Annotated in this window: 53 protein-coding genes (2 of these 53 cut by a window edge); 44 read left to right on the top strand and 9 right to left on the bottom strand. The window is 29.0% G+C overall.

Translation table 11 applies throughout. The features are described from left to right. The 8 genes from ACYUCG_RS12050 to ACYUCG_RS12015 all read left to right on the top strand — a co-directional run. Positions 1-988, top strand: partial view of a UDP-N-acetylglucosamine 1-carboxyvinyltransferase gene (locus ACYUCG_RS12050; RefSeq protein WP_003456772.1) — the 3' portion only. The gene continues 266 nt to the left of window position 1, outside the view; 988 of the gene's 1,254 nt are visible here — the last part of the coding sequence; the start codon falls outside the window, past its left edge; the stop codon is at positions 986-988. A gap of 22 nt (positions 989-1,010) precedes the next feature. Continuing rightward, positions 1,011-1,802 (top strand): MBL fold metallo-hydrolase, encoded by a 792-nt coding sequence (locus tag ACYUCG_RS12045; protein WP_060794720.1) that lies wholly within the window; start codon positions 1,011-1,013, stop codon positions 1,800-1,802. A 15-nt stretch (positions 1,803-1,817) separates the two neighbouring features. Then, complete coding sequence (locus ACYUCG_RS12040) at positions 1,818-2,372, top strand: GerMN domain-containing protein (protein ID WP_060794721.1); 555 nt, start codon at positions 1,818-1,820, stop codon at positions 2,370-2,372. 142 nt (positions 2,373-2,514) lie between these two features. Beyond that, positions 2,515-3,015 (top strand): SEC-C metal-binding domain-containing protein, encoded by a 501-nt coding sequence (locus ACYUCG_RS12035; RefSeq protein ID WP_003456869.1) that lies wholly within the window; start codon positions 2,515-2,517, stop codon positions 3,013-3,015. A gap of 107 nt (positions 3,016-3,122) precedes the next feature. After that, a complete protein-coding gene (locus ACYUCG_RS12030; protein ID WP_460268695.1) occupies positions 3,123-3,764 on the top strand; it encodes a lactate utilization protein in 642 nt (213 codons plus the stop codon). Between the two features lie 229 nt (positions 3,765-3,993). Beyond that, on the top strand, positions 3,994-4,365 hold the full coding sequence (locus ACYUCG_RS12025; protein WP_003469883.1) for an HsmA family protein: 372 nt from the start codon (positions 3,994-3,996) through the stop codon (positions 4,363-4,365). 252 nt (positions 4,366-4,617) lie between these two features. Then, positions 4,618-5,097 (top strand): 23S rRNA (pseudouridine(1915)-N(3))-methyltransferase RlmH, encoded by a 480-nt coding sequence (gene rlmH, locus ACYUCG_RS12020; protein ID WP_003456814.1) that lies wholly within the window; start codon positions 4,618-4,620, stop codon positions 5,095-5,097. Between the two features lie 267 nt (positions 5,098-5,364). Then, complete coding sequence (locus tag ACYUCG_RS12015; protein WP_283719736.1) at positions 5,365-5,889, top strand: cysteine hydrolase family protein; 525 nt, start codon at positions 5,365-5,367, stop codon at positions 5,887-5,889. 230 nt (positions 5,890-6,119) lie between these two features. Here ACYUCG_RS12015 and ACYUCG_RS12010 read toward each other — a convergent pair whose 3' ends face one another. Further along, positions 6,120-7,010, bottom strand: a complete 891-nt coding sequence (locus ACYUCG_RS12010; RefSeq protein WP_460268694.1) for an SDR family oxidoreductase — start codon at positions 7,008-7,010, stop codon at positions 6,120-6,122. 271 nt (positions 7,011-7,281) lie between these two features. On the opposite strand from ACYUCG_RS12010, the gene ACYUCG_RS12005 reads away from it, so the two are divergent. The 7 genes from ACYUCG_RS12005 (at position 7,282) to ACYUCG_RS11975 (ending at position 16,612) form a co-directional block, all read left to right on the top strand. Next, positions 7,282-7,650, top strand: coding sequence for a phage holin family protein (locus ACYUCG_RS12005; RefSeq protein ID WP_460268693.1), 369 nt, complete (start codon positions 7,282-7,284; stop codon positions 7,648-7,650). A 126-nt stretch (positions 7,651-7,776) separates the two neighbouring features. Continuing rightward, positions 7,777-8,808: a TRM11 family SAM-dependent methyltransferase gene (locus ACYUCG_RS12000; protein WP_460268692.1), complete on the top strand. Its 1,032-nt coding sequence runs from the start codon at positions 7,777-7,779 to the stop codon at positions 8,806-8,808. 136 nt (positions 8,809-8,944) lie between these two features. Continuing rightward, positions 8,945-9,751: a hypothetical protein gene (locus ACYUCG_RS11995; RefSeq protein WP_460268691.1), complete on the top strand. Its 807-nt coding sequence runs from the start codon at positions 8,945-8,947 to the stop codon at positions 9,749-9,751. 213 nt (positions 9,752-9,964) lie between these two features. Continuing rightward, complete coding sequence (locus tag ACYUCG_RS11990) at positions 9,965-10,303, top strand: zinc ribbon domain-containing protein YjdM (RefSeq protein ID WP_003456718.1); 339 nt, start codon at positions 9,965-9,967, stop codon at positions 10,301-10,303. Positions 10,304-10,654: 351 nt separating this feature from the next. After that, the gene (locus ACYUCG_RS11985; RefSeq protein ID WP_333962507.1) at positions 10,655-12,820 is read left to right on the top strand and encodes a YhgE/Pip domain-containing protein; all 2,166 of its coding nucleotides are present in this window, start codon (positions 10,655-10,657) and stop codon (positions 12,818-12,820) included. Positions 12,821-12,842: 22 nt separating this feature from the next. Then, on the top strand, positions 12,843-14,999 hold the full coding sequence (locus ACYUCG_RS11980) for a YhgE/Pip family protein (protein WP_421750561.1): 2,157 nt from the start codon (positions 12,843-12,845) through the stop codon (positions 14,997-14,999). A 128-nt stretch (positions 15,000-15,127) separates the two neighbouring features. Continuing rightward, positions 15,128-16,612, top strand: a complete 1,485-nt coding sequence (locus ACYUCG_RS11975) for an N-6 DNA methylase (protein ID WP_460268690.1) — start codon at positions 15,128-15,130, stop codon at positions 16,610-16,612. A gap of 1 nt (position 16,613) precedes the next feature. On the opposite strand, the gene msrA is transcribed toward ACYUCG_RS11975, so the two are convergent. Then, entirely contained in the window at positions 16,614-17,087 is a 474-nt protein-coding gene (msrA, locus tag ACYUCG_RS11970) for a peptide-methionine (S)-S-oxide reductase MsrA (RefSeq protein WP_124040614.1), read from the bottom strand. A gap of 51 nt (positions 17,088-17,138) precedes the next feature. Continuing rightward, a complete protein-coding gene (locus ACYUCG_RS11965) occupies positions 17,139-17,726 on the bottom strand; it encodes a sugar O-acetyltransferase (RefSeq protein ID WP_460268689.1) in 588 nt (195 codons plus the stop codon). Between the two features lie 133 nt (positions 17,727-17,859). On the opposite strand from ACYUCG_RS11965, the gene ACYUCG_RS11960 reads away from it, so the two are divergent. Next, complete coding sequence (locus ACYUCG_RS11960; protein WP_060794741.1) at positions 17,860-18,648, top strand: staygreen family protein; 789 nt, start codon at positions 17,860-17,862, stop codon at positions 18,646-18,648. Between the two features lie 41 nt (positions 18,649-18,689). On the opposite strand, the gene ACYUCG_RS11955 is transcribed toward ACYUCG_RS11960, so the two are convergent. Next, a complete protein-coding gene (locus tag ACYUCG_RS11955) occupies positions 18,690-20,039 on the bottom strand; it encodes a YjiH family protein (RefSeq protein ID WP_283681541.1) in 1,350 nt (449 codons plus the stop codon). 304 nt (positions 20,040-20,343) lie between these two features. On the opposite strand from ACYUCG_RS11955, the gene hcp reads away from it, so the two are divergent. Further along, a complete protein-coding gene (gene hcp / locus ACYUCG_RS11950) occupies positions 20,344-21,993 on the top strand; it encodes a hydroxylamine reductase (RefSeq protein ID WP_240298918.1) in 1,650 nt (549 codons plus the stop codon). 65 nt (positions 21,994-22,058) lie between these two features. Here the strand turns inward: hcp and ACYUCG_RS11945 are convergent, their stop codons facing one another. Both ACYUCG_RS11945 and ACYUCG_RS11940 read right to left on the bottom strand, forming a co-directional pair. Continuing rightward, positions 22,059-22,286 (bottom strand): hypothetical protein, encoded by a 228-nt coding sequence (locus ACYUCG_RS11945; RefSeq protein ID WP_003450671.1) that lies wholly within the window; start codon positions 22,284-22,286, stop codon positions 22,059-22,061. A 90-nt stretch (positions 22,287-22,376) separates the two neighbouring features. Beyond that, positions 22,377-23,669: an NCS2 family permease gene (locus ACYUCG_RS11940; RefSeq protein WP_240298917.1), complete on the bottom strand. Its 1,293-nt coding sequence runs from the start codon at positions 23,667-23,669 to the stop codon at positions 22,377-22,379. Between the two features lie 183 nt (positions 23,670-23,852). On the opposite strand from ACYUCG_RS11940, the gene ACYUCG_RS11935 reads away from it, so the two are divergent. The 7 genes from ACYUCG_RS11935 to ACYUCG_RS11905 all read left to right on the top strand — a co-directional run bounded on the left by ACYUCG_RS11935 (position 23,853) and on the right by ACYUCG_RS11905 (position 30,599). Beyond that, the gene (locus ACYUCG_RS11935) at positions 23,853-24,626 is read left to right on the top strand and encodes an SDR family NAD(P)-dependent oxidoreductase (protein ID WP_283681538.1); all 774 of its coding nucleotides are present in this window, start codon (positions 23,853-23,855) and stop codon (positions 24,624-24,626) included. A gap of 63 nt (positions 24,627-24,689) precedes the next feature. After that, positions 24,690-25,568: an SDR family oxidoreductase gene (locus ACYUCG_RS11930; protein WP_060794747.1), complete on the top strand. Its 879-nt coding sequence runs from the start codon at positions 24,690-24,692 to the stop codon at positions 25,566-25,568. Positions 25,569-25,654: 86 nt separating this feature from the next. After that, complete coding sequence (gene proB / locus ACYUCG_RS11925) at positions 25,655-26,464, top strand: glutamate 5-kinase (RefSeq protein WP_003450599.1); 810 nt, start codon at positions 25,655-25,657, stop codon at positions 26,462-26,464. A 2-nt stretch (positions 26,465-26,466) separates the two neighbouring features. Then, positions 26,467-27,714: a glutamate-5-semialdehyde dehydrogenase gene (locus ACYUCG_RS11920; protein ID WP_460268688.1), complete on the top strand. Its 1,248-nt coding sequence runs from the start codon at positions 26,467-26,469 to the stop codon at positions 27,712-27,714. 101 nt (positions 27,715-27,815) lie between these two features. Further along, complete coding sequence (locus ACYUCG_RS11915; RefSeq protein ID WP_460268687.1) at positions 27,816-28,127, top strand: PTS lactose/cellobiose transporter subunit IIA; 312 nt, start codon at positions 27,816-27,818, stop codon at positions 28,125-28,127. Between the two features lie 312 nt (positions 28,128-28,439). Continuing rightward, positions 28,440-29,057 carry a DNA-3-methyladenine glycosylase gene (locus ACYUCG_RS11910; protein ID WP_460268686.1) on the top strand — a complete coding sequence of 206 codons (618 nt, stop codon included), beginning with the start codon at positions 28,440-28,442 and terminating at the stop codon, positions 29,055-29,057. A gap of 69 nt (positions 29,058-29,126) precedes the next feature. Next, positions 29,127-30,599, top strand: coding sequence for a 4Fe-4S dicluster domain-containing protein (locus tag ACYUCG_RS11905; protein WP_060794752.1), 1,473 nt, complete (start codon positions 29,127-29,129; stop codon positions 30,597-30,599). Positions 30,600-30,861: 262 nt separating this feature from the next. On the opposite strand, the gene ACYUCG_RS11900 is transcribed toward ACYUCG_RS11905, so the two are convergent. Further along, positions 30,862-31,518, bottom strand: a complete 657-nt coding sequence (locus ACYUCG_RS11900) for a hypothetical protein (protein WP_061429330.1) — start codon at positions 31,516-31,518, stop codon at positions 30,862-30,864. 656 nt (positions 31,519-32,174) lie between these two features. On the opposite strand from ACYUCG_RS11900, the gene ACYUCG_RS11895 reads away from it, so the two are divergent. From ACYUCG_RS11895 to ACYUCG_RS11880, 4 genes are all read left to right on the top strand, one after another. After that, positions 32,175-33,224: a carbamoyl phosphate synthase small subunit gene (locus ACYUCG_RS11895; RefSeq protein ID WP_460268685.1), complete on the top strand. Its 1,050-nt coding sequence runs from the start codon at positions 32,175-32,177 to the stop codon at positions 33,222-33,224. Between the two features lie 12 nt (positions 33,225-33,236). After that, on the top strand, positions 33,237-36,440 hold the full coding sequence (gene carB, locus ACYUCG_RS11890; RefSeq protein ID WP_460268684.1) for a carbamoyl-phosphate synthase large subunit: 3,204 nt from the start codon (positions 33,237-33,239) through the stop codon (positions 36,438-36,440). Between the two features lie 590 nt (positions 36,441-37,030). Beyond that, positions 37,031-37,672: a VanZ family protein gene (locus tag ACYUCG_RS11885; protein WP_208361445.1), complete on the top strand. Its 642-nt coding sequence runs from the start codon at positions 37,031-37,033 to the stop codon at positions 37,670-37,672. Positions 37,673-37,912: 240 nt separating this feature from the next. After that, a complete protein-coding gene (locus ACYUCG_RS11880) occupies positions 37,913-38,197 on the top strand; it encodes a hypothetical protein (protein WP_003456707.1) in 285 nt (94 codons plus the stop codon). A gap of 89 nt (positions 38,198-38,286) precedes the next feature. On the opposite strand, the gene ACYUCG_RS11875 is transcribed toward ACYUCG_RS11880, so the two are convergent. Beyond that, positions 38,287-40,188, bottom strand: a complete 1,902-nt coding sequence (locus ACYUCG_RS11875) for a type I glutamate--ammonia ligase (protein ID WP_460268683.1) — start codon at positions 40,186-40,188, stop codon at positions 38,287-38,289. Positions 40,189-40,492: 304 nt separating this feature from the next. Here ACYUCG_RS11875 and murI point away from each other — a divergent pair, with 304 nt between their 5' ends. The 9 genes from murI (at position 40,493) to ACYUCG_RS11830 (ending at position 50,393) form a co-directional block, all read left to right on the top strand. Then, positions 40,493-41,275, top strand: coding sequence for a glutamate racemase (gene murI, locus ACYUCG_RS11870; RefSeq protein WP_283704943.1), 783 nt, complete (start codon positions 40,493-40,495; stop codon positions 41,273-41,275). A 235-nt stretch (positions 41,276-41,510) separates the two neighbouring features. Next, entirely contained in the window at positions 41,511-41,780 is a 270-nt protein-coding gene (locus ACYUCG_RS11865; protein ID WP_283704942.1) for an STAS-like domain-containing protein, read from the top strand. 240 nt (positions 41,781-42,020) lie between these two features. Continuing rightward, complete coding sequence (locus ACYUCG_RS11860; protein ID WP_460268682.1) at positions 42,021-42,533, top strand: peptidylprolyl isomerase; 513 nt, start codon at positions 42,021-42,023, stop codon at positions 42,531-42,533. Positions 42,534-42,561: 28 nt separating this feature from the next. Continuing rightward, positions 42,562-42,936 carry a DUF3783 domain-containing protein gene (locus ACYUCG_RS11855; protein WP_081092137.1) on the top strand — a complete coding sequence of 125 codons (375 nt, stop codon included), beginning with the start codon at positions 42,562-42,564 and terminating at the stop codon, positions 42,934-42,936. Position 42,937: 1 nt separating this feature from the next. After that, the gene (locus tag ACYUCG_RS11850; RefSeq protein ID WP_124045062.1) at positions 42,938-43,609 is read left to right on the top strand and encodes an XRE family transcriptional regulator; all 672 of its coding nucleotides are present in this window, start codon (positions 42,938-42,940) and stop codon (positions 43,607-43,609) included. 140 nt (positions 43,610-43,749) lie between these two features. Then, complete coding sequence (locus tag ACYUCG_RS11845; RefSeq protein WP_460268681.1) at positions 43,750-45,486, top strand: S8 family peptidase; 1,737 nt, start codon at positions 43,750-43,752, stop codon at positions 45,484-45,486. Between the two features lie 16 nt (positions 45,487-45,502). Beyond that, positions 45,503-47,200: a S8 family peptidase gene (locus ACYUCG_RS11840; protein ID WP_060794762.1), complete on the top strand. Its 1,698-nt coding sequence runs from the start codon at positions 45,503-45,505 to the stop codon at positions 47,198-47,200. Positions 47,201-47,202: 2 nt separating this feature from the next. Beyond that, on the top strand, positions 47,203-48,975 hold the full coding sequence (locus ACYUCG_RS11835) for a S8 family peptidase (protein ID WP_283704938.1): 1,773 nt from the start codon (positions 47,203-47,205) through the stop codon (positions 48,973-48,975). A 101-nt stretch (positions 48,976-49,076) separates the two neighbouring features. Further along, positions 49,077-50,393, top strand: a complete 1,317-nt coding sequence (locus ACYUCG_RS11830; protein ID WP_460268680.1) for a peptidoglycan-binding domain-containing protein — start codon at positions 49,077-49,079, stop codon at positions 50,391-50,393. A gap of 52 nt (positions 50,394-50,445) precedes the next feature. Here the strand turns inward: ACYUCG_RS11830 and ACYUCG_RS11825 are convergent, their stop codons facing one another. Continuing rightward, positions 50,446-51,504: a YkvI family membrane protein gene (locus ACYUCG_RS11825; RefSeq protein ID WP_460268679.1), complete on the bottom strand. Its 1,059-nt coding sequence runs from the start codon at positions 51,502-51,504 to the stop codon at positions 50,446-50,448. A 159-nt stretch (positions 51,505-51,663) separates the two neighbouring features. Between ACYUCG_RS11825 and ACYUCG_RS11820 the strand changes: the two genes are divergently transcribed. The 7 genes from ACYUCG_RS11820 to glpK all read left to right on the top strand — a co-directional run. Next, positions 51,664-52,749: a hypothetical protein gene (locus ACYUCG_RS11820; protein WP_460268678.1), complete on the top strand. Its 1,086-nt coding sequence runs from the start codon at positions 51,664-51,666 to the stop codon at positions 52,747-52,749. A gap of 92 nt (positions 52,750-52,841) precedes the next feature. Further along, complete coding sequence (gene mnmL / locus ACYUCG_RS11815) at positions 52,842-53,777, top strand: tRNA modification radical SAM protein MnmL/YtqA (protein ID WP_283700494.1); 936 nt, start codon at positions 52,842-52,844, stop codon at positions 53,775-53,777. A 26-nt stretch (positions 53,778-53,803) separates the two neighbouring features. Further along, the gene (locus ACYUCG_RS11810; protein ID WP_460268677.1) at positions 53,804-54,547 is read left to right on the top strand and encodes a 2-phosphosulfolactate phosphatase family protein; all 744 of its coding nucleotides are present in this window, start codon (positions 53,804-53,806) and stop codon (positions 54,545-54,547) included. A 258-nt stretch (positions 54,548-54,805) separates the two neighbouring features. Continuing rightward, positions 54,806-55,249 carry a hypothetical protein gene (locus ACYUCG_RS11805; protein WP_460268676.1) on the top strand — a complete coding sequence of 148 codons (444 nt, stop codon included), beginning with the start codon at positions 54,806-54,808 and terminating at the stop codon, positions 55,247-55,249. Between the two features lie 266 nt (positions 55,250-55,515). Next, positions 55,516-56,223 carry an MIP/aquaporin family protein gene (locus ACYUCG_RS11800; RefSeq protein WP_003456873.1) on the top strand — a complete coding sequence of 236 codons (708 nt, stop codon included), beginning with the start codon at positions 55,516-55,518 and terminating at the stop codon, positions 56,221-56,223. 41 nt (positions 56,224-56,264) lie between these two features. After that, positions 56,265-56,825, top strand: coding sequence for a glycerol-3-phosphate responsive antiterminator (locus ACYUCG_RS11795; RefSeq protein ID WP_060795064.1), 561 nt, complete (start codon positions 56,265-56,267; stop codon positions 56,823-56,825). A gap of 19 nt (positions 56,826-56,844) precedes the next feature. Continuing rightward, positions 56,845-57,671, top strand: partial view of a glycerol kinase GlpK gene (glpK, locus tag ACYUCG_RS11790; RefSeq protein WP_460268675.1) — the 5' portion only. It continues 676 nt past the right edge of the window; 827 of the gene's 1,503 nt are visible here — the first part of the coding sequence; its start codon is at positions 56,845-56,847; the stop codon falls past the right edge of the window.

Raw genomic sequence — 57,671 nt, 5'->3', positions numbered from 1 at the left:
CGTAAGAAAAATGAGAGCTTCTTATTATTTCATAGGAGCACTTTTAGCACGTTTTAAAGAGGCTAAAGTGGAACTTCCAGGAGGTTGCCCAATAGGAGTTAGACCTATTGATCAACATATAAAAGGATTTGAGGCACTAGGAGCTAAGGTTTCAATAGAGCATGGTGCTGTAAATATAATGGCAGAAAAATTAATAGGAACAAATATATTCTTTGATGTGGTAAGTGTTGGAGCTACTATAAATCTTATGATAGCAGCAACTTTAGCAGAAGGAACTACAGTTTTAGAGAATGCAGCAAGAGAACCACACGTAGTAGACGTAGCAAACTTTTTAAATGCTATGGGAGCTAATGTTAAAGGGGCAGGAACAGATGTTATAAGAATCAAAGGTGTTAAAGAATTAAAAGGATGTAATTATAGTGTTGTACCTGACCAAATAGAAGCTGGAACATTTATGATAGCAGCAGCAGCTACAAGAGGAGATGTGACAATTCAAAATGTTATACCAAAGCACTTAGAGTCAATTTCAGCTAAGCTTTTAGAAATGGGAGCTAAAGTAGAAGAAGGAGACGATAGTGTTAGAGTTTATGTTGATGGAGATTTAAAAGGAGTAAATTTAAAAACTGCTCCATATCCAGGATTCCCAACAGATGTTCAACAACCAATGTGTACTCTACTATCTACGGCTAAAGGTAGAAGTATAATAGTTGAAACTATATGGGAAAATAGACATAAGCATGTAGATGAACTTAAAAAAATGGGAGCTACTATAAAAGTTGAAGGAAGATCAGCTATTATAGACGGTGTAGATAGACTTACAGGGGCTGTTGTTAAGGCTACTGACTTAAGAGCAGGAGCTGCAATGGTTATTGCAGGTTTAATTTCTGATGGAGTTACAGAGATAACAAGTATTGAACATATAGATAGAGGATACCCTCATATAGAAGAAAAGTTCAGAATGCTTGGTGCTGATATAGTCAGAAAATAAGAACAAAAAATGGGGGAAATATATGATTTTTTGCTCACTATATAGTGGAAGCAGTGGTAATAGCATATTAGTAGGTTCAGAAAGAACTAAAATACTAATCGATGCAGGATTATCAGGCAAGAAAATAATAGATGGCTTACAAGAAGTAGGCCAAAATCCAAATGAGATTGATGGTATTTTCATAACCCATGAGCATAGTGACCATATAAAAGGAGCAGGTATATTATCAAGAAAATTTAATATACCTATATATGCAAATGAGCTTACTTGGAAAGCCATGGAGAAATCCCTAGGAAAAATAAAAGAAGAAAATATAAAAATTATGCCTAAGAGAAGTACAATGAGTTTAAATGATTTAGATATAACATCATTTAATACTCCACACGATTCTGTGGCTTCAACAGGTTATACTATAAAGCACAAAGGCAAAAGTGCAAGTATTGCAACTGATATTGGAACATTTACTGAAGAAATATTAAGAAATATTAGAGAATCTGAAGTTATTTTATTAGAATCAAATCATGATGTGCAAATGGTTAAGTTTGGACCATACCCTTATGAGTTAAAAAGAAGGGTGCTTAGTGAAGTTGGACATTTATCAAATGAGGATTGCGGAAAAGCTATCGTTGATATAATGAAGCATGATAAGCATAGAAAAATAATATTAGGTCATTTAAGCAATACTAATAATGTGCCAGAATTAGCCGAACAAGCTGTTATTAATGTATTAAATGCACATAAAATTAACATAGGGAAAGATTTAGAGCTTAAGTTAGCAGATAGACATAAACCAAGTAGTTATATAAGTTTTTAAGTAAGGGGAATTTATATGAAAAAAGGGATGATTTTATTAATTCTATCATCTTTTTTGTTAGTTGGATGTGACAGTATAAAAATGGATAAGTTAGCAGCTAACAATAATGAGAGGGTAAAAACAATAGCTAATGATTTAATAGGAGATATTGAGTTATCTTTATATTTTGATGGAACTAAGGATGAACAAAATCCTAAAATAGAGCAACAAGAAATACTTGTTGATGGTGATGAAATTTTAGGGCAGTATTTAATACAAGCTCTTATTCAAGGACCATCTCAAAAGGGAAGTTTAGCGCCTATATTACCTAAGGATACTAAATTATTATCTTTTGATATAAAAGATGATATTGCAATTATAAATTTAAGCAAGGAAGCTATTGTAAATATGAGTGCAACTAAAGAACAGGCAACCTTAGAAGGTATAATAGCTACAATAACCCAAATACCAAGTATTAATAAGATTAATATACTTGTTGATAATCAAATGGTTAATTCATTAGGTGGCAATTTTGATATTAGTAAACCTTTCGGAAAAGAAGATATACCTAATTTAAAGATAAATAATTAGAGAATTTGTAAAATGTAAACAAATAATTTCATATGTATTAAAAATATATATTTTATATGTTTATTAATTAGTAAAATATTGAAATATATTGTCTAAATTATTATAATTTTGATATAAAGTTGATTAAAAAGGAGAAGGAAGTATGAGTTTATATAAGCAATGGACAGACATGGTTGTAGAATATGTTAAGGTTAAGGGAGAAGCTGCATTCTGGAAAGAATATAGTGATGTAGAAACTAAAATATACAAAGATTTATTAGCTAATCATAAAGAAGTTAAAAAAGCTACAATTGCAGATTTAGCTAAAGAATATGGTACAACAGAAGAGTTTGTAATGGGATTCGTAGATGGAATAAACGATAGTTTAAAAACTCCATATGACTTAGAAAAAGTTGAAAGCAATACAGAATTATCATTTGATATAGACTTTGAAAATTTATACTACAATATGTTAGATGCAAAAGCAGATTACTTATTTAACTTACCTCAATGGGATGCTATATTCTCAGGAGAAAAGAGAAGAGAAATCCAATTCAGATACAGAGATTCAAAAACTGTAAGAAATGAAGAAGTTAAAGTTGGGAGAAATGAACCATGCCCATGTGGAAGTGGAAAGAAATATAAAAAGTGTTGTGGAAAATAATTGTTTTTTAAAATAGGTAGGCTTAGTCTACCTATTTTTTTATGTGCTTTTTTAAGGTTTTGATATGATATAATTTAAGTATTAATTATTTTGGGGGGGGTTATATTATGGATAAGAATATTATGTGGTTAAGAGAATGTAGAATTAATAAAGTTATAAAAGCTTTAGAAGAAAATAATATGAATGGATATTTAGTAAATTCAAAAGAAGAACTTATAAGTAAGATAGAAGAATTAACTAATATTGGAGATATAGTAGCTTGCGGAGGCTCTATGTCCTTATTTGAAGCTGGAGTTATAGATCATCTTAGAAGTGGAAGATATGAATTTTTAGATAGATATAAAGAGGGGTTAAAACCTGAAGATATAAAAAAGATTTACAGGGGTTCTTTTTCATCGGATGTATATTTCACAAGTACTAATGCAATTACTGAAGAGGGTGAAATATATAATGTTGATGGTAACGGAAATAGAGTAGCGGCAATGCTTTATGGCCCGGATAAGGTCATAATTGTAGCAGGATATAATAAAATTGTTGAAAGTTTAAATGAGGCTATACAAAGAAATAGAAGCATCTCAGCTCCTGCTAATGCAAAAAGACTAAATAAGAAAACACCTTGTGCTAAGGTAGGAAATTGCATGGATTGTAAGAGTCCAGAAAAGATATGTAGAGAATATACTTTAATCAGAAGTCAAAGTAATTCAAATAGAATACATGTAATATTCTTAAATGAAGAATTAGGATATTAAAATTTACAAGTAAGGACATGTAAAAATGTTCTTACTTTTTTTATAAATCTGAATTTGATAAAGAATTATAATTTGTAAATAATTATTATTAAATGTATTGCTTTGCAATTATTAAATTTTGAAAATTAATAAAGTCTTTTTATTAAGAAATTAATATTACTAAATTGTAAGTAGAATGCAATGGTATTATAATATGAACATGGTTCAAATAAAAAAGGAGATGAAAGTAATGTCAAAAGAATTAATTATAGCAATAATATTTATGAATTTAGCACTATTATTTTATAGTATAGGTGTTTGGTCTGAAAAGATTCAAAAAACTTTAAAACCATGGCACTTAGCATTTTTCTATTTAGGTCTAATTTGTGATACTACAGGAACTGGAGCTATGGAAAAAATAGCAGGTGGAATAAACTTTAGTTTCCACACAATAACAGGTGGAGCGGCATTAATATTAATGTTAGTACATGCTATCTGGGCAACTGTAGTTTTAGTAAAGAAAGATCAAAATATGATAGCTAAATTCCACAAATTTAGTATAATTGTTTGGGTAATTTGGTTAATACCATTCTTTACTGGAGCTGCAATGCATATGCTATAAAAAGTTTAAAAGACTATGTAAGAATATATCTTGCATAGTCTTTTTTTAGATATGAATACTTATATGTTAGTTTGAAAATATTATAATATTTTCAAATGATTAAGACTATGCACTAAAAATCAATAATTCTTATATATATATTTCACTATATATATAAGAGTTATTAATAAGATTTATGTAATGGTTTATAGGATTACTAAGAGCTTTACTTTATGGTAATATTATTGGTAGTTAAAACTAGGAGGGCGAAAGATGAATATAACAGTTATTTCAGTAGGGAAACTAAAGGAGAAGTATTTAAAGCAAGCTATAGATGAGTATTCAAAGAGATTAAGTAGATATTGCAAATTAGAAATAATAGAACTTCCTGATGAGAAGACACCAGATAATGCTTCAGAAAAAGAGGAGCTACAAATAAAAGAAAAAGAAGGTAAGTTAATACTTTCAAAAATAAAGGATAATATGCATGTAATTGCTATGGATTTAAAAGGTAATGAAATAACTTCTGAGAAATTTTCAAAGTATATAGAGAATTGTGGAGTTATGGGAAATTCAAATATTACCTTTGTAATTGGAGGAAGCCTTGGTTTATCACAAGAAGTAATAAAAAGAGCTGATTACAAATTATGCTTTTCAAAAATGACATTCCCACATCAATTATTTAGGGTAATGTTATTAGAACAAGTTTATAGAGCATTTAGAATAATGAAGAATGAACCATACCATAAATAAGTGCGGTTTTTACTAAAATTAGATAATGAAAAAAGTAGTTATAAGTAATTAAGACTCTTACTTGTATTTAAATATACAGGTAAGAGTTTTTTTATAAAGTAATTAAGCTATTGTAAAATAACAACTTAATATATTTATTTAAAATGGAATAATATGAGATAATAAAAATATGAAGTAATGAATAAATGTATTATAATGTTAATTAATAATTTTTCTGATAATATATAGATAAATGGGAATTTGATGAAATAATGGAGGAGTACATAAATGGTTTTATTAGTCGTTGATACACAAAAATTATTAGTAAATAGTAAATTATATAATTTTGAAAATTTTATTAAAAATATTAGGGAATTAATTAATATATCAAGAAAAAATAACATTGAAGTATTATATGTAATACATGATGATGGAGTAGAAAGTGATTTAACAAAAGGAAAAGATGGATTTGAAGTTTACGAAGAATTTAAGCCTATGGAACAAGAAAAAGTGTTTGTAAAAAGTGTAAATAGTTCATTTAGAGGAACTGGTTTGTTAGAATATTTAAGAGAAAAGGGTGAAAAAGATATAATTGTTGTTGGACTTCAAACTGATAAATGTATTGATGCTACCATAAAGTGTGGTTTTGAACATGGACTTAATATGATTGTACCAAGCTATGCTAACTCAACTGTTGATAATGACTTCTTTAGTGGAGAGCAAAGTTATAAGTATTATAATGAATTTATGTGGAATGATAGATATGCTAAATGTATTTCTATTAATAAGGTATTTAATATGTTGGAACGCTAAATAGAGTATATTTAATGAATAATTTTAATCTATTACGAAATAAATCTAAAATATAAATATATATTATAATTAAGAATAATGTAGTCAATAAAGATACTAATGCTAAGTCTAAGAAGACAGAGGAAATAAGGTTTAGCTTATATAAAGATACTATTAAGTATGTTTATTAGTGATAAGATATAAAATATAACTTAAAAATAAGACGGAAAACTGTACCATAAATAAAGTTTTTAACTATCTACCATAGTTCCACCATTTACATGAAGAACTTGTCCTGTTACGTAGGAGGAATCATCAGATGCTAAGTAGACATATGCTGGTGCAAGTTCAAAAGGTTGACCAGCACGTTTCATTGGAACATCAGATCCAAAGTTAGCTACTTCTTCCTCTGAAAAACTTGATACTATAAGAGGAGTCCAAATAGGTCCTGGAGCTACTGCATTGACTCTTATTCCACTTTTAGCAAGTGATTGTGAAAGTGATCTTGTAAATGTAACTACAGCACCTTTTGTTGATGAGTAATCTATAAGATTTTCTTTACCTTGGTAAGCAGTAACAGAGGTAGTATTTACTATTGTACTTCCTCTTTTCATGTATTTTAAAGCTTCTTGTGTAAGATAGAACATAGGGAAAATATTTATTTTAAAGGTTAATTCAAGTTGCTCTTGTGAAATACAGTTTATATTATTTTGAGGGAATTGAACCCCAGCATTATTTATTAAAACATCTATTCCACCTAAAGTTTCTACTGTAAATAGAACTAATTTTTCACAGAAGTTTTTATTAGATATATCACCAGGAACTAAGTAGCATTTTCCACCATACTTTTCTACATATTTCTTTGTGGTTTCAGCGTCATCATTTTCATAAAGATAAGAGGTTACAATATTTGCTCCTTCTTTTGCCAAGGCTATAGAAACTGCTCTACCAATTCCACTATCACCACCAGTAATAAGAACTGATTTTCCTTTTAATTTTCCACTGCCCTTATAATCAGGATTATCAAATATAGGACTAGGAACCATTATTGATTCTATTCCAGGTTGAACTGATTGATGTTGGGGTGGGAATTTCTTTGGTAACTTTTCAAAGTTTATACTATTATCACAATATGGATTCATTAGACGCTCCTTAGGTATTTATAATACTAGTTATTTTATGAATAAATAATTATATTTGTGATTTTATATAAAGAATTTCAACTTTTTTATAATTAAAATAAAACGATTTATTATAAAAATTATTTTATAATTTAGGGCTTTATAATTAAATTTAAGTTTTATTAGGAATATTATTTCATATAGTGGTCAATATATAAGTGTAAAGAAAGCTGATAAGTTTAAAAATGAGTAGCACTTTACAAAGGATCAAATTATTAAAGGAGGTAATCTTATGGGAAATGAAAGTTATAAAAAGAAAAATAGTGATGGTAGCATATTAAAGTGGATAGGAAGATTTATTTTAGTTGCCATAGTATTAGTAATAACATCATTTGTAACTCCAGGATTTTCAATACATGGACTATGGTCATTTTTATTAGCTGCTGTCGTAATATCAGTGTTAGATTATTTAGTAGAATTATTTATGGGTGTTGATGCATCACCATTTGGGAAAGGAATAAAAGGTTTTATAATAGCTGCAATAATAATATATTTAACTCAATTCTTAGTTCCAAACATGGGAGTTTCAATTATAGGAGCATTACTAGCTGCTGTAGTTATAGGAATAATAGATGCTGTAATTCCAAATAAAATTATGTAAAACTTTTAAAATAGAGTGCTTTTAATAAAAGCGCTCTATTTTTTTATTAATATTTAAAGTATGTGATGTTATAATATTATGGATAAAAAATAGAATTAAAAGATAAGAATAAGTGAGGATTTTTTTATGAGCAAATATGCGATACTTGCAAATCCAGGTCATAATCGTATTTATTTTGATACAGCGCTTAAGATTGCAGTTTCAGAATTACAAGCAATTGCAGATGCTTATGATATGGAGATAAAGGAGATTGGAGAAGGAAATTTAGGTCTTCCAGCATCAATATGCTTTAGTACTAATAGAGAGCTTAAGGAAGAAGACTTTAAAGCATTAAGTTTTTCATCAATTTATTATGCCTTATTTGAAATAGTAGAGGGAAATCTTTTAAGACCTATTAGTGTCCCAGATTTTCATACATTCCCTGAAAGTATGGTTCAAATATTAAAATATAATGGAAAGACAAATGAGCAATTTACTAGACTTATGGTAAATTTAGCTTTAAGTGCTTGTAAAACAGGAAGTAAAAAGATAACTTTATTAGATCCTATGTGTGGTAAAGGTACAACTTTATATGAAGGATTCATAAGAGGGTTTGATGTTAAAGGAATAGAGATAAATGAGCAATGGGCTCAAGAGATTCAAACTTATGTTGTTAGATTTTTAAAAGAAGGAAAGTTTAAGCATAAAGTTGAAAAATCTAAGGTATCAGATTCTAAAAAGAAGAAGATCGCTAATGTGTTTAATTTAACTGCTGCAGCAGAGAAGAATGCTTTTAATTCAGGAGATGTTCAATTATTGCAGTTATTTAATTCAGATACTAGAAAAGCAGATCTTCTTATTAAGAAAAAATCTTGTGATATTATAATATCTGATTTACCTTATGGGGTTCAGCATGGAAGTAAGAATGATAGAAATTCCCTTATGGAAAGAAGTCCACTAGGGCTTTTAAAAGAAGCAATTCCAGCATGGCATAACGCATTAAAAACTAAAGGAAGTTTAGTACTTTCATACAATGAATTTACTATGAAATATGATGAGGTAGCTATTGTTTTAGAGGAAAATGGATTTAAAGTTCTTGATGAAACACCTTATCATAATTATTTACATAGAGTAGATCAATCAATAAACAGAAATTTAATAGTAGCTGTAAAGGCTTAAAAATAGAGGATTACTAATTAAGTAATCCTCTATTTTTTACAAATTCAACTTAATTTTTTTATAGTTTTTTTATATTGCTAATAGTATAATTTAAGGTAATAATTTGTAATATAAATAAGTTGGTTTAGGGGGAAAAATGAGGAAAAAGCTAATAATTACAGCTATAATAGGTTTAATATTAATTGGAGGAACAACTACAGGAATAGTTTTAAATAATAACTATTTTAAGGAAAAACAAGAGAGTGTTGCTGAAAATGAAGAGCATATTAGTAGTGAAAAAGATCAAAATAATAAAGAGGAAAAAGAAGAAAATAATACAGGCGATTTAGAAGGAAGCAAAGAAAATAATGAAAAAGATAGTTCTAATAAAGAAGATAGTAATAAAAAGCCAGAAGAACAAGAAGTAAATGATAAATATACAATATTCTATAAAGCTCGTGATGCTTATAATAGAGAAGATTTTGATGAAGCCATAAGATTATATGAAACCATAACAGATAAAGATGTTTTAGCCAAGGTTGAATATGAGAAAGATAGATTTTACTTTGCGAAAAAAATAAATGATGAGATAAATGAAGGACAAAAACTTTATGATTCAGGTAAATACTTTGAAGCAAAAGTATTTATGAGCAAGTTAATTAGAGGAAATTATATGTTACCTGATCAAGAAGCTAGAGCTAATAAAATATATGAAGAAGCTAGTTCAAAAGTTACAAAGGAAGAAGTGGAAAAGGTAAATGGAGACTTTACTTTTGAGAAGGCTGTTGAACTTGTAAAAAAAGAAATAGGAGATAATCCTAATAATACATATGAAAATTTTCAAGAATATACAGATATAAATGGGGCAAAGGTTTATCAAGTAATTGTTAAAAAGAATGGGGATAGTAATAACTCAGAACTTTTTGTAGTTAGCTCAGATGGAAGTGTTTTATCAGGATCTTAAAATAAGAATAAAAACTTTAAAATTTAGCAAATTATAATATATTTTATTATTAGTCAATATTTTAGAAGATTATAGCAATTTATCTTTAAAAAGCTTAAAATTTGTCATTATTATTAGACTATGATATTATATAAGCCTATAAGTAAATCCCTATATGTATAAATAAATATTTATACTAAGGAGAATTTAGTTAATGAACGGAGGATATGTATAATGGATAAATTACCAAATTGCCCTAAATGTAATTCAGAATACACTTATGAAGATGGAAGTCTTTTAGTTTGCCCAGAATGTGCTTATGAGTGGACTCCAGGAAGTGAAAATGCAGATGAGGATGTATTAGTAGTTAAAGACTCAAACGGAAATATACTTCAAGATGGAGATACTGTAACTATAATAAAAGACCTTAAAGTAAAAGGTGCTTCATCAGCTTTAAAAAAGGGTACAAAAGTTAAGAACATACGTCTAGTTGAAGGAGATCACAACATAGATTGTAAAATAGATGGATTTGGAGCTATGAGCTTAAAATCAGAATTCGTTAAAAAAATTTAATTAAACACCAAAAAGGAACATATTAGTATGTTCCTTTTTATTTTGAACTTTAACTAATATAATTAGGTTTAATCCTATTTCAACTTAAACAATTAATGTTTAATAAAAGGAATCAATTAATTATATTGATATATAATAAGAACATAATGATTTAATAAATTAATTAAGACAATGTAATTTGAAAACGATAAATTAAGAAAAATCTATAAAATACTATTAAAAAGGTTTATTTGTAAACTAATTTTTGATACTATAGTAATTAAGAGTTTTTAAGTCTTTTTAAATTTATAATTTTAAGATAAGACATAGGGGGATGTGTTTATTTTAGCTTTATTAAATGGAGGTGTTTAAATGAAGTGGAGTAACATTTTAAAAGTGTTTAAGAGAGATATGAAAGCAATAATAAAAAATCCGATAGCACTTTTAATAATAGGTGGAATATGCTTTATACCATCACTTTACGCATGGGTAAATATAGCAGCATGTTGGGATCCTTATGAAAATACTAGTAGTGTTCCAATTGCTGTAGTAAATAATGACAAAGGAGCTTCATTCAATGGGAAAGAAATGAATATAGGTAATGAAGTTATTGATGAGTTGAAGAATAATCATGCAATTGGATGGAAATTTGTTGATACGAAACAAGCAGATAGGGGATTAATAGATGGGACCTATTATGCAATGATAGAGATTCCAGAAGATTTTTCGGAGGATTTAACTAGTGTTTTATCTGAAAAGCCTACAAAACCTGAAATAATATACAAGGTTAACACAAAAGCTAACCCTGTTGCAGGTAAAATAACAGGAGTTGCACAAAGTACTCTTGTAAATCAAATAACATCAAATTTTATAACTACTGTCAATGAAACAGCATTTTCTTCATTAAATGATTTAGGATATGATGTAGATAAAAATAAAGATAATATTATTAAGTTAAAAAATTCTATAATAGCTATAGATAAAAATATGAGTTCTATTAAAAATATGCTTAATAATATAAATAGTAACTCATCAAATTTAAGCACATATTTAAAAGAAGTTCAAAGTACCATGCCATCAATAACAAGTGGTTTAAACAATATATCTCAGAATGCTGAGAATACTGGTAGTTTAATAAATACTTCTAAAGAATCTTTAAATAGTACCTTTGATAATATAAGATTAAACTTAAGTGAATCACAGACATCATTAGATAAGGTACAAAGTAATTTAGATGAATTATCTTCAATGGCTAGTGATGCAAGTTCTGCCAAGATTAATGCACTAATAAGCAAATCTATTAATGAAATAGATAAAGTTGATAATAGTGTTACAGCTGTAATTAACTTTTTAGATGCTATTAATAAAAAAATTGCTAATGAAAAGATAGCTAATATGATAACTTCATTAAAAAATGTTCAAAATTCATTAGCAGAAGAGAAAACTAAGCTTAATGATTTACAAAGCAAAGTTAATAGTGGTCAAAATGTAGATAAAGGACTTCTTAGTTCAATAAGTGATTTAACTAAGAAAATAGAAGGGCAAGTAGATAATTCTTTAAATAGATTTGATAATGATACAAGACCTGCTTTAAATACAATTGCTGATGGACTTGTTACTGCTACTAAAGGTGCATCAGATTTATTAGGAAAAGCAAATGGTTTAGTTGATCAAATAAATAATTTATTAAGTACAGCTAATCAAGGATCTCAGCTTGCAAATTCAACATCAGAAAAATTAAAAAATAGTTTAGAAGAATTTTCAGGTGTTATAAGTGAATTAAGTTCAAAACTTCAAGATGTTAGTGATGATGATCTTGGAAAAATAGTTGGAATACTACAAAGTAATCCTGAATTTATGGGAGATTTTATTGCAAATCCATTTAATATAGAGGTAGATGCAATATACAAAGTAGCTAACTATGGATCAGGAATGGCGCCAATATATTCAGTCTTAGCATTATGGGTTGGTTCATTAATCTTAATATCATTATTAAAAACAGAATCAGCTGAATTTGAAGGTAGTGAGAATATAAATTTAAGAGAAAGACATTTTGGAAAGATGTTAACTTTCGTAAGTTTAGGAATAATACAAGGGTTTATAGTAGCCTTTGGAGATAAATTCCTTTTAGGAGTTCAAACAGTAAATACAGCATTATTAATTTTTGTATCAATGTTTGCTTCAGCTGTATTCACTATAATTGTATTTACGCTTATGTCTGTCTTTGGAAACCTAGGTAAAGCCTTAGCTATTATACTTATGGTTTTACAATTAGCAGGTAGTGGTGGATCATATCCTATACAAGTAGATCCATTATTCTTTAGAATAATTCAACCAACTTTCCCATTTACTTATGCTATATCAGGGTATAGGGAAGCTATAGCAGGACCTTTAGTAAGCACTGTGATTTTAGATTTTGCTATTTTAACCATAATGGGATTGGTATTTATACTTCTAGGATATTTATTAAAAGGACCTTTAAATCCTAGAGTTAGAAAATTTGAAGATATGTTTGAAGAATCTGGAATAGCAGAATAGGCTGTATTTTAAGAGGTGAATTATGAAGAAAATTTTTAAAGTCTTTCGAAGAGATTTAAGAAATATAAGGAAAAATCCAGCGGCTTTAGCAATAGTCATTGGTTTATGTATAATACCATCTCTTTATGCTTGGATTAACATTAAGGCATGTTGGGACCCTTATGTTAATACAGGAAATTTACCAGTTGCTGTTGTCAATAATGACAAAGGCGCTGAGGTAAATGGTAAAGAGATAAATGTAGGTAAGGAAGTAATTGATGAACTTAAAAAGAATGATGCTATAGGATGGCAGTTTGTAGATGCATGGCAAGGAAATTATGGATTAAATGAAGGTAAGTATTATGCAATGATTGAAATACCTTCAGATTTCTCAGAAGGATTAACAAGTTTAACTACAGGAAGTCCTCAAAAGCCGGATATAATTTATAAAGTAAATGAAAAATCTAATGCTATAGCAAACAAAATAACAAATGTTGCAAAAAATAAAGTTACAGATGAAATAAAATCTAACTTTGTTGATACTGTAAATAAAGAAGCTTTTGATATTTTAAATCAATTAGGTGGAAAGTTAGAAACTAATAAACCAGAAATATTAAAAGTGAGAGATACGTTACAGAGTGCTAATAGTAGTTTAAAGGAAATTCAAGATTTTGTTCAGAAAGCGAATGGAGATTCAAAAAGTTTAAGTAATTATCTTTCTAGTGTAAGAAATGATTTACCAAAGGTAACAGACCAAATAAATAATTTACAAACTACTGTTGAGGCAAGTAAAAGTTTAATAAATTCAACACAACAAACAGTTAATGCTGTATCAAATAGTTTTAGCAGTGATGTTGTAACAATGCAATCAACAAATCAGGAATTACAAAATTTACTTTCAAAGCTTAAAGAATTAAATAATGCTATGGATACAACTAAGATGGTTGAAACTATAGATAAGTTAATAAATTTAACAGATTCATTAAATAAGATTATAGATAATAATATTAAAGCTTTAGAGAAAATAAATTCAGTAATACCAAATAATAAAATAGGTAATTTAATAGATAAGTTAAATGCTGCAAAAGATTTAGTATCTAAAGAAAGAGAACAATTAGCTGCTTTAAAAACAGCATTATCAAATAATGCGAGTAAGGAAGATATAGCTAAAGCTATAGAGGCGGTTTCTACAATAAGTACTGAAACAAGTTCGGCTTTAATAAATGTTTCAAATAATTTTTATAATGATGGAGCACCAGCTTTAAATACTATTGGAAATTCATTAAAAGGTGGATTAGATACTGCTAACTCAGTATTAGAAACAACAAAGGTAGTTGTTCCACAATTAAATGCTTTAACTACTTTTGGCATAGCTAGCAGTGATGTGGCTAGTCAACAAGCTGATCAAGTAACAAGTAAACTTACTGAGTTCCAAGATGCAATTAGTCAATTAATAGAAAAAACTTCAGGATTAACTGAAGAGAATTTAAATAATTTAATAGATGTAATGAGCAAAAATCCAGAAGAAATAGCATCATTTATATCCTCTCCTATAACAGTAAAAGAGGAACAGGTTTATGATGCAGGTATATTTGGAGTAGGACTTACACCATTTTATACAACTTTAGCAATTTGGGTTGGTTCATTATTACTTACATCATTATTAACAGCAGAGTGTGAGGATTTTGAAGATGGAACAAAATTAAATCTTATTCAAAAGCACTTTGGTAAAATGTTATTATTCTTGACTATATCATTAATTCAAACAGTAATAGTAGTTTTAGGGGATATATATATATTAGGAGTAAATCCTGCAAATATGCCATTGATGTTTGGATTCGCAATAGTTAGTTCTATTGTATTTACGGTAATGATATTTACCTTAGTATCATTATTTGGAAACATAGGTAAAGCAATAGCCATTGTTATAATGGTATTCCAAGTAGCTGGAGCTGGAGGAATTTATCCAATACAAACAAATCCAAAAATATTTGAGGTTCTACAACCTTTATGGCCATTTACTTATTCTATAGATGGATTTAGAGAGGCAATAGCTGGACCAATATGGGATGCTGTCTCTAAGGATATGAAAGCTTTAGGAATATTCTTATTAATATTCTTATTACTATGTATTCTTAAAAAGCCATTCCATAGACTTACTGAGTTTGTGGAGCATAAATTCAGAGAATCAGGATTATAAAATAAAGAAAAGAGTAAAGATTAATTCTTTACTCTTTTTGTTTTATAAAAGCTTCTTAAAATTATAATTAATAGAAATATGTGGTAAAATATAATGAGTAAATATTTCTTGTTAATGTGGGGTGTTTTATGGGAAGAAAAGAGAAAAACTTATATAAAGCAGTTGATATAAAGCATAAGGAAATTATTGATGTTAGAGAGATTGGATATTATGCTACACCTCCATTTGTTGCAAGATATATAGGAAAAAGAATCATAGATATAAATAGTAAAGGGGAAACTTTATTTGATCCATGTTGTGGAAAAGAGGAACTAACTGATTACTTTAGTGACTTGGGAATAAAAACCATAGGTATGGATTTAATAAAATATAAAAACAATTACAGATGTGAGTTTAAAAAAGGCAATTTTATAAATTATTATTGCTCTCAAAAAAATAAAAAAACATGGGACTATGATTATTACATTGCTAATCCACCATATAATTGTCATGAGGTTAATTTCATAAAGGAGAATAAGGAGAGGCTTAAGAATTATTTCAATGAGGTTGGATTACATAATATGTACAGCATGTTTATAGCTGCCATAATAGATAAGGCAAAGAATGGCGCTGTTATTGGATTTATTACTAATGATTCATTTTTTACAGCGAAAAATCATAAGAGGCTTAGAGATAAAATTCTTAGGGAATGTTCTATACATGAAATAACTATGTGTCCTAGAGGACTTTTTCATAATCAAGGGGCAGATGTTAGGACAAGCATACTTATTTTAAGAAAGGGAAAAGAGTATCAAGAAAAGATAGTTGTAAATAATAGACCAAAGTCCATAGAAGAATTTAAAGAGTTATTAAATAGGATAAAAGATAATGATAAGGAAAAACTTTATAATTTACAAGAGATTGTATTGCAAAATAAAAAGGATAATTTAGAGTTTTTAATAGAATGTCCTGAGGATATAAGAATTTTATTTAATAATATTAGGCTTGGAGAAAAGTTTAAATGCGTAACAGGCATATCAACAGGTAATGATAAAGAGTTTTTATCTAAAGAAAAAAGCAATGAATTTATTATTCCTTTTTACAAAAACCCAGGGAAAGATAAGTTTTATACAGATAGAGTAATTTATTTACATAAAGATTTTTTAGAAATAGAAAAGGTTAATAAAAATTTTAATGTTAGAAATAAAAAGGTTCTTTATAAAAATGGAATAACATGTTCATCTATGGGAGTTTCCTTTAATGCATGTATATTGCCTAAAAACTCTACCTTTGGAGTTAATCCTAATATAATATGTGAATCAGAAGAGGTTTGGTGGTTACTAGCTTATTTAAATTCATCCCTAGTAACTTATCTTGTTAGGGGAGCATTAATAAGAAGCAACATGATAACTTCAGGATATGTATCTAGAATACCACTTTTAAGCTTCTCTAAAGATGAAAAAGCCAAACTTTCTTATTTAGCTAAAAGAGCTTATAATTTGAGAAAACAAAATTCTAGTATAGAAACTGAGTTATGTCATATAGACAATATTGTTAATCATGTTGCTAAAATTTCAAATGAGTCTAAAAATCTAATTTCTAATTTTAAAAAGTACTTAGTTGAAGTTACTTAGTTTAATCTAACTTTATGTGACAGTACCCATTAGGATTCTTTTTAAGATATTTTTGATGATATTCTTCAGCTTTATAATAGTTTTCTAAGGGCTTAACCTCTGTCACTATTTTCTTTGAATAAGACTTTTGAAGTTCTTCTTTACTATGTAAAATCTCTTGTAAATCTGAATGATCTACATAGTAAATGCCAGTTCTATATTGGCTACCAACATCATTGCCTTGTTTATTTAATGATGTTGGATCTATTATTGTCCAAAACTTAGCTAATAATTCTTTAAGAGATATTATGTTTTCATCATAATTTACAAGACAGACTTCAGCAAAGTAAGTATTTTTAGTGCATATATCTTCATAAGTAGGATTTTCAGTACGCCCATTAGCATATCCAACTTCAGTGCTTAGTACACCATTGATTCTAGAAAGAAATTCTTCTACACCCCAAAAACAACCACCTGCTAATACAATTTTTTTCATAATGAACCCTCCTTATAAGTTTTAGCTTTCCTATTTATAAAATAATTATGATTATTTAGTCTCAACTTTTTTTATTATTTTTGCTGGATTTCCACCTACCACTACATTATCAGGCACATCCTTAGTTACAACTGATCCAGATGCCACCACTACATTATTTCCTATAGTTACACCTGGGTTTATTGTAGCATGTCCTCCAATCCAAACATTATTACCTATGGTTACAGGCTTACCAAATTCATAATTAAGTCTTTCAATAGGATCAATTGGATGAGTAGCTGTATAAATGTGAACTCCAGGAGCAAAAAAACAGTTTTCTCCTATTGCGATTTTACAAACATCAAGCATTACACAATCAAAATTTGCGTAAAAGTTATTACCAACTGATATGTTATAACCATAATCACATTTGAAGTTAGGTTCCATATATATACTTTCACCTGTTGAACCTAAAAGTTCTTTTAATATATTACTTCTTTCTTTAAAAGTCTTATCAGCATCTTCTTCATTATCTGATAAATTTAGGTTGTTAAACTTTTGAAATAAAATTCTAGCTCTAATTCTACCTTTAGTTAATTCTGGATCAGCAGGGTTATAAGGCAGACCTGCTATCATTTTTTCTTTTTCTGTCATAGCCATAAAAAATCCTCCAATATTTATTCTCACACTTATTTTATCAGTAACATATATATATTTCATCAGATTAGTTATAGAAATAATTAAAATTTCATATAATGAATAGCTAATATTATTATTTTTGAGGTGTTAAGTTATGTTTGATCCTAAAATGTTAAATGTTGAATTTAGGAATGGAATTACAGATGAAAAACCTATAGAAGGAAGAAAGTATACATTAACTCATAATGATGATACTGGAGAGTTATTTCTGACAGTAGCGTTGGCATATGCTTATGACAAAATAAATTTGTCAGCAAGAGATGAAGTGTTTGGGGTTTGGAAAAGAGTAAACAATAGATTTATTTTAAAGATATACTTATATGTTGATGGAAAGGGAGGAAGAGAAGAAGCAATAAAGAGAGATAGCATGTTTAGAAAAGAGTTGCCTTTAGCCTTAACTGCCATAGCATATGGAGATAGAAAGTTTTTAAATAATAATGATGATTTGTTAAATAGCAATATAATAGTTAGATTTATATCTGCTTATGAAGAGCTTAATAAGATTGAAAATTATGGAACACTTAAGGATTATATTAATAATCGCATGGAAAATGTACAAAAAAATAATAATAATATTTACATGGAAGAGAGTATTTTAAATGATAATGACCCTTTAGTAAATAATTTTATAATCACTTTATTAAATCCATATATTAAAGCTGAAATAACAAAGTTATATAACAATGATATGTATTATTGTTTAAAAGATGTGCAAGTATTAGAGGTGTTTAAGGCTAAGGCAGATAATGAATGTGAATTTAACTATAAGATTTATGTTGGAGTTAAGGTAGGAACTATGCCACCTGCATATAATAACCTTATAATTGAGTTTTTAGTAACTCCAAATACAGTAAGCACTTTAAGTGTAAAAAATCCAAGGTAAATAAAAAAAGAGATTGTTATTAAAACAATCTCTTTTACTTTTTAGAATAATAAGTGTGCTATAAGTGCTATAACTGGTAGAGTAACTAATGTTCTCATTAAGAATATCATAAATAATTCTTTTAAGTTTAGTGGTATTTTTGATCCTAAAATAACACTTCCAACTTCTGATAAATATATAAGTTGAGTTACTGATACACAAGCAACTACAAATTTAGTCATATCACTAAGAATAGTTTTTGATGCTATAACTGATGGTAAGAACATATCTGCAAATCCAACTATAACAGTTTGAGAAGCTGCAGAAGCTTCTGGAATTCCTAAAATCTTAAATAAAGGAATAAAAGGAACACCAAGCCATTGGAATACAGGAGTATATTCAGCTATCATAAGAGCTAATGTACCCATTGCCATAACTACAGGTAAAACTCCTATCCACATTTCAAGTACGTTTTTAATTCCATCAGCGAAGAATTTTTTTAAGCTACTTTCATTTTGGGCTTTTTCAACTGCTTTAAAAACTCCAAAAGTGAAAGGAGTAAATCCTTCAGGAACATCTTCTACATTTTTAGGTTCTGCATTGTTGAAATAAGCATCAGGTTTTTTGCTAAGAGGCCAAACTCTTGGAAGAATTATAGCAGCAACTATTCCAGCAAAAGTAACAGTTAAATAGAATGGAATAAACATATTCTCTAATCCAACCTGTGATAAAACAACAAAGCTAAAAGTTATTGAAACAACTGAGAACATTGTACTAACTATACAAGCTTCTCTCTCAGTATAAAATCCTTCTTCATATTGTTTTGAGGTAAGTAATACCCCAATAGTTCCATCACCTAACCAAGAAGTCATACAGTCTATTGATGAACGTCCAGGCAGTTTAAATAATGGTCTCATTATCTTAGTTAGTAAGGCACCACAGAATTCTAATAAACCAAAGTTTAAAAGAAGCGGCAGGAATAATCCTGCAAAGAAGAATACCACTATAAGTGTTGGTAGTAGATCATTTAATATAAACGCCCCAGTTAAATCAGACTTTATTATTTCAGGTCCAAATCCAGTAAATGCTGATATTATAAATAATCCACCTAAGATTCTTCCAATTGTCCAAATCCAATTAACATTTAATAATGAATTTAAAAAGTTATTTTCTATTATAAATTTTGGCTTAAATGCTTTAGTTATTATCGTTAATGAAGCAGCTATTACAACAACTATCATTGATAAAATAGGTAAATAATCACCTATTAAATCCTTAAGTCTAGTTGTGAAAAAGGCTACTGGTATTGTTATATTTCCACCATCATTTATAGGAACCATAAATAAAATTACTCCTAATAAAGATGGAATTATAAACTTTAATAAATCAGACGATTTATATTTAGTTTTCAAATTTAGTCCCCCTTTTTAATAAACAAATCAATTAGTACAAAGCCTATTATACACAATAAAATGTATAAAATCAATGAAAAATTGCATAAAAATAATGAATAATGTATAAATATTCAATAAATTAAGCTTTATATACATAATTTTATAAAGTGAAATAAATTTATTAAATAGGTAACTTTAGTTACCGAGTTAATTAAAAACCCTGTGTATAATCGTAGATGTAAGGTGACCGAGAGAGTTGCTAATAAAAAAGAATCTTAAAAGAATTTTACATATAAAAATAAAGAACATGGAGGAATTTAAAATGAGTATGTTTTGTTTTCAATGTCAAGAAACAGCAGGATGCAAAGGCTGTACTGTAAGAGGAGTTTGTGGAAAAACTGAAGATGTAGCAAAAATACAAGACCTTTTAATTTTTGTTACTAAAGGATTAGCTACAGTAGCTAATGAAGGAAGAAAAGTAGGAATAGTAGATAAAAAAGTAAACAGAATGATAATAGATAACTTATTTATTACTATTACTAATGCAAACTTTGATTTTAAAGCAATAGAAAAAAGAGTTAAAGATACTTTAGTAGCAAGAGAAGAGCTAAAAGAAAGAGTACAAGCTAAGGGTGGAAATCCAGTTGGATCAGACTTCAAAGGATGTGCAACTTGGACAGCTACAACTAGTGAAGAAATGATGGAAAAAGCTTCACAAGTAGGAGTTTTAGCTACAGAAAATGAAGATATAAGAAGCTTAAGAGAGCTTATTATGTATGGATTAAAAGGATTAGCAGCATACATGGAGCATGCTATGAATTTAGGACATGATAAAGAAGAAGTTCATGCATTTATGGCAGAAACTTTAGTTAAAATATTAGATGATTCATTAAGTGCAGATGAATTAACAGCTTTAGCATTAGAAACAGGAAAATTCGGTGTTGATGGAATGGCATTATTAGATGAAGCTAACACTTCAACTTATGGTCATCCAGAAATAACAAAAGTTAATATAGGAGTTAGAAATAACCCAGGAATATTAATATCAGGACATGATTTAAAAGACTTAGAAATGTTATTAGAGCAAACAGAAGGAACAGGAGTAGATGTTTATACTCATGGTGAAATGTTACCAGGACATTACTATCCAAAATTCAAGAAATATACTCACTTTGCAGGAAACTATGGTAATGCATGGTGGTTACAAAATAAAGAATTTGCATCATTTAATGGACCAATATTAATGACAACAAACTGTATAACACCAGTTCAAGACTCATATAGAGGAAGAATATTCACAACAGGTGCTGTAGGATATGAAGGATGTACTCATATAACAGCTGATGAAAATGGACACAAAGATTTCTCACAAATAATAGAGTTAGCTAAGACTTGCAACGCTCCAACAGAAATTGAAACAGGAGAAATAGTAGGTGGATTTGCTCATAACCAAGTACTTGCTTTAGCTGACCAAGTAGTTGATGCTGTTAAATCAGGTGCAATAAGAAGATTCTTCGTAATGGCTGGATGTGATGGAAGAGCTAAATCAAGAGATTACTATAGAGAATTTGCTGAAAAATTACCAAAAGACACTGTTATATTAACAGCTGGATGTGCTAAATATAAATATAATAAATTACCACTTGGAGATATCAATGGAATTCCAAGAGTTTTAGATGCGGGACAATGTAATGATTCATACTCATTAGTTGTAATAGCTTTAAAACTTGCTGAAGTATTTGGAACAGATAGTGTAAATGAATTACCAATAAGCTACAACATAGCATGGTATGAACAAAAAGCTGTAATAGTATTATTATCATTATTACACTTAGGTGTTAAAAACATTCATTTAGGACCAACTTTACCAGCATTCTTATCACCAAACGTAGCTAAAGTTTTAGTTGAGAACTTTGGAATTGGTGGAATTACAAATGTAGAAGATGATATGAAAATGTTCTTAGGAGAATAATAGTAAATAATATATAGAATTTGGATATATTATTAATTATATAAATGAAGACTAACACAGCTGTGTTAGTCTTTATTTATATTGTTTGAATTATTAATTGAGTTATTTGATTGAGCTCTTAAATTATCAAAATAGGAAAAGCTAGCAGAGTATACAACTATGTTAGAACCTAAGGCAATAAGAAAATCACCTAAAACATTGAGTTCATCAGCATTATATCTAGTAGAGTAATCTTTTGCTATTAAAATACAAAGAAGATTCAGTTGGTCAGGAGGTAAGTTAAATAGTTCCATAAAATTAACTCCTAATTTAATATATATAATCAGTATATAAAAAAACTCCCTTATTGATATAAAAAAGGGAGTTTAATTTATAATTTAAAGCTATATTTGTGTAGCATGAAGTACAAAATATATTAAAAAGATTGCTGATATAACGTACATAGGGATAGATACATCTTTATACTTCTTTGTTGCTAACTTACAAATAGGATAAGCTATAAATCCAAAAGCAATACCATCAACTATACTAAATGTTAAAGGTATTATAGTTAAAGTAAGAAACGCTGGGAATGATTCAGTGAAGTCTTCAAAGTTTATTGAAACTATATTTTGAATCATTAATCCTCCAATTATTATTAAGACTGGAGCTATTGCTGAGTTTGGAATAAGTGATATAACTGGTATAAAGAAGATTGATATTAAAAATAAGAATCCTGCAAATATAGAAGTTAATCCTGTTTTACCACCAGCTGCTATTCCGGCACTACCTTCTACAGTTGAAACTGAAGGACTAGTACCACAGATACCACAAATTATAGTAGTAAAGGCAACAGCGTTAAGAGCTCTTTGTCTTTTACTTGGTTGTTTTAACATACCATCAATTTGTCCATGAAGTAAACCAATGTTTTCAAATACTAATACTAAAGTTAGAGAGAATGTTGCAATCCAAAATGAAATTGAAGCTATTCCACTAAAATTAGCTGATAAGAAAACTTGTTTATATTCACTGAAATTAGGTAATGAGAATTGAAAACTTGATAAATCAACAATTCCAAATAACATTGATATAACTGTTCCAGATAAAATTCCTATTAGGAATGAACCAGGTACATCTTTTATAAATAAAACTAGCATTAGTATCATAGTGATAAAGAATACTATAACTTCCTTAGATGAAATATCACCTAATTTAACAAGTGTTGAAGCATCTCCTACTATTAATCCAGCTTTTTGTAATCCTAAGAAAGTAATAAAAATACCAATTCCAACTGTGATTGCTTCCTTTAATGAAGTTGGTATTGAACTAGTTAACATATCAGCTAAAGGTGTAACCGCTACCACAATAAACAAAATACCAGCTACTATAACAGCTGCTAAAGCTTGTTGGAATGTAAGTCCCATAGTATTTACTATGGTATAAGTAAATAGTGCATTAATACCCATACCAGGCATTATAATAAGAGGAGCATTACTCAAAAGTGCAACGAGTACACATCCAATTAATGATGCTAATACTGTAGCGATTATAAGTGGTTCCATAGATACTCCACCATCACTAAGTATGCTAGCATTTACTACAATTATATAAACTGCAGCAAAAAATGAGGTAAGACCAGCAAGTAATTCTGTTCTTATATTTGTTTCATGTTCTTTAAGTTTAAAAAAGTTTTTCATCCTTTCTCCTTTTCTAAAATATCTCCCTCACCCTCCCACATCAATCGATGCAAATGTTATTATATCACATGTTAAACGTTTAATAAAGGCTTTTTAAATAAAGGTTTACAGAAAAAACTTGACATATTAGAAGAAAACATAATAAATGTTTTATTAAGGATTTATTTTAAGAGGGGAATTTTTATGAAAAAAACAGTTTTAATAACAGGGGCTACTAGTGGAATTGGATATGAATTTTCAAAAATATTTATGGAAAATCATTATAATGTAATATTGGTAGGAAGAAATTTAGAAAAATTAATAGAGTTAGAAGAGCTTTCAAAGAAAAAATATGTAAGTGCTTACATATATAAAGTTGATTTTAGTTTAAGTGAAAACATAGATATCTTATATGAGAAAATTAAAACTGAGGTAGGAAGAGTAGATATATTAATAAATAATGCTGGTATAGGATTAAATGGAGAATTTAATGAAATAGATTGGCAAAAGCAATTAGATATAATCAATGTAAATATTATAAGTTTAACCAAATTAACTAAGCTTATTTTAAAAGATATGCTAGATCAAAAGGAAGGGAGAATTTTAAATGTTGCTTCTACTGGAGCATATCAACCAGGCCCATTAATATCAGTTTATTACGCTAGTAAAGCATATGTTTTATCATTTTCTCAGGCATTAAGAGAAGAAGTTAAGGATAAAGGAATTAATGTGGTTACCCTTTGCCCGGGAGCTACTAAGACGAACTTTTCTAAGAGAGCTGGAAAGGGAGATTTAGATGTAGCAATGAGTGCCAAAGAAGTGGCTGAATATGGTTATAAGGCTTTGATGAACAATAAGGCAATATGTATTCCTGGATTTATGAATAAGGTATTAGTATTTTTATCTAAATTGTCTCCCACAACTTTAAATGCAAAGATAGTAAAGAAAATACAAAATAAAGCTATAAGTAAAAAATAATTGAGAATAATAAGCTTATGAATAATTAAATTTAAAATAAAGTTTTTAAGGAGGAAATTATTTATGAGCAATGAAAAATTATTCCCAACAACATTTCCAGTTCAAAATCAAAGTATTCATCCTGGAGTAGAGGATGAAATGAATCCATTACCAATATATGATTTACCACAGTATATAAATGATGGGAAAAGACTTAAGAATAAGGTAGCCATAATAACTGGTGGGGATAGTGGGATAGGAAGAGCTATAGCCTTAGCTTATGCAAGAGAAGGGGCTAAAGTTTGTATAATATATTTATCAGATGAAGAGGATAAGGATGCTAATAAGACTAAGGAACTTATAGAAGGTGCTGGTTCTGAGGCTTTAGTTATAAAAGGAGATATTTCTAATATGGATTTTTGTAACTCAAGTGTAAAGAAAGTCATTGAAAAGTGGGGAAAACTTGATATATTAGTTAACAATGCAGCAGTTCAACATGATTCTAAAACTTTAGATGATATTGGACCAGAGCAAATAGAAAATACTTTTAAAATAAATGTTTTTGGAACTTTCTATATGACAAAGGCAGCAGTTAAATACATGGAATGTGGAAGTTCAATAATAAATACAACTTCTATTACAGCTTATAGAGGAAATGAGATACTTTTTGATTATTCATGTACTAAGGGTGCTTTAACCACAATGACAAGAACTTTAGCAACGATGCTAGTTAAGAATGGAATTAGAGTTAATGCTGTAGCACCAGGACCTATATGGACACCTCTTATACCATCTTCAATGAATAAAAAGAAAGTTTCTGAATTTGGAGTTAATTCACCTATGGGAAGAGCTGGTCAACCAGTAGAGCTTGCTGGGGCTTATGTTTTCTTAGCTTGTAATGAGGCATCATATATATCAGGTATAACAATACACGTAAATGGTGGAGAAATTATAAATGGGTAGTTTCATGATTTAACGTATTAGAATATAATATACTTATGATTTAATGGAAAAATAATTTTTATAAATAAAAAGGGGGAAACCTACAAATGAGAAAAGCATTAAAAGATAGTAAAAGAATAGTTGTTAAAGTTGGAACTTCTACATTAACTTATGAAAATGGAAGTGTAAACTTAATGAGAATAGAAAAGTTATCTAGAGTAATTTCAGATATATGTAATATGGGAAAAGAAGTTGTTCTTGTTTCATCAGGAGCAATTGGGGTTGGAGTTGGAAAACTTAGACTTGAGAAAAAACCAGAGACTATAAGAGAAAAGCAAGCTGTAGCTGCTGTTGGACAATGTGCTTTAATGCATATATATAATAAATTTTTTGGAGAATATAGTCATGTTGTGGCACAGGTTCTTTTAACTAGAGATGTACTAGAAAATGAAAGAATGAAAAATAACGTATGTAATACATTTGATACTTTATTAGAAAAAGGAATCATACCTATAGTTAATGAAAATGATGCTATATCAATAGATGAGATACAAAACATATTAAATTTTGGAGATAATGATAATCTTTCAGCTATAGTTTCTACTTTAGTAAATGCAGATACTTTAATAATATTATCTGATATAGATGGTTTCTATGATTCAGATCCAAGAACTAATGAGGATAGTAAGATGCTTAAAGAAGTTTATGAAATAACTCCTGAAATAGAAGAATGTGCAGGGGGAGCTGGAAGTAATAGAGGAACAGGCGGAATGGTAACTAAACTTTCAGCAGCTAAGGTAGCAACAAGTAATGGAATAGATATGATTTTAGCTAATGGAGAAAATCCAGAAATATTAATTGACATATTAAATGGTGAAGATATAGGAACTATGTTTGTAGCTAAGAAGGGGGAATAAAAATGAATAATGAACTTATTATAAAAGGTAAAAAAGCAAAAGAAGCTTCTTACACACTTTCATTTGCATCTACTAATGAAAAAAATAATGGATTATTAAAAATAAGTGAATTCTTAATAAAAAGATGTGATGAGATATTAGAAGAAAATAAAAAAGATCTTGAAAAGGCGATTGAAAAGGGAACATCTAATGCAATGCTTGATAGATTAAAATTAGATGAGGAAAGAGTAAAATCTATAGCAAATGCCGTAGCAGATGTTGTTAAATTAGATGATCCAATAGGAGAAGTGACATCTATGTTTAAGAGACCTAATGGTCTTAGAATAGGTGTACAAAGAGTTCCATTAGGAGTAGTTGGAATAATATATGAAGCAAGACCTAATGTAACTGCTGATGCTGCTGCCCTATGTTTAAAAACAGGAAACGCTGTTATTTTAAGAGGAGGCAGTGAGGCTATAAATTCTAACTTGAAAATAGTTGAAATTATTAGTGATGCCTTAAAGGAAGCAGGTCTTCCAGAGGGATCAGTTCAAATATTAGAGGATACTTCAAGAGAAACTGCTACAGATTTTATGAGATTAAATGACTATTTAGATGTTTTAATTCCAAGAGGTGGAGCAGGACTTATAAAGGCCGTAGTAAATAATGCTACAGTACCTGTAATAGAGACTGGAGTTGGAAATTGCCATATATACATAGATGATGAAGCTGATATAAATATGGGTGTAGATATAATAGTAAATGCTAAAACATCAAGACCTGCTGTATGTAATGCTGCTGAAAAACTATTAGTTAATGAAAAAATAGCAGAGGAATTCTTACCAGTAGCAATAAAAGTTTTAAAAGAAAAAGGCGTTGAAATAAGAGGTTGTGAAAAAACTAAGGCAATTGTGAATGATATAAACTTAGCAACTGAAGAGGATTGGGGAAAAGAATATTTAGACTATATCCTTGGAGTTAAGGTTGTTAAAGATTTAGATGAGGCTATCTCTCATATAAATAAATATGGGACAAAACATTCAGAAACAATAGTAACTAAAAATTATTTTAACTCAGAGAAATTTCTTCAAAGAGTTGATGCAGCTGCTGTATATGTAAATGCTTCAACAAGATTTACTGATGGTGGAGAATTTGGATTTGGTGCTGAAATTGGAATAAGTACACAAAAGTTACATGCTAGAGGACCAATGGGACTTAAGGAATTAACAACAAATAAGTATATAATTTATGGAAATGGTCAAATTAGATAAATTATATAATCTTATAAAATTAAATTTCATATATTAAAGAAATATTTTAGGTGTTTAAGGGTAAAGAGATTTTAATTTATGAAAAAAGGAAGTATGGGAAAATGAAAGAAATAATCATGGATTTAATAATTCATAGTGGAGAAGCTAGAAGTTATGCTATGGAAGCTATTCAGCTTGCTAAAGCAGGAGATGTAGAAGGGGGTAGAAGCTTAATAGAAAAAGCATCAATGCAATTAGGTAAAGCTCATAAATCACAAACAGCTTTGATTCAAGACGAGGCTAGTGACAATAAAATAGAAATATCCATGCTATTAATTCATGCACAGGATCAATTGATGACTACTATGACATTAAAAGATTTAGCAAATGAAATAATAGATTTGTATGAAAAATTAAATCAAAAAAATTTTTAGTAATAAGTATTATAAATAAATTTTAATATTTTATTATTATGTAAAATCAAATAAAAAGAGATATTATAAATAAAAAGCACTTAAACTTTTGTTAAAGTGCTTTTTATTTTGGTTATTAAGAATTTTATGTTAATTCAATATTTTTTTAGGTTTAATATTCAATTTATTAACAGTAAAAAGATATATTTTTTACTATTAAATTTAAATAATTTATAAAACTAAGAAGTTATTGTATAGAATTATAATTAGTAAGTAAAGATAAAATTGTATAACTAATAGTTTTATAAAAGAGAATTATGGAAGAGGTGCTTTATGAGATTAGGAAGAGATTTTTATAATAGAGATACATTAACTGTAGCTAAAGAACTTTTAGGAAAAGTTTTAGTTAGAAAGATTAATGGAGTTACTTTAAAAGGAAAGATTGTTGAGACGGAAGCTTATATAGGAGCCATAGACAAAGCTTCTCATGCTTATGGTGGCAAAAGAACTAATAGAACAGAAACTCTTTATGCAGATCCAGGAACTGTATATGTTTATATAATTTATGGAATGTATAACTGCTTAAATCTAATAAGTGAAGAAAAAGATGTGGCAGGAGGAGTACTCATAAGAGGAATTGAGCCTTTAGAGGGAATAGAAGTAATGAGCAATTTAAGATATAAGAAGAGTTATGAAGAGTTATCAAACTACGAAAAGAAAAATTTTTCTAATGGTCCATCAAAATTATGTATGGCTTTAGGAATAGATAAGGGGGAGAATGGCATAAATACTATTAGTAGCGAAGAGATTTATGTTGAAGATGATTCCTCAATTAAAAAGGATTTTTCTATTGTTGAAGCAAAGAGAATAGGTATAGATTATGCTGAGGAAGCTAGAGATTTTTTATGGAGATTCTATATTAAGGATAATAAATTTATCTCTAAAAAATAATAAATAGCATTTTCTTTAAATCTTAATATAATATCTACGCTACAATAGTTATTTTGTGGGGGAGTTTTTATGGCTATAAAGGATGCTAACAAGCAATATATAAAGTTTGACACTGCTGTTCAAGTTCTTAAATATGAGGTTTTAAAAAGAATAGCAGAGAAAGAATTTGATGGAACTTTAGAAAAGGAGAAGCTTAATGTAGCAAAAGAAATTGTAGATGATTTAAAACCTAATGTAAGATGTTGCATATATAAGGAAAGAGCTATAGTTGAAGAAAGAATGAAACTAGCTTTAGGTGGACATGAAAATAGAGAAAACATGATAGAAGTAATAGACATAGCATGTGATGAATGTCCTGTTAATAGATTTATAGTTACTGATGCATGTAGAGGATGCCTAGCTAAGAAATGTAGAGATAGTTGTAATTTTGGAGCTATAAGTTTTGACAATAGAAAATGTAAAATTGATTATGAAAAGTGTAAAGAATGTGGAAAATGTAAAGAAGTTTGTCCTTATAATGCAATAGCTGAGGTGAAGAGACCTTGTATGAGAGCTTGTATTCCAAAAGCATTATCTTATGATGTTGATAGTAAAAAAGCTGTAATAGATGATTCAAAATGTATTCAATGTGGAGCCTGCGTAGTTGATTGTCCTTTTGGAGCTATAATGGACAAATCTTATTTAGTAGATGTTATAAGATTACTTAAAGATGATAAGAAAGTTTATGCCATTGTGGCACCAGCTATATCATCTCAATTTAATCATAGTAAGATCGGTAAAGTGATTACAGCTATAAAAAAATTAGGTTTTGAAGATGTGTTTGAAGCGGCTTTAGGAGCAGATTTGGTAGCTGTTCATGAATGTAATGAATTTAAAGAAAAAGGTGGATCAGATTTCATGACAACTAGTTGTTGCCCTGCCTTTGTCTCCTATATAGAAAAAAATTATCCAGAGCTTAAGGAGTGTATATCTAATACTGTATCTCCTATGGTAGCTATGGCAAGATTAATAAAATCTCAAAATAAAGATGTTAAAACTGTATTTATAGGACCTTGTATTGCAAAGAAGACTGAAGCTAAGAGAAGTGAGGTTAGTGGAGATGTTGATTATGTATTAACCTTTGAGGAGCTTTTAGCTTTACTTGATTCTAGGAATATTAAAATCGACGAATGTGAAGAAAGTGATACTAAGCATGGTTCATTTTATGGAAGACTTTTTGCTAGAAGTGGAGGAGTTACTGAATCAGTTAAACATCTTATAGATAGCGAAGGAATAAAGGTAGATTTTAGACCTATACTTGGAGATGGAATTAAGGATTGCGACATAAAACTTAGGCTAGCAAAATTAAAAAGAGCGCAGGGGAACTTTTTAGAAGGAATGGCTTGTAAAGGTGGATGTATAAATGGGCCAGGCTCCTTAAATCATGACATCAAGAATAGTAAAGAGGTTGATAAATACGGTGAATTATCTTCTTCTGAGAAGATAAATGATACTTTAGCTGATATTAAATTTGAAGATTTAAATTTATCTAAAAATGAGTAATATATAAATTTAATGATGACTTAAAATATAAAAGTTTAAAAATAGATTATAGAAGTATGTTTATATAAAATTATAAACATACTAAGAAAATAAAATTAGGCCTTTAACTAATTAACTGTAAAATTATTCTTATAGTGGTATTTAAGGACATTTTATTTATTTAGGTTAATTAGTAAAGGCTTTTAGTTTAGAAAAATAATAAATTAAATAGATTTTAGTGGATTAAGTGATATAAGTTTGCAATAAATAATATTTTATTTATTTAGTAACAAATAAAGGAATCAATTCTTCTTAAATCAACTCCGAAGTAAACCCATCTAAAGCCAGCCCAACGCCAGCCAGAAACTGATCGTCTATCAACTCTAGTTAAGTAAGCCCAATAGCTTCTGCCGTTAGTTTGCCAAATATAAGTGAATCTATATAGACAAAATCTTATAGAGCCAGAACTAACATTTTTTGCATTTGGATTTCCACTTCCTTGACCAAAATTTTGAACACCTGCATCTTTTTTTGATGGTATATAAGATGGAGGTGGTCCCATTGGTGAAGGGGATTGAGGACTTTGCCAATTAGTTGGTGTAGGAAGCATATTAGCCATATATCCAACAGGTGCGCTATGCATTAAATCATGCCCCATATCCTTTATTGCATAAGGTAAGTCTTGTATAACAGCAGGTACATTTGCAATATTATCAGGAATATTTTTAATAACTGGTGGTATTACTGAGAATTTAGAATCTGAATCAGAATTTCTATAATTCATAGGATAGTCATCATTAAATGTATCTTCATTACCAGTGTAGTATCTTTCAAAGGAGTTTTCTGTATCCTCAGGTAAGACTTCAAACTCACCAACTTCATCTACTTCTTCATCTTCATTAAAGAATCTAACAAAATCATTTGGATAAATTATTTCCATAAGTATCTCCTATAAAATTTTTATTTAGTATTAAACTATGCTTTTTACTATATAAAGGTGAATTTTATAAACACTTTAATAAAAATTAATAATCATAAAAATTGTAGAGAAGTGACGAAATAATTATAGAATTTCAATGAATTCCATTGACAAAATGCTCTATATGTATAATAATTATAATTGCTTCAATAGGACAATGAAGTAGGTATAGGTTTGAAATTAAGTTAAGGTGCTAGGTGTTTTACATCTAGCACCTTAACTTTTTGTGTAAAAATAAATTTTATTGTTAAAACTTGTTAAATTTATAAAATGGACTTGACTATATAAATTTAATAAACTAAAATTGATAATAAGAATTTATCAATAAGATAAAAATACACTTTAAATTGGTCCCGTGAGGCCAGAAAGAGGTATAATTATGTTAAATAGAATTTTTTGTTGTACAAAAAAACAGATGAAATTAAAAAATGAAATAGCTTTGTATTTTAATACAATTCCATATAAAAGAGAAAAAGAGGTATTAGAGTGATTGATTTTTTACGCAATCGCTCTAGTACCTCTTTCTTTTAATTAAATAACATTTAGAATGATGGCAATGGAATTAAGACCTTTTAAAGTGTGTTTTTTAAATATGATTTAAAATAGGAGGTCTAGAAATGAAAGCAAAGCTTATATTAGAAAATGGCATAATATTTGAAGGTAAAGCCTTTGGATATTTAAAGGAGTGTGTTGGAGAGGTAGTTTTCAACACCGGAATGACAGGATATCAGGAGGTTTTAACTGATCCTTCTTATTATGGACAAATAGTAACTATGACTTATCCCTTAATAGGTAACTATGGAATTAACTTAGAGGATTTAGAATCTAAGGAGCCTAAAGTAAGGGGATTCATAGTTAGAGAAAAATGTCAGTATCCAAACAATTTTAGATGTGAATTAGAGCTTGAAACTTACTTAGCTCAAAATAAGATTTTAGGTTTAGATGGTATAGACACAAGAGCCTTAACAAAAATCTTAAGAAATAATGGGACAATGAAGGGAATTATAGTTTTAGATAATTCAAGCTTAGAAGATGTTAAAGATAAGTTAGAAGCTTTTTCAAATAGAGATGCAGTTTCAATAGTTTCAACTAATGAAAAATATGAGATCTCAGGAGAAGGAAAGAATGTAGCTATAATCGACTTTGGAATAAAGCAAAACATTATTAGAAACTTTGTAAAAAGAGGATGTAATGTTACAGTATTCCCTTATGACTTTAAGGCAGAAGAAGTTTTAGGAATAAATCCAGACTTAGTATTTTTATCAAATGGACCTGGAGATCCAGAGGATATGGGAGAAGCAGTAAATGAGATAAAGAAAATAGTTGGAAAGAAACCAATAGTAGGAATTTGTTTAGGACATCAATTATTAGCTTTAACCTTAGGTGGAGAAACTAAGAAGCTTAAGTTTGGTCATAGAGGATGTAACCATCCAGTTAAAGATTTAATAAATAACAGAGTTCATATAACATCACAAAATCATGGATACTATGTTGCTACTTTACCAGAAAATATGGAAATAACTCATGTAAGTATGAATGATGGAACAGTTGAGGGAATGAAACATAAAGAATTACCAATATTCTCAGTTCAATTTCACCCAGAAGCATGTCCAGGACCAAAGGATAGCGAATACATTTTTGATGAGTTTATGAAGTATGCACTATAAGGAGGAAGTAATATGCCATTAAATAAAGATATAAAAAAAGTTTTAGTAATAGGTTCAGGTCCAATAATAATAGGACAAGCAGCGGAGTTTGATTACTCAGGTACTCAAGCTTGCCAAGCTCTTAAAGAAGAAGGGATTGAAGTTGTACTTGTAAACTCAAACCCAGCTACAATAATGACTGATAAGGAAATAGCAGATAAGGTTTATCTTGAGCCTTTAACAGTTGAATTTGTAGAAAAAGTAATAGAGAAAGAAAGACCAGATTCCCTTTTAGCAGGAATGGGTGGACAAACAGGATTAAACCTTGCTGTTGAGCTTTATGAAAAGGGAATTTTAGATAAATATAATGTAAAAGTAATAGGTACTTCCATAGAATCTATTAAAGAAGGGGAAGATAGAGAACTATTCAGAGATATGATGAATAGAATCAATCAACCTGTTATTCAAAGTGAAATAATAACTGATTTAGATTCTGGTATTGCCTTTGCTAGAAAGATTGGATATCCAGTAATAGTTAGACCAGCATATACTCTTGGAGGAACTGGTGGAGGAATAGCTAATAATGAAGAAGAATTAATAGAAACATTAACATCAGGATTACAATTAAGTACAATTGGACAGGTTCTTTTAGAGAAGAGTGTTAAGGGATGGAAAGAAATTGAGTACGAAGTAATGAGAGACTCCTTTGGTAACTGTATAACAGTTTGTAACATGGAAAACATTGACCCTGTAGGAATACACACTGGGGATTCAATAGTTGTAGCTCCTAGCCAGACATTATCAGATAAAGAGTATCAAATGCTTAGAAGTGCATCAATAGATATAATAAATGCTGTAGGAATTGAAGGTGGATGTAATGTTCAGTTTGCTTTAAATCCACATTCCTTTGAATATGCAGTAATAGAAATCAATCCAAGGGTTTCAAGATCTTCAGCTTTAGCTTCAAAGGCAACTGGTTATCCAATAGCCAAGGTGGCAGCTAAAATAGCTTTAGGATATGGATTAGATGAAATAAAAAATGCAGTAACAGGAATGACATATGCTTGTTTTGAGCCTTCATTAGACTATGTAGTTGTAAAAATTCCTAAATGGCCTTTTGATAAATTCCAAGGAGCTGATAGAGCTTTAGGAACTAAGATGATGGCTACTGGGGAAATAATGGCCATAGGAAGTAATTTTGAGGCAGCATTTTTAAAGGGTATAAGATCATTAGAAATAGGTAAGTATTCATTAGAACATAAAAAATTTAAAGATCTTTCAATGTATGAGTTAAGAGAAAGGGTAGTTTCTCCAGATGATGAGAGAATATTTGCTTTAGCTGAAATGCTAAGAAGAGGATACAGAATAGATATGGTTTCAAAAATAACTGGAATAGATATATTCTTCTTAGAAAAATTCAGATGGTTAGTTGAAGAAGAACAAAAGCTTAAGCAAAGTACAATAGATGATTTAAATAGAGAGTGGTTATTAAAATTAAAGAGAAGAGGTTTCTCAGATAAGGCAATAGCTGATATGCTAAAGGTTTCACCAGATGAAATCTACAGATTAAGAGATATATGGCATATAAAGCCTGCTTATAAAATGGTTGATACTTGTGGTGGAGAGTTTGAAGCTTTATCACCATACTATTATTCAACATATGAACAATATGACGAAGTAGTTGTTTCTGATAATAAGAAAGTTGTAGTTATAGGGTCAGGTCCTATAAGAATAGGTCAAGGAATAGAGTTTGACTATGCTTCAGTTCACTGTGTAATGGCACTTAGAAAGCAAGGAATTGAAACAATAGTTATAAATAATAACCCAGAGACAGTAAGTACAGACTTCAGTATTTCAGATAAGCTTTACTTTGAGCCATTAACTGAAGAAGATGTTTTAAACATAATAGATAAAGAAAATCCAGATGGAGTTATACTTCAATTTGGTGGTCAGACAGCTATTAAGCTTGCTAAGTTCTTAAAAGAGAAGAACATTCCTACATTAGGAACTACTTCAGATCAAATAGACCTAGCTGAGGATAGAGAACAATTTGATGATTTATTAGAAAGACTTAATATAGCTAGACCAAAGGGAAAAGGAGTTTGGAGCTTAGAAGAAGGCTTAGAGGAAGCAAGAAGATTAGGATTCCCAATCTTAGTTAGACCTTCCTTCGTTTTAGGTGGTCAAGGTATGGAAATAACTCATGATGAAGAAGAGTTAACATACTATTTGACAAATGCTTTTGAGAAAGATTCCAAGAATCCAATACTTATAGACAAATACTTAATGGGTAGAGAAATAGAAGTTGATGCCATATCTGATGGTGAAGATGTTCTAGTTCCAGGAATTATGGAGCATTTAGAAAGAGCAGGAGTTCACTCAGGAGATAGTATTACTATGTACCCAGCTCAAAATATTTCAGATAAGATAAAGGAAGATGTTCTAGATTACACTAAGAAATTAGCTTTAAGCATAGGAATAAAGGGAATGATAAATATTCAGTTTATTGAGTTTGAAGGAAAGCTTTATGTAATAGAAGTTAATCCAAGAGCTTCAAGAACAGTGCCTTATATATCAAAGGTAAGTGGAGTTCCGATAGTAGATATAGCTACTAGAATAATGCTTGGAGAAAAATTAAAAGATTTAGGATATGGAACAGGGGTTTATAAAGAGCCTGATTTAGTATCAGTTAAGGTTCCAGTATTCTCAACTCAAAAACTTCCTAATGTTGAAGTAAGTTTAGGACCAGAAATGAGATCTACAGGAGAAGTTTTAGGAGTTGGTAGAAATGTTTGGGAAGCATTATATAAAGGCTTTGTGGGAGCTTCAATGTACACTGGAGATAAGGGTAAAACTATCTTAGCTACTATTAAGAAACATGATAAAAAAGAATTTATGGAACTTGCTAAGGCTTTAGATAAATTAGGATATAATTTTATAGCAACAACAGGAACAGCTAAGGAGTTAAGAGAGGCTGGAATAGACGCTAAGGAAGTTAGAAGAATAGGAGAAGAATCTCCAAACATCATGGATTTAATAAAGAATAAAGAAATAGATTTAGTTGTAAATACTCCAACTAAAGCTAACGATTCTAAGAGAGATGGATTCCATATAAGAAGAGCGGCTATAGAAAGAAATATAGGAGTTATGACTTCATTAGATACTCTTAAAGCTCTAGTAGATTTACAAAAAGAAGGAGCACACAATAGAGATTTAGAAGTATTTAACTTAATATAAGATACTAATCACATAAAATAAGTCCTATTTAGTTTTAGGTTAACTGAAGCTAAATAGGGCTTTTAATTTTATTTTATATTTTTATTATTTTTAAAATATACTTTTTAGTTATGTGTTGTTTGAAATTTGCCTTTTAGTTAGGCTCAGTTAGGTTTTTAAATTTGTTAAGAGAAATAATTTCTTTGTGGATAAATTTTAATAAAAGTAATTTATTTATTCTAACTGAGCCCTTTGGCGCTAAAAATTTCATGATTACCCTTTTAAAATAAGAAAATATTTTGATAAATCAAATATAAATTTAAATGGTAATCTAATTGTAGTATTTTTGTGGATAAAGTATATTAAAATTTGTTTTGAAAGAAAAATACTGTGAAAAAATATAACTTATTTATTTTGTGGATAAAAAAGATTTTGAATTGTTGTGGATAAATTTTAAAAAATAATTCTGTGGATAAATTTTTAATTTTAGACATGTGATTAAATTAAAGTATAATAATTATAAGGGGCTTGTTTTAAAAAGCACTTAGTTATTATACTATAAAAATATTAATATTCAATATAAAATTTATAAATTATTGGGGGTGATTTTTATGGAGACAGCTAAAAGAGTATTAAAGAATTTTTTTATAAAAAGTATCTTGCTTATAATTTCAGTAATTTTAGCAATGGTATTTTATAAGTTAATAGTAAAGGAATGTATAGATGTTTTTATAAAAATAGATTTGAGTGGTAAAAAAGGTTTTGTAATATATAACTTTTTTAAGTTAACAAGTGTTATGCTTATATACCAAGTTTTCTTAACAACAACTAGAATGAAAACTTCAAAACTATTTAAATTATTCTTATTTGGCTTATATATAGGAACAATGTTTATACTATTATTTGCTAGACCTAAAATGTCTAGGGGATTCCAGTTAGATCCTTTTGCAGTTTTACATGGCCTACGAGGGGATAGAACAGGGCAGTTATATTTAATAGGGAATATAATATTCTTTATGCCTATAGGATATGTACTAAGAAAATATAACTTTGTATTAGCCTTTATATTATCTGCATCTATAGAGTTTAATATAGAACTTGCTCAATATGTATTTAAAAGAGGATTCTTTGATTTAGGAGATATATTTATAAATTTAGTTGGTATATTCATTGCTTATTTTATTTGTAAAATAGCTTACTTTATTAAGGATAGCTTTTCTAGAAGAGATGATGAGATAGAAGAGGGTGCATAGATAAGAATCATTATAAGTAAAAAAATAGAGAAATATACATATAAATAAAGAATTTTATAGAAAAAAGGATGTAATATTAATGATTACATCCCTTTTTTTTCTTGACAAGCGAACATATGTTTTATAAAATTAAAAAAGATGAGGGAACATAAGTTCTTATATTTTTTTAGACAGCTTAGGAATATATAGGACATTAACATAATATAATAGCATATAACAAATTTTAGGGGGTTAATTTATATGACTAAGAGCAGCGGTATGTTTGTAAAAATAAATTATAAAATTAATGGAGATAATAGATTCCAAGGTGAGCATAAAGCAAAAATGTATAAAGATACAGCTGTAAGCAAGTATGTATTATGTGGTGGGTCATATTTCAGAAATAGAGGAACTATAATATTCCATGCTAATAATTTTAAAGAAGCAGAAGAAATTATAAATAATAATCCATTTGTTTTTTATGAAGACTATTCATTTGAAATATTAAGTAAAAATTCAATTAGTTTAGGAAATACATATCATTAATATAAAAAGATAAAATGGCCTTTGAAATTAACAAAGGTCATTTTATCTAAAGTATGAGAAATCAATTTAAAGTATTGGTTTCTTTTTTATTATATATCTAATAAATTTTTCTTGTAAGTTGAGTAAAGCTCATTTAATTCACTCATGTTTTTATCAAGTTTTATTTGTAAATCAGAAGCTTTTTCAAAATCAGATTCATTTATAGCATTCTTTATTTGAGTAAATAAGCTTCTTCTGTGATAAGAATCTTTCATTGTTATATGTCTTAATTCATTTATTGTCATCCAAGTTGATACGTCAAGATCTAAGGCTTTATCACAACAATGAAGTTGTTTAGCGGCTCTTATATCTTTTGTGTAAGAAGGAATTATTCTTGAAGTTATTTCTGTAGTCCATCTCTTAGTAGTAGCCATTTTGAAACTATTTATAAGCTTGTCTGTAAATACTGAATTTACTTTTAATACCTCTACCTTTTCAGGGTATTTATCAAATGCGCTTAAGTTTTCAAAAACAGTAGCAGGAGCTATACCAAAGTATTCATTTCTTTGTGAATCTGTGAAATCTTCAAATACATCCTCTTCACTTCTATATGCTCTAGATTTTTCTAAGTAATCTGCTTCTTCACCTGGTTTTTTAGATAATTCAGCTAAAAGATCATCTTCTGTTTTATTATTTTCTAAAGCATACTTAATACCATCTAACATAGCCATATAGCTTGATGCTATGCAAAGATAAGTATTTGTAAATGGATTCGGTGATCTAAGCTCAAATCTAGTTGCTAAAGGATTATGAGGATCTCTTATTAATCCAGCTAATATAGTTCTATTTCTAGATGGAACTTCAGGGCTTTGACCTAATGATGTAACTATACAAACAGGAGCTTCAAATCCTGGTTTTAATCTTTTTAATGAGTCTGTTGTAGCTGAGATAAATGGGTTCATTACCTCGTAGTTCTTTAATATACCCATTATAGAACCATATCCTATTTTACTTAAGAAATGATTTTTAGTTGGATTAAATAGGTTTATAATTCTTCCATCTTTTAGTTTTAAGCTTAAGCTTAAATGAGTGTGTTCTCCACTACCAGCAACTCCTGATATTGGTTTAGCAAGGAAGGTTACTTCTAATCCGTTTCTTCTAAAGGTTTCTTTAACTAATGTTCTTATAAATAATTCATTATCTGCAGCTTGCATAGCATCTGAGAATTTCCAGTCTATTTCTAATTGTTCCATTATGTGATCAAATTGACCTGAAGAAGTAAGCTTAGCTTTAACTCCACCAACTTCTTTGTGTCCCATTTCAGGTTCAAATCCATACTCATCCATATATAATAAACTTTGTTCTAAGGCTGTTCGAACATTACCCTTAGTTCTTGTCCAATATTGTTCTTGTAAAACTTCAGAAGTTGAAAGTTCTTCAATTAAAGCTTTATCATTTGGTGTTTTAACCCAAAATTCTAATTCTGTTGCAGATGTTAATAAAAGGTCATCTATATCATCAAATTTTATATTTAAATCATTTAGTGTTTCTGGATGTTTTTTTAATAATGAGAATATGTTTGATTTGAATGTGTCAATTGAGTTCTTTAAGATATGTCTAGAGTCGACTGGTTTATCTTCATGGATTAGGAAGCAAGGGATTCTAAGTGTTCCTACTGGTCTATTAGTTAAATGGTCTATGAAGTCGTAATTGTAATCTACAAACCACTTACAATCTAAATCTGCGATCATATCCACTTTTGCGTTATTTAAAGTTGCTATTCCTGGAAGGACAACTGATGACCCATCTGTTTGTACTGCAGTTCCATGAAGGAAAGAATCTATATCTTTTAAAAATAACTTAGAAGGAATTTTTTCGTCAGTATCATTACCTGCTAAGTCAACTCCAACTAAAGATACAAATTTTATTTCTGGGTGGTCCTCAAAAATAGAGATTAAACTCTCTTTATTATGATATTTCTTAGAAATTGTAAATAATAAATCTTTGTTCATAATTATTTAGAAGTAATACAATTATAATATTTAATATAATTGCAATAATCTCCTGTTCACATCCTTTCATTTTTAAGACTAATGGTTATTTTATTTGTTTTTAAACGTATAATGATATGAGTTTTTACAAAAAATATTCGTCGTTAAAATATTCTTAAAAAAATTTTATTACAATAGAATATTACTGTCAATATATTTTATATTTTAATATAAGTGTAAAATATGAATTTTAATAGATTTATTTAATAGAAAGTTATAAAATTATCTTAAGATTAAATCAAGTACTTAGAAGTGAGGGATAGCGATGCAAGATGATTTAAAGAATGCACCTATAGGTTTTTTTGATTCTGGCTTAGGAGGCTTAAGCGTTTTAAGAAAAGCCTTAGAAATGATGCCAAATGAAAATTATATATATTATGGGGATTCTAAGCATGCACCTTATGGAGAAAAGACTCCACAAGAGATAACAGAACTTTCATTTGATGCTATTGAATATTTAATAAAAAAGGGAGCTAAGGCAATTGTAATAGCATGCAATACTGCAACTTCAGCAGCAGCTCATGACCTTAGAGCGTATTATAAAGATATACCTATAATAGGCATAGAACCTGCTTTAAAACCCGCTATAAAGTTACACGAAACTGGAGCAGTAATAGTTATGGCAACAAAGGCAACCTTAACTCAAGAAAAATTTAAAAAGCTTATGGATAAATATGGGGAGCATAGAGAAGTAATACCCCTTCCATGTCCAGGTTTAGTTGAGTTTATAGAGTCAGGAGATTTAAATGGAGAAGATGTAAAAAACTTTTTGAGAGAAAAATTAAATCCTTATATGAATAGAGAGATTTCAAGTATAGTTTTAGGATGTACTCATTATCCTTTTGTAAAAGAAGTAATACAAGATATTGTTGGAGAAAGAGTAGACATAATAGATGGAAGTGAAGGCACAGTAAGAGAGCTAAAAAGAAGGTTAGAAGAAAATAATATTGAATCAGAATCAAAGAAAAAAGGTAATTTAGATATATTTAATTCATTAGAAGATAAGAAAATATTAGAGCTAAGTAAGAAGCTTATAGAAATGAAATAATAAATTAATAATCTACAGTAATATGAAAAAACATATAACTTTATTTATGATAATTTAGTATATATTGTTTTAGTATTGCTGTGGATTTTTTATTTTAACAAAATTTTTTATAAAAAAAGTTTGTTAAAATGTTGACAAAATAATAGGGGGTTGATATTATAATAAATGTAAAGAGAATTTTCAGAAAATTTGAACAAAGATTAATGGGAGTTACTTAAAAAGGGAGGATTTCACAATGAAGATAAATGTAAGAGAATTTTTAGGAGATAAGATACACGTTGAAGATGCTATAATCTTAAGGGATTATATTGAAAATAATTTAAATGAAAATGTAGAATTAGATTTTGATGGTATAGATAGAGTTTCAACAACTTTTTTAACTTGTTTATTTACTGATATGATAAATAAAAAGGGAAGAGAGAATATTATTTCAAAAATTAATGTTAAGAATTTATCAAACTATACTGATTATTCAAGAGTTGTAGTTGGAACTACTTTTGCTTAAAAATGAAAATATGAATTATATAAAAGCTATAAAGTATTATATTAAGTTGAACTCTAGGTGGGCAACATAATAGAATCTGTATTACTAGGATTCTTTATGTTGTCTTATTTTTATTTTTAAATATTTTCCCAATATTCCATTGTTAAGAGAAATAATATATAATTTTATACAAAGAAGGATTAACATTTTAGTTTAAGTAAATAATACTAAATAGTTAAATTTGAAAGGAGAATTACTAATATGAATCCAATAGTTACAATAGAAATGGCAACTGGAGAAAAAATCAAAATAGAATTATATCCAGAAATTGCACCAAATACAGTTAGAAACTTTGTTAGTTTAGTGAAAAAAGGTTTTTATGATGGATTAACATTCCACAGAATTATACCTGGATTTATGATACAAGGAGGATGCCCAGAAGGTACAGGAATGGGTAACCCAGGATATAGAATAAAAGGTGAGTTTACAAGAAATCAATTCCCAAATAACTTAAAGCATTCAAGAGGAGTTATATCAATGGCTAGAGCTATGAACTTTGATTCAGCAGGAAGTCAATTCTTCATAATGCACGAAAATTCACCACATTTAGATGGTCAATATGCTTCATTTGGTAAAGTTATAGAAGGTATGGATGTTGTTGATAAAATAGCAAATGTAAAAGCTGATTACAATGATATGCCAGATGAGCCACAAGTTATGGCAAAAGTTACTGTAGAAAATGCAGAGGGTATAGAAGAACCAGAAATACTTTAATTTATGAATGTATGGGAGGGAGATTAGCATGAGTATGCTTAATAATAGCAAAGCTATTCTAACTTATGGTTTAAATGAAAAGGAAACAAAAGATTTTCAAGCAACAGGGCACAAGGTTATTAATATAAGTAATGAAATGGCTTCTATGAAAGTTAAAGACATATTAGAGGGATTAAAATTTGAAGTTATTTCAAACAAAAACTTTGATGAAAAAGTTGTTATATTCAGTAATTTCCCTGATGAAGAATTACAAATGATGGTTTCAATAGCAAAAGTCATTACAGAAAATCCTATAATGGCTGTAGTTACAGAAACCTCTAAAGAATGGCAATTTAACTACCTTGTTGAACATTTAATTGAAGAAAGAGAATGGTATAGAAGTATGCAAGGAGGAAAAGCTTAAAATGAGTAGAGTTGGGGAAAGAATAAAAGAGGCTAGAGAAAAAAGTGGAATGACACAAAAAGCTTTAGCTAAAAAGCTAGGTGTAGCTGAGAAGTTTGTAAATGAAGTTGAAACAGGAAGAAAAATTATAAATGAATCACTTATATCAAAGGTATCAAAGGTTTTAAATACTGATTTAAATGATATAAATATGGTTGTTACTGATGAAGAGCTTCAAAAAGAACTTAAAGCTGAAAAGCAAGTAAGACAAACAAAACCAGCAGAAGTTAATGAAGTTTGGAATCAAGCCTTTGGATCAGTTTTAAAAAATGTTCCAATATATGATTATTCATTAACTCAGGTTAAAGGATATAAACAACTTGCTACTGCTTCAAATAAAATAGATGGTCATACAGCAAACAAAGTTTTTTATTTAAGAATAGAAAATAATGATATGACTGGATACAGAATTCAAGAGAATGATTTAGCTTTATGCTATTCAATAAAAGAGATAGAGAATAATTCTATTTGTTTAGTTGAATTCAATGGAAAAAGAGTTATTAGACAAATTAAAAAGCTAGATAATGTTAAAGCTTTACTAATAAGCAATAATGGTAGCATGAGAACAGAAACAGCTAACATAAAAGAAATTAAAGCAATAGCTAAGCTTTATAGAATAGAATTTGATTTATAAATTTAAATATAAAAAGGACAGTTCTAGATTAGAACTGTCCTTTTTATATTTAAATACTTCTTATCATGGTTATCAAAAAGAAGAAATCATGAATAAAATAGCTATAAGAAAATATAGAAGGTAAGAAGGAAGTGTATTTAGTGGAATCAACTGAGAAAAAAAATTTTTATAATGATGAAGATTATATAAATTTCGTTGTTGCTTATGATGGTGATATTCAAAAAGAGATTGATAGTATAAGAGATGCTAGTATTTTTTTTATTGATGATAGTTTTGCAATTGTATCTGTAAGATTACAAAACTATATAGAAACCATAAAAAGTATAAAAAGTATAATTTATATAGAATTGAATGGAATATATACCTTAAGTGAAAGTCCAGTAGAGGATTCAAAGGCTCCGATATTTCATAGAAATCCATTTTTGAATCTTAGAGGAAGTGGGGTTGTGGTTGCCATAATTGATACTGGTATAGATTATTTAAATAATGAATTTATGAAAGAAGATGAAACTACTAGAATATTAAGGATTTGGGATCAGACAATAGATAGTGGAAAGACTCCTGACGGATTTATTAGTGGAAGTGAGTATACAGAAGAAGATATAAATAAAGCTATATTGGCTAAAAAACAAGGACAGAACCCATATGATATTGTACCTTCAAGAGATGATTATGGACATGGAACTAAAATAGCTGGAATAGTTGGAGCTAGAGGGATGAATAGAGAAATAGTAGGAGTAGCTCCAGATTGTGAGTTCATAATTATAAAATTACAGGAAGCATCTAAAGAATATGTAGACTTTTATTATGCAAAGGGAGATAAGCCTAAATATAGAAATACAGATATAATAATGGCTCTTAAATATTTATATGAATTATCATTTACATTAGATAAACCAATGATAATATACTTACCTTTAGGAAGTAATTTAGGAGATCATGCAGGTGCAAGTATATTGGAACGTTATGTTGATAATAGAATATCAAGTAAAAATTCCTTGGCTGTGGTTACATCAACAGGGAATGAGGGGAATACAGATACTCATACATCTGGAAAAATAAAAAGTAATAATGAAAGTCAAATAATTGAACTTAATTGTGGTAAGAATCAACAGGGTCTAGTTTTACAAATATATGCACAAAGACCAAGCAAGATAAAGTTAGGTATAATATCTCCTTCAGGAGAGGTATTTGAAAATACTAATCCTAGAAGAACAAAGCATATATTAATAAATGATTCACCACCTTGGAAATTTATTTATGAAGGAACTAGCGTACAAGTTACTTATGATTCACCAGATGAATTTACTGGAGATGAAAAGTTTATTATAAGAATGGATGGAATTACAGAAGGGATTTGGAAGTTTATATTAACTGGTAATAACATAGTTGAAGGAAGGTATTATGCTTGGATTCTTCAAAGGGAGTTATTAGCTGAAGATACAAAATTTTTGAGGCCTTCACCTTATACAACATTAACTATACCAGGAACTGCTAAGACTATTATTAATACTTCATATTACAATCAAAATAATGGTGCAACAGTATCAGAATCAGGAAGAGGATATACTGCTAAGGATTATATTCAGCCTATAATAACAGCTGGAGGTATAAATGCAATAACAACTAAACCTGGTGGTGGAGTTATAACTATGTCTGGTGCAAGTGTTGCTGGAGCAATTTTAGCAGGATGTTGTGCTTTGATATTTCAATGGGCTGTTGTAGATGAAAATGATCCTCAAATGTATGCAGTTAAATTACAAGCTTATATTATTAGAGGAGCTAGGAAAAGAGATGGTGATATTTATCCAAATAGACAGTGGGGATATGGAATCTTAGACATGCAAGAAATTTTCAATAGTTTAATGAATAAGTAAATAAGGAGTATTAAATATGGAGAATAAGGGGAAGGTTGGTATAGATTTTATAAATACAATACCAAAGCAAATACTAACTAGCTTAATAGAGCAATATTCGCCTAATAATGGAGAGATAGAGCTAGTTGTTTTATATGGAGATAATTTTTTAAGATTTAAAAATTCAGTAGATGCCATAGGTGCTAAAGTTGAAGATTTAGGATATGGATTTGGAATATTAATAATAAAGGTCAATGATTTAAGTAGGATAATTGAGCTTGAAGGACTTCAATATATAGAGTTGCCTAAAATTTTATATACATCAGCTTATGATAGTAATAGAGCATCATGCATTCCATCAGTTTGGAATAGTTATAATTTAACTGGAGAAGGGATATTGGTTGGATTTTTAGATACTGGAATTGACTATACTCATAATGCTTTTAAAGATGCTGATGGTAATACCAGAATAGAATATATATATGATCTTGAAAATAGAATTGTATATGATAAGAATAAAATAAATGAAGCCTTAAAATCAGAAGATCCATTTAGTGTTGTGCCTGAAATTGATTTATCAGGTCATGGAACTCATGTTGCCGGAATTGCATGTGCCGGAGGAAATATAAACTTTGATAATTATGGAGTCGCATATAAAAGTAGCATAGCAATGGTAAAGATAACTGGTGAAAATAGTTTAAGGGCTGCATTAAGTACCCAGCTTATGAGAGGTTTAAAATTTTTAATGGATAAAAGTAACGAGATTAATAAACCTTTAGTTGTAAATATAAGCTTGAGTACCAATGATGGTTCTCATAATGGAAGTAGTTTACTAGAAAAGTATATTCAAACTTTTACTCAATTACAAAAGGCGGTTATTGTAGTAGCTGCTGGGAATGAAGGTAATAGTGCTCATCATGTAGGTGGCAAGATGAAAAAAGAAGAAGATTTAGACTTAAATATAGGAGATGGAGAAAAAGTTATTATGTTAGATTTTTTCAAGCCTGTATTAGTTGATGTATCGGTTGAAGTAATATCACCAACTGGAATAAGTACAGGACCGATGGAATTATCAGAATCTTATAAAGAAAGATTTGTTGGAAGGGAGAAAATAATTGTATATAGTACAGGACCTAAACCTTTTGATATACAAGGACAAACCACCATAAGCATTTTGCCTTTAGGAGATGCAATAACAGCTGGAGGATGGAGAATTATAGTTAAAAAATTAAATAATTATGAAGGATATTTTGATATTTGGTTACCTATATCGGAAGGGTTAAATGAAAGAACAAGGTTTTTGCAACCAGATGTTTATAATACATTAGGAATACCAGCTACTGTAGAAGGTGTTATTTCAGTTGGAAGTTATAATTTTTTAAATAATAATTTATCAGCTTTCTCTGGAAGAGGAGTTGTTAGACCTGAATGGTTAATAAAACCTGATTTAGTTGCACCAGGTGAAAATATATTATCAACTGCTGAGGAGCAAGGATTTGATACTAAGAGTGGAACATCAATGGCTGCACCACAGGTTGCTGGAATATGTGCATTACTTTTTGAATGGGGAATTATAAGAAATAATGATCCTTTTTTATATGGGGAAAGAATTAAATATTATTTGATTAAAGGAGCAAAGAGAACAATCTTTGGTGAGGCCTATCCAAATCCAGACTTAGGATATGGGTTTGTATGTTTAGATAGAACAATGGAATTATTAATTAATAGGAGATAGTTATGGAAAGTTTATCCAACAAAGCAAATCTATTAGTTGACCCTGAAAGCATGAATTTTCTTGTTGAATATAGAGGGGATATAGAGAATGAAGTGAAAAATATTGAAAATGTTGAAGTCTATATAATTGATGACACTTATGCTGTTTTATCAATGAAAAATGTTGACTATGATAGTATTATTCAAAGAATAAATTCCTTGGTTTTTATAGAGCTAGGAGGAATATATACTTTAAGTAGTACAACTCCTATAGAGGCATCTAAAGCAGAAGTTTTTCATAGGAGTCCATATTTAAAATTGACAGGTAAAGATGTGATTGTAGGTATTATTGATACTGGTATAGATTATTTAAATCCTGAATTTACTGATAGTAATGGAAAAACTAGAATATTAAAAATATGGGATCAATCATTAAAAACAGATAAGTATCCTAAAGATATGTTTTATGGAACTGAATATAGTCAAGAAGAGATTAATCAAGCAATAGAACTTAATAATAATGGAGGAGATCCATATACCATAGTCCAATCTAAAGATGATGTGGGACATGGCACAGAGATGGCTTGTATAATAGCGGGCAGTGGAAAGAATGAGAGTTTAACAGGAGTAGTTCCAGAATGTGATATTGCAATAGTTAAATTAGATATAGCATTTAAAAAATATACAGAATATTTCTTTGCAAAGGGCGATGCTATTAAGTATAGAAATGTGGATATACTTTTAGCAATGAAGTATTTATATAATTTATCATTTCAATATAATAAGCCAGTTGTTATATATGTGCCTATGGGGAGTAATTTTGGAGCACATGATGGATCAAGTATTTTAGAAAGATATATAAATAATATTTCTAATAAAAGAGGAATCGCTGTAGTAGCCTCATCTGGAAATCAAGGTAATACTAATACACATGCTGATGGGATAATATCAGAGGTTGGTCAAAGTAAAACCATAGAACTCGAAGCTGGAGAAGATCAAAGTGGTATTATGATGATTATATTAGGTTATAAGCCTGATAAGTTTAAACTTTCAATAATTTCACCATCAGGAGAAATTATTGAAAATGCTAATCCTTTAACTAATTATGGAGGAAAGAAGAATTTAGCAGTTGAAAATGGATATAAAGTAGATTTTATATATGAAGGAACTACTATGGATATATTTTATGATTCTCCAGATGAACTTACTGGAGGAGAGAGAATTGTAATAAGAGCACAAAATTTAAAGCCAGGAATATGGAGATTTAGACTAACTGGAGAGCATATAACCTTTGGAAAATTTGATGCATATATATTACAAAAAGAATTGTTAGCGGAAGGAACAAAGTTTTTAATATCATCTCCCTACACAACTGTAACTATTCCAGGGGCAGCAGAAAAAATGATAACTGTAGCTTCTTATAATCAAGAAAATAATACTATATTACCTTCATCAGGAAGGGGATATACCAGAAATAATATTATTCAACCCATTATTGCAGCAGGTGGAATAAATGCCTTAACTATAAATAATAAAGGTGAAAAAGTATTGGTTAGTGGAGGAAGCGTAGCAGCTGCTATAGTTACTGGATGTTGTGCGATGCTATTTCAATGGGGAATTGTTTATAATAATGATCCAAGTCTATATGTAGCTAAAATCCAAACATACTTAATGAGAGGAGCCAATACCAGAGAGGGTGATGTATACCCAAATCAAGAGTGGGGATATGGAACTATAGATATGGTTAATGTTTTTAATGGTTTAAGAACTAATAGATTTTCTGGTAGTACACAGTAAAAAATAATTTTGATTAAATTTTAATTATAAAATACTTATTAACAAAATAGGTATCAATCTCATAAACTATAGAGTATTAATTTATAATTAGGAGAAAATATATGACATTAGGTGGATTAAAAGTTCAGTGTTTTAGCGAGCAAAGGAGATATATACCTATTGATAAATGTAGGGTTAAAATAACACCAACAGGAGAAGATGGTGTAGCTGTAGGAAATACTTTAGAATTATATACAGATGAAACTGGAAGTACTGACACTATAGAATTAGATGCACCACCAGTAGAAAATTCTAGTCAGCCAGGTATGGTTCCTTATAGTTTTGCAGAGGTTATTGTAGAAAGAGAAGGCTTTTTACCTGTAACAGTAAATGGAGTACAAATTTATCCTTCAAGAATTGCTCTCCAAAATATAAATTTACCTGAAACTAGAGGATATTATAGGCAACAAGAAGTTATTGATATACAGCCTAATAGATTAGTTGGAAATTTTCCACCAAAAATACCTGAAGCAGAGGAAAAGGAACTTCCACGACCAAAAGGAACAGTAGTTTTACCGGAACCTGTAGTTCCAGAGTATATAGTTGTTCATAATGGTAGACCAAATGATAATTCAGCAGCAAATTATAAAGTTAATTATAAGGATTATATAAAAAATGTTGCATGTTGTGAAATTTTTTCAACTTGGTCTGAGAATACTATAAGAGCTAATGTTTATGCTATAATATCATTTACTTTAAACAGAATATATACTGAATGGTATAGGGGAAAAGGTAAGAATTTTGATATAACTAGTTCAACAGCTTTTGACCATGCTTTTAGTTATGGAAGAAATTTTTATGATAACATAAGTAGAATTGTAGATGAAATATTTGCAACATATATAAAAAGATTCAATTCCAAACAACCACTTTTAGCCCAATATTGTGATGGAATAAATGTACAGTGTCCTGGTTGGATGACTCAATGGGGAAGTAAATACTTGGGAGATGAAGGAAAAGCACCTTATGATATTTTAACATCTTTTTATGGTTATGATTTAGAATTAAAGTCTGCTAAAAAAGTTCAGGGAAGTCCAAGATCATTTCCAGGATATACATTAGGTGTCGGAGCTTCAGGTCAACCTGTAAGAGTTATACAAGAACAATTAAATGCTATTTCAAAGGCGTATCCTTTAATACCTAAGATTGCTGTAGACGGAAAATATGGTGAGAAAACTAGAGATTCTGTTAGAACTTTTCAAAAGGTATTTAATCTTCCTCAAACAGGAGAGGTAGATTATGCAACATGGTATAAAATATCAGATGTTTATGTTGCAGTAACAAAAATAGCGGAACTTAGATCAAGTGTTGAGAAGAAGGTGTTTTATCCACCAACAATAATGGATAGACGTGAAAATGTACCAAAGATAATTTATTAAATATTAAAGCTGAGCAATTTATATAAAATTACTCAGCTTTTACTTTTTATATTTATCTTTGTTTTTTTAATTTAAAAAAGTAGAAGTAAATACATTGAACTATAAATACTAAGCTTAAAACTCCAAACATTGGGTATAATGTGGAGATTAAGTTTGAAAATCCTATTAATGAAATTGGAATTGCCACTATTAAAACTGCAAATATAGCATGTTTATATTTTACTTTGAAGCTTTTGGTAAGTGTTTTACTTATGGAATATACATCAGAAACCTCTGTAGAAAACATTTCGGCTAATATTATTATTAAAAGCATTATTTGAATAGGCTTTCCAAATCTATCAGCAATATAAAGTAGAGGAATTTCGTATTGGAATATTTGTGGCTGATTAACCATAAGCATTGAATTAATAAAAATACATATTATTGTTAGAAGAACTGAACCTAATATAATTCCCCATGTCATTATTTTTTTACTCTTCACTTCATTACTTAAAGGAACAATAACCCCGCAGCAGCAAAGAATATTATAACCACAATAAAGTATTCCAGAAGTAAAAACTCCCTTAGAAAGTTTTGGAGTAGAAGAAACAAGAGAATTTATAGTAATTGGGTCATTAGCAAATGCAACATAAAGAATCATAAGTGTAGTTGTTACTATTATTAAGGATGGAACAATAATAGAATTTATCTCTACTAACCCTTCAGTTTCTCTCATAAGAATCAGTGAAGCAATAATAGCCATAAATATTGAACCTATAATCTTAGGAATTCCAAAGTATTGATTCAACAAAGCTCCGCTACCAGCTAGAATTATGGACGCACTAGATATTAAGTAAAAGGTTGTTATTATTCCAGTGAGTTTTCCTAAAATATTAGGACTAACTGTATTTATGACTTCACTATAGGAATTTAAGCTATGTTTAATACTTATTCTTGAAATTATGTTGCAAAGAAAAATATAAAATAATCCAGTCATTATAATAGTAAAAAAGCTTTTGTATCCATATACTGTAAAGAAATTTGTTATTTCCTTTCCAGAGGCAAGTCCAGCTCCTACTATAGTTCCTATAAAAACAAAAGCTACTTGAAAAACTTTTATAATACTTTTCATTAAATCACCTCCCTAACTAAATATATAAGTTGTAAAGAAAGTTTATTCTTAAAATAAAAAAGTAAAAATTAAGTTTAGGATATTTATTATTTTATTAATACTTTTAAGCTATTTGGAAAACCTAAAATAGGACTTATTCTAAGGGAGGAATGATTATAAATGATTAAAAAGATTATGGCATCCTTGATTATTGTATCTTTATTTTTTTTCATGGGCTGTAATAGAATAAGTAATACGGTCAATGATAATAAGGAGCTAAAGGAAAGTGTTGAAAGTATATATTTTAATAATAAGATAGCAATATCAATTGCAGAGGAATATATGGAGGCTCTTAAAGGCAATGATTTAGAAAAGATAAAAAGGTTATCTGATAAAGAGGTTGATAAAAATATAATAATTAGTCCTAGTAAAGAGCTTGAAATAACAGGAATAAAGCAGGTTGGAGCAGCTCAATTAGGAAGTAAATCTATGTTTAGATTCTATGTAACTAGAACTAAGAAGGGAGAGCCTAAGGCTGATTTAGAGCAATATTATTTAGAGGTTAGAAAAACTGAAGAGGGAGAATATAAGGTATCAGAACTGAAATCAACTCAGATTTATAGCGTTTTTTTAGATAAGGAAAAATTAAAGATTAGAAAAGATGATGATGTTGAGATTAACACATTAATAGATTTAAAAAGCATACCAGATAAAATTTATCCAAAGGTTAATGTTATAGATGTAGCCAAAGTTGATGTGCCTAAAGATGCTTTTTCAGCTGTAGAAATTTCATTTTCAGGAGATAAGGTAGCAATTTCAACATATAAAGGTGAGGATTCTTATATAGGAGTGGTTGATGTTGATGATGCACAAGAAACTGCGGCTAAAGAAGGGGAAGATGAAGGTGGAAAAGAAGATGAAAAGAATGATGATAAAACTTTAGGAAAAAAGATAACTTCATTAGATGTATTAAATGGATGTAAAATTTCTAGCTTGAATTTTTCAGATGATGACGGATATGTTGTTGTAAATTATATTAAAGGTAATGGAACAAGATTTAAGGTTTATCAAAGTGGTGGAAGTATAGTATCACTAGAATTAGATGATATATTTGCAGAAGAGGAATATAATCTTATTTATGAAAGAATACAGGATAACAATATAATTATGAATGTTACTCCAATAATAAAATCAAATAATACTGAAAGTGGCTTAATTGGAAGATATAAAATATCTTTAAAAGATTTTAAACTTGAAAAACTATAGTATAATATAAAATAAGTTAATCATAACCATTAAATTTATGATTAACTTTTTTATTTTAAAGAAATTTTGATTTTAATGAAAAGGTGATATAAATGGAAAAAAGAAAAACATGGGGAGACAAGAGATATAATACTTTAAATAGATTTTTAAGAGAAAAGTTTGGAGAAAAAGTATTTAAAATAAGTTTAGATGGTGGTTTTACATGTCCTAATAGAGACGGAAAAGTTGCTAAGGGAGGATGTACTTTTTGTAGTTCAAAGGGGTCAGGAGACTATGCTGGACAAAGAACCTTAAGTATTGGTACTCAGTTTGATAATGTTAAAGAGATGATGAATAAGAAGTGGAAAGAAGGAAAGTACATAGCATATTTTCAAGCTTACACTAATACATATGCTCCTGCTGAAGAACTAAGAAGAAAATATGAGGAAGCAATTAATAAAGAAGGCGTAGTTGCTCTTGCTATAGGTACAAGACCAGATTGTATAAATGAAGAAGTTTTAGATTTATTAGATGAAATGAATAAAAAGGTGTATACTTGGGTTGAGTTAGGACTTCAAACAATCCATGATGATACTGCTAGAAGTTTTAATAGAGGATATGACTTAGAAGTATTTGATAAGGCTATGGAAGGATTAAAAAGAAGAGGAATAGATACTGTAGTTCACTGCATATTTGGACTTCCTGGAGAAAGTAAAGAGCAAATGTTAGAAACTGTTGATTATGTTTCTAGATGTGGAGCACAAGGAATAAAATTACACTTACTTCATCTAATGGAAGGAACAAGAATGGTTAAGGACTATGAAGAAGGTAGATTAAAATTCTTAACTCAAGAAGAATACGTTGATTTAATTTGTACGGCCATAAGTAGAATACCTCAAAATATGGTTATACATAGATTAACAGGTGATGCTCCTAGACAACTTCTTATAGGACCTATGTGGAGTTTAAAAAAGTGGGAAGTTTTAAATGCTATTGATAAGGCTCTTGAAGATAATGATATTTATCAAGGAAAGAATTTTGAAGAATAATTTTTAAAATAATGTGGGGGAAATTTATGAAAATTGATGTTATAATTTCTGCAAATTACATAGATAGTGAATCACTTAAAGGAAAGATAGCTGTGGTTATAGATATGCTAAGAGCTACATCTGTAATTACAACAGCACTTTATAATGGTGCTAAAAAGGTTATACCAGTAGTTAGTGTTGAAGAGGCTTTTGAAAAAGCAAAAGAATTAAAATTTTTAAGTGAAGAAGTTTTACTTGGAGGAGAGAGAAAGGCTTTAAAAATAGATGGGTTTGATTTCTCTAATTCTCCATTAGAATACAAAAGAGAAATAGTAGAAGGAAAAAATGTTATAATGTCTACTACAAATGGAACTAGAGCTTTAAATTTATGCAGTAAGGCTGATAAAGTTATAGTTGCCTCTGTATTAAACGGACAAGCAGTGGCTAAATATTTAGAAAACGAAGAAAAAGAAATAGTCTTTGTTAATTCTGGAACAAACGGTGAGTTTTCAAGTGATGACTTTATGTGTGCAGGTTATATAATAAGTGAGTTATGCAAAAATAAAGAGGCTGAGCTTACTGATATAGCCAAAACAGCTAAATATGTTTATGAAAGCAGTGAAGGAATAGAAGAATTTATAAAAGGTGCTAAACACTATAATATTCTTAAAAATTTAGGACTAGAAGAGGATTTAAAGTATTGTTCTACAAAGAATTTAATAGATTTAGTTTTTCAGTTCAAAAATGGTGAAATAAAGACTATAGAATCATGGGTTAAAGTAACAATATAATAAAGTCTTGTGAATTATTTTTATAAAAAGTGAATAAATTTTAAAAAGAAGATGACTGAGATAAAAACTACTTTTAATGCAATGTTTTTAAAACAAAAAGAAATATCTTAAAAAAATATATTAAAACATTTATTAAATTTTCAATATTAATATTTTCTGTTTGATTTCTTGGTAAATAGTTAAAAAAACTAATTTGTTAATATGTATTGAGGAATATATGATGTTTATAGGATGAGATATTAAAAGGAGATGTTTTTAATGAAGAAAAAGTTATTAGTAGTTCTTATTTCTGCCATAATGGGATTACAATTAGTTGGATGCGGAAGCTCTAATGATTCATCAAATAAAACCACTTCTGATAATAAGCCTGCTGCAACTACAGAGAATAAAAGTAAAGTTGTAGATGATGATAGCTTAGTTAATGAAGTGTCTGAGGTTTATCTTGATGTTAGAGAAGAATATTTAGAAGTACTTCAAAATAAACAAATGAATGAATGGAATGAGGAGAAAGCAGATGCTTTAAAAGATTTAAAAGAAATTAAAGCAATGACTCCAGAAAGTGATAAGAATATAAATCAAGCTATAGCAGATATAGAACAGTTAATAGATAAATATCAAAATAGCTTAGATGGTAAGGGTGCAGATCCAACAGGAATACAAAATTTAGAAGCTCAAATTAAACAATTATTATTTGATAAATAATTAGAAAAAGAGGGGATTAAGGGCAATATCCCTCTTTTTTTATTTTATGGAAAGATTGTTAAATTTTTAATTTATTGAAAACAGTTTCAAGAGGTGTTAAAATAAATATTGTAAAAAAACAACAAAAATATATACGTATATATTCAACTTGTGTAAGAGTATTTGGAGTTAAACACGAGAAAAAAATTTAGTTTTTTTTGTTTAGCTCTTTTTTATTTTAAGCTTTTTTAAAATTAAATATATTAATTACTAGGTGGTGGATAGTCATGGTAAATCAATTCTTGGCTGAGCTTTTTGGAACTGCGCTTTTGATATTGTTAGGGGATGGAGTAGTTGCAAATATAGCTCTTAAAAAAACTAAGGGTAATGGCGCTGATCTTATTGTAGTCACTGTAGGATGGGCAATAGCTGTTGCTATTCCTGTTTATATCTTTTCTAGGGTGAGTGGAGCTGTATTTAATCCAGCAGTAACTATTGCATTAGGTATAACTGGAGGATTAACATGGAGTCAGGTTATAGTATTTTGTATAGCACAATTTATAGGAGCTTTCATAGGTGCTGTACTAGTTTATTTAACTTATTATACTCATTTTGAATCTACTGAAGATCATGATGCAAAGCTTGGTACATTTTGTACTATACCAGCTATTAGAAATTATAAATGGAATTTTTTTACTGAATTTATAGGTACTTTTGTTTTAATGTTTGGAATTCTAGGACTTGGTGATGCGAAGATGGCAGATGGAATTATGCCAATAGCCGTTGGATTATTAATTTTAGTTATAGGAGTATCTTTAGGAGGACCAACTGGATATGCAATTAATCCAGCTAGAGATTTCTCACCTAGACTTGCACATTTCTTGCTTCCTATGAAAAATAAAGGAGGCTCAGATTGGGCTTACGCTTGGATTCCAATTGTAGGACCAATACTTGGAGCTATAGCAGGAGCAATGGTATATACAAATATATTTTAAGGAGATATTAATTTTGGACAATTTTAAGGAGGCTATATAAAATGATTAATTTTAAAAGAATACTTGAGGACAACCCTATTGTGGCAGCTGTAAAGGATATGGACCAATTAAATAAGGCATTAGAAGCTGATGTTGATGTAATTTTTGTTCTATTTGGAAATATTCTAGATATTATAGAAATTTCAAATAAAATATCAGAAAAAAATAAGATTGGAATATTGCATATAGATTTAGTTGATGGACTTACAAATAGAGAAATAGTTTTAGAATATTTGAAAGAGAAAACTAAATTTCATGGAATAATAAGCACTAAAGCTCAAACAGTAAAAAGTGCAAAAAAATTAGGGTTAGTAGCTATTCAGAGAGTTTTCATTTTAGATAGTCTTTCTTTTCAAAGCACAAAAAATCATTTAGTTGATGAATGTGATGCAGTAGAAATGTTACCAGGATTATTATTTAAAGTTATTAAAGAATTATCAAAAACAATACATAAGCCATTAATAGTAGGTGGTTTAATTTCAGATAAAGAAGATGTTATGGAAGCTTTAAGATCAGGAGCAACATGTATATCAACAACAAAAGAGGATATATGGAAGATATAAAATTAAGAGGTGAGTTTTTATGAAAAAATATATAGTAGCATTAGATCAAGGAACAACAAGCTCTAGAGCAATAATTTTTGATAGAGAACAAAATATTATTGGGGTAAGCCAAAAGGAATTTAATCAAATTTATCCTAGAGAAGGATGGGTTGAGCATGATCCAATGGAAATATGGGCAACTCAATATAGTGTACTTCAAGAAGTTATGGCTAAGTGTAATATAACTCAAGAAAATATAGCAGCCATTGGAATAACTAATCAAAGAGAGACTACAATAGTTTGGGATAAAAATACAGGGGTTCCAATATACAATGCAATTGTTTGGCAATGTAGAAGAACTGCTGATATATGTGATGAGTTAAAAGAAAGAGATGGCCTTGTAGAATATATTAAAGAAAATACAGGACTTGTACTTGATGCATATTTTTCAGGAACAAAAATAAAATGGATATTAGACAATGTTGAAGGTGCAAGAGAAAAAGCTGAAAAGGGTGAGCTTTTATTTGGTACAGTAGACAGTTGGCTTGTCTGGAAGCTTACAAATGGAAAAGTTCATGTAACTGATTATACTAATGCATCTAGAACTATGATATTTAACATAAAGAACCTTCAATGGGATGAAAGAATGTTAAAGGAACTAGATATTCCTAGAAGTATGTTGCCAGAGGTAAAAAATTCATCTGAAATTTACGGATATGCAAACCTTGGAGCAAAAGGTGGAATAAGAGTTCCTATAGCTGGTATAGCTGGGGACCAACAAGCTGCTTTATTTGGACAAGCTGCATTTAATAAAGGTGACGTAAAAAATACTTATGGAACAGGATGTTTCTTACTAATGAATACAGG

Source organism: Clostridium sp. CTA-17, assembly GCF_054767895.1.
This window is presented reverse-complemented; position numbering and strand designations above follow the sequence as displayed.

What these genes read in the sequence shown, in the direction of transcription:
- ACYUCG_RS11875 (WP_460268683.1), bottom strand. Translation starts at nt 40,188, where the DNA reads ATGAACAAAGATTTATTATTTACAATTTCTAAGAAATATCATAATAAA.
- ACYUCG_RS11820 (WP_460268678.1), top strand. Translation starts at nt 51,664, where the DNA reads ATGATTAAAAAGATTATGGCATCCTTGATTATTGTATCTTTATTTTTT.
- ACYUCG_RS12025 (WP_003469883.1), top strand. Translation starts at nt 3,994, where the DNA reads ATGTCAAAAGAATTAATTATAGCAATAATATTTATGAATTTAGCACTA.
- ACYUCG_RS11990 (WP_003456718.1), top strand. Translation starts at nt 9,965, where the DNA reads ATGGATAAATTACCAAATTGCCCTAAATGTAATTCAGAATACACTTAT.
- ACYUCG_RS12000 (WP_460268692.1), top strand. Translation starts at nt 7,777, where the DNA reads ATGAGCAAATATGCGATACTTGCAAATCCAGGTCATAATCGTATTTAT.
- rlmH (WP_003456814.1), top strand. Translation starts at nt 4,618, where the DNA reads ATGAATATAACAGTTATTTCAGTAGGGAAACTAAAGGAGAAGTATTTA.
- ACYUCG_RS11940 (WP_240298917.1), bottom strand. Translation starts at nt 23,669, where the DNA reads ATGAAAAACTTTTTTAAACTTAAAGAACATGAAACAAATATAAGAACA.
- ACYUCG_RS11965 (WP_460268689.1), bottom strand. Translation starts at nt 17,726, where the DNA reads ATGGCTATGACAGAAAAAGAAAAAATGATAGCAGGTCTGCCTTATAAC.
- ACYUCG_RS11960 (WP_060794741.1), top strand. Translation starts at nt 17,860, where the DNA reads ATGTTTGATCCTAAAATGTTAAATGTTGAATTTAGGAATGGAATTACA.
- ACYUCG_RS12030 (WP_460268695.1), top strand. Translation starts at nt 3,123, where the DNA reads ATGGATAAGAATATTATGTGGTTAAGAGAATGTAGAATTAATAAAGTT.
- ACYUCG_RS11980 (WP_421750561.1), top strand. Translation starts at nt 12,843, where the DNA reads ATGAAGAAAATTTTTAAAGTCTTTCGAAGAGATTTAAGAAATATAAGG.
- ACYUCG_RS11880 (WP_003456707.1), top strand. Translation starts at nt 37,913, where the DNA reads ATGACTAAGAGCAGCGGTATGTTTGTAAAAATAAATTATAAAATTAAT.
- ACYUCG_RS11850 (WP_124045062.1), top strand. Translation starts at nt 42,938, where the DNA reads ATGAGTAGAGTTGGGGAAAGAATAAAAGAGGCTAGAGAAAAAAGTGGA.
- murI (WP_283704943.1), top strand. Translation starts at nt 40,493, where the DNA reads ATGCAAGATGATTTAAAGAATGCACCTATAGGTTTTTTTGATTCTGGC.
- ACYUCG_RS11885 (WP_208361445.1), top strand. Translation starts at nt 37,031, where the DNA reads ATGGAGACAGCTAAAAGAGTATTAAAGAATTTTTTTATAAAAAGTATC.
- ACYUCG_RS11810 (WP_460268677.1), top strand. Translation starts at nt 53,804, where the DNA reads ATGAAAATTGATGTTATAATTTCTGCAAATTACATAGATAGTGAATCA.
- ACYUCG_RS11975 (WP_460268690.1), top strand. Translation starts at nt 15,128, where the DNA reads ATGGGAAGAAAAGAGAAAAACTTATATAAAGCAGTTGATATAAAGCAT.
- ACYUCG_RS11800 (WP_003456873.1), top strand. Translation starts at nt 55,516, where the DNA reads ATGGTAAATCAATTCTTGGCTGAGCTTTTTGGAACTGCGCTTTTGATA.
- ACYUCG_RS11865 (WP_283704942.1), top strand. Translation starts at nt 41,511, where the DNA reads ATGAAGATAAATGTAAGAGAATTTTTAGGAGATAAGATACACGTTGAA.
- ACYUCG_RS12035 (WP_003456869.1), top strand. Translation starts at nt 2,515, where the DNA reads ATGAGTTTATATAAGCAATGGACAGACATGGTTGTAGAATATGTTAAG.
- carB (WP_460268684.1), top strand. Translation starts at nt 33,237, where the DNA reads ATGCCATTAAATAAAGATATAAAAAAAGTTTTAGTAATAGGTTCAGGT.
- hcp (WP_240298918.1), top strand. Translation starts at nt 20,344, where the DNA reads ATGAGTATGTTTTGTTTTCAATGTCAAGAAACAGCAGGATGCAAAGGC.
- ACYUCG_RS12010 (WP_460268694.1), bottom strand. Translation starts at nt 7,010, where the DNA reads ATGAATCCATATTGTGATAATAGTATAAACTTTGAAAAGTTACCAAAG.
- ACYUCG_RS12015 (WP_283719736.1), top strand. Translation starts at nt 5,365, where the DNA reads ATGGTTTTATTAGTCGTTGATACACAAAAATTATTAGTAAATAGTAAA.
- ACYUCG_RS11905 (WP_060794752.1), top strand. Translation starts at nt 29,127, where the DNA reads ATGGCTATAAAGGATGCTAACAAGCAATATATAAAGTTTGACACTGCT.
- ACYUCG_RS11835 (WP_283704938.1), top strand. Translation starts at nt 47,203, where the DNA reads ATGGAAAGTTTATCCAACAAAGCAAATCTATTAGTTGACCCTGAAAGC.
- ACYUCG_RS11825 (WP_460268679.1), bottom strand. Translation starts at nt 51,504, where the DNA reads ATGAAAAGTATTATAAAAGTTTTTCAAGTAGCTTTTGTTTTTATAGGA.
- ACYUCG_RS11860 (WP_460268682.1), top strand. Translation starts at nt 42,021, where the DNA reads ATGAATCCAATAGTTACAATAGAAATGGCAACTGGAGAAAAAATCAAA.
- ACYUCG_RS11895 (WP_460268685.1), top strand. Translation starts at nt 32,175, where the DNA reads ATGAAAGCAAAGCTTATATTAGAAAATGGCATAATATTTGAAGGTAAA.
- ACYUCG_RS11805 (WP_460268676.1), top strand. Translation starts at nt 54,806, where the DNA reads ATGAAGAAAAAGTTATTAGTAGTTCTTATTTCTGCCATAATGGGATTA.
- ACYUCG_RS11795 (WP_060795064.1), top strand. Translation starts at nt 56,265, where the DNA reads ATGATTAATTTTAAAAGAATACTTGAGGACAACCCTATTGTGGCAGCT.
- proB (WP_003450599.1), top strand. Translation starts at nt 25,655, where the DNA reads ATGAGAAAAGCATTAAAAGATAGTAAAAGAATAGTTGTTAAAGTTGGA.
- ACYUCG_RS11855 (WP_081092137.1), top strand. Translation starts at nt 42,562, where the DNA reads ATGAGTATGCTTAATAATAGCAAAGCTATTCTAACTTATGGTTTAAAT.
- ACYUCG_RS11930 (WP_060794747.1), top strand. Translation starts at nt 24,690, where the DNA reads ATGAGCAATGAAAAATTATTCCCAACAACATTTCCAGTTCAAAATCAA.
- ACYUCG_RS11935 (WP_283681538.1), top strand. Translation starts at nt 23,853, where the DNA reads ATGAAAAAAACAGTTTTAATAACAGGGGCTACTAGTGGAATTGGATAT.
- msrA (WP_124040614.1), bottom strand. Translation starts at nt 17,087, where the DNA reads ATGAAAAAAATTGTATTAGCAGGTGGTTGTTTTTGGGGTGTAGAAGAA.
- mnmL (WP_283700494.1), top strand. Translation starts at nt 52,842, where the DNA reads ATGGAAAAAAGAAAAACATGGGGAGACAAGAGATATAATACTTTAAAT.
- ACYUCG_RS12040 (WP_060794721.1), top strand. Translation starts at nt 1,818, where the DNA reads ATGAAAAAAGGGATGATTTTATTAATTCTATCATCTTTTTTGTTAGTT.
- ACYUCG_RS12045 (WP_060794720.1), top strand. Translation starts at nt 1,011, where the DNA reads ATGATTTTTTGCTCACTATATAGTGGAAGCAGTGGTAATAGCATATTA.
- ACYUCG_RS11910 (WP_460268686.1), top strand. Translation starts at nt 28,440, where the DNA reads ATGAGATTAGGAAGAGATTTTTATAATAGAGATACATTAACTGTAGCT.
- ACYUCG_RS11995 (WP_460268691.1), top strand. Translation starts at nt 8,945, where the DNA reads ATGAGGAAAAAGCTAATAATTACAGCTATAATAGGTTTAATATTAATT.
- ACYUCG_RS11830 (WP_460268680.1), top strand. Translation starts at nt 49,077, where the DNA reads ATGACATTAGGTGGATTAAAAGTTCAGTGTTTTAGCGAGCAAAGGAGA.
- ACYUCG_RS12005 (WP_460268693.1), top strand. Translation starts at nt 7,282, where the DNA reads ATGGGAAATGAAAGTTATAAAAAGAAAAATAGTGATGGTAGCATATTA.
- ACYUCG_RS11840 (WP_060794762.1), top strand. Translation starts at nt 45,503, where the DNA reads ATGGAGAATAAGGGGAAGGTTGGTATAGATTTTATAAATACAATACCA.
- ACYUCG_RS11985 (WP_333962507.1), top strand. Translation starts at nt 10,655, where the DNA reads ATGAAGTGGAGTAACATTTTAAAAGTGTTTAAGAGAGATATGAAAGCA.
- ACYUCG_RS11945 (WP_003450671.1), bottom strand. Translation starts at nt 22,286, where the DNA reads ATGGAACTATTTAACTTACCTCCTGACCAACTGAATCTTCTTTGTATT.
- ACYUCG_RS11920 (WP_460268688.1), top strand. Translation starts at nt 26,467, where the DNA reads ATGAATAATGAACTTATTATAAAAGGTAAAAAAGCAAAAGAAGCTTCT.
- ACYUCG_RS11915 (WP_460268687.1), top strand. Translation starts at nt 27,816, where the DNA reads ATGAAAGAAATAATCATGGATTTAATAATTCATAGTGGAGAAGCTAGA.
- ACYUCG_RS11900 (WP_061429330.1), bottom strand. Translation starts at nt 31,518, where the DNA reads ATGGAAATAATTTATCCAAATGATTTTGTTAGATTCTTTAATGAAGAT.